This is a genomic window from Rhodoferax antarcticus ANT.BR, assembly GCF_001938565.1.
Classification (GTDB): domain Bacteria; phylum Pseudomonadota; class Gammaproteobacteria; order Burkholderiales; family Burkholderiaceae_C; genus Rhodoferax; species Rhodoferax antarcticus.
The window spans coordinates 171,905-229,575 of the sequence record NZ_MSYM01000017.1 but is presented as its reverse complement, the minus strand read 5'-3'; the positions used below and the strand labels follow the sequence as shown (position 1 = coordinate 229,575).

Sequence of the window (57,671 nt, the reverse complement as noted above, 5' to 3'; positions counted from 1 at the left end):
CTTGTTCATGACTAAGCTTAAGCTGGGTAGCTGAGGCTAGCCGAGCGTCAAAACTCGTAGCTTTCGCCTTCGCGAGCCAGCCGATATTGCGGGTCACCAGGCTGGCGTGGGTGCTCATGTAGCACTTGCTCGAACACTTTTTCCAGCGCATCGTCGCTGCGGGTGGGCTCATGGTGGGTGCAAAACAGCATCTTGGCACCGGCCTCTTTGGCGTATTGAATACTGGTGTCGAATGTGCCGTGGCCCCAGCCTTTCTTGGCGGGGTATTCGGCGCTGGTGTACGAGCTGTCGGCAATCAACACGTCTACGTTAGCCATGGCCCGCAAGATGTCAGCGGTTTTCGCATCGACAAACGACTGGTATTCGGCGTATTCATCGTCGTGCGGTTCGTAGATGTTGGGCGGTGGCTCATGGTCACCAGTGAAAAAGACCGACTTGCCGTTGGCTTCGATGCGGTAGCCAAAATCAATCACCGGATGGTTCATCATGTATGGCGTGATAGTGGCTGAGCCGATCTGGAAGCTCTCGTTGGGCGTCAAGGTGATGTATTCAATGCGTGCCTTCATCTCGGCCTCTCGCACCGGAAAGTAGCTGTATTGCAGTTGCACCGACATCACTTGCTCCACACCTTTGCCCGATACCGGGTCAAACGCACCATGCAAACGCAGGGTGTTGCCGGGAATGAAATTGGGGATGAAAAACGGCAGCCCTTGAATGTGATCCCAGTGCGAATGGGAGATCAGTACGTTAGCGGTCAACGGTAACTCGCATAGCAAGGATTGCGACAAGGGGAATATGCCTGTGCCAGCATCAATGATGATGAGCTCGTTATTGTCGGTGCGCACCTCAATGCAGGTGGTGTTGCCACCGTAGCGCACGGTGGACGGGCCTGGCGAAGCAATCGACCCCCTAACGCCCCAAAATTTCACTTTCATGGTGTGTGTGTCATATCTTGGCAAATGATTTTGCGTCCTCAAACGCGGCATTCCACGTGTCTGACGCGGCGATGATGTCCTCAAGCGTACCACCCATGCGTTGCATCACCTTGTCAGGCAACGGGTGAATGTATGGGTTGCCGCCGAAACCAAAACCGAGTTGCTTACTGATCTGGTTAGCGGTGAAAACGCAGGCAAACAGGCCGGTGTCGAGCTGGTCAGTGTTGTACTGATGCGAAATCGTACTGATCAAATCAGGGGCAAAACGCCACTTTTCTACCAGCATGCCACCCACCACAGCATGGTCCACGCCTGCAATTTTTCGCAGTGCCTCATGCAGAGATGAGCCATCGGACTGGCACAGGACCAAGGCCTGACGAAACTCCTGAGGCAAAAACTGGGCAAAGACGACTTTGCCAAAATCGTGGAGCAAGCCGGCAATGAAGCAGTCCATCGGGTCCGTGTCGCCCAACTGCATCGCCAGCTTTCTGGCGATGCCAGCAGTAGACAGCGAGTGCAGCAGGTACTGATCCACATCGAATCCAGCGGCGTTACGTTTGGGCATGATGCCGATGGCAGCAATACTCAACGCCAAATTTTTGATGGTGTTAAAACCCAGGTAAACCACCGCGTGATTCACAGAGGTGATTTGACGGGGCAGGCTGTAATACGCTGAATTCACCACCTTAAGGATTTTGACGGTCACCACCGGATCTTTGTCGATCACCTGAACAATGTCTTTAGGGGTGCAGTTCACATCTCGGGTGAGTTCCAGAATTTTCTCAACGCTTTTGGGAAACGCGGGCATTTTGTCCACCGCATTGGCGAGTTTTTGGGAAAGATCCGATGGCAGGGTCGGCATGTTGTCGTGCTCGCGCAGGGCGTCGTGTGGCTGCATTCAATCGATACTGCTGTCAAAGCATAAGTCTATGGCATTTGGCAGGCAGTGGGGGCGAGTCAGCTAGGTCGCCAAAACCCGATTCAAACACGGTCGATGCTATACTTGTGCGGCTTTGCAGTACGTACCGCTCGGTGATGTGATGCAAAGCAAATAGCAAACCAGTTTCATCAAGGTGTTGTTTTATTCTGCGCTCAAACGTGCAACGGTAGACAAAACGAGCTGGATTTTAGATTTAACCTTTGGAGTTGTACACATGGCAGTAACTATGCGCGAAATGCTGGAAGCCGGCGTCCATTTTGGACACCAAACCCGCTTCTGGAATCCCAAGATGGCCCCCTTCATTTTTGGCCATCGCAACAAAATTCACATCATCAACCTGGAAAAATCCCTCCCGATGCTCCAGGAGGCCGCTAAATTTGTGCGCCAGATTACAGCCAAACGCGGCACCGTTCTGATGGTGGGTACCAAGCGTCAAGCGCGTGAAACCGTGGCTGTCGAAGCGCAACGCGCTGGCGTGCCCTATGTTGATCAGCGTTGGCTGGGCGGCATGTTGACCAACTTCAAGACGGTCAAGACATCGATCAAGCGCCTCAAAGACATGAAGATCCAGCAAGAAGCGGGTCTGGATGCAATGAGCAAAAAGGAGCAGCTGATGTTTTCCCGCGAGTTGGAAAAGCTCGAAAAAGCATCGGTGGCATTCAGGACATGGCAGCATTGCCCGACGCCATTTTTGTGATTGACGTGGGTTACCACAAGATTGCCATCGCTGAGGCGAAAAAACTTGGTATTCCGTTGGTAGCAGTGGTTGACACGAATCACTCGCCCGAAGGTATCGACTATGTGATTCCGGGCAATGATGACTCTTCAAAAGCAGTCGTGTTGTACGCTCGTGCTATTGCTGATGCCATCATTGAAGGCCGCTCCAACGCGATGGATGACGTGGTTAAAGCAGTGTCTGCCGAGAGCGCTGACGAATTTGTGGAAGTGGACGAGGCGGCTGCCTGAGATTCCCACGACCCTGAAAAAGGGGGCTTTGGTGCCCCTTTTTTTTAATTTTTTTTCATTAACTGAACTGATTTTCGGAGACTAAAAATGGCTGCAATTACCGCAAGCATGGTGGCTGAACTGCGTGGCAAAACTGATGCGCCCATGATGGAGTGCAAACGCGCGCTGACCGAAGCCGAAGGCGATATGGCCAACGCCGAAGAGATTTTGCGCGTTCGTCTCGGCAGCAAGGCTGGCAAGGCCTCCAGCCGAGTGACCGCTGAGGGTGTGGTGACTTACGCCGTCGAAGAGGGTGTGGGTGCCCTGCTTGAAGTCAACTGCGAAACTGACTTTGTGACCAAGAATGACAGCTTTCTCGCGCTGGCTAACGCCGCCGCGTCGCTGATTGCCAAAAATAACCCGGCTGACATGGCTGCCCTGGGTGCTTGTGCTTACGCTCAAGAAGGTTTTGGCCCGACTCTGGAAGATGTGCGCAAGGGTCTGATTGGCAAGATCGGTGAGAACATGAGTTTCCGGCGCTTCAAGCGTTTTGCCAATGGCAGCAAGCTCGCCTCTTATCTGCACGGCACCCGCATTGGTGTGGTCATTGAGTTCGATGGCGATGAAGTTGCTGCCAAGGACGTGGCGATGCATGTAGCTGCCATGAAGCCAGTGGCCCTGTCCAGCGACGATGTGCCCGCTGACTTGGTGGCGCGTGAGCGTTCGGTGGCAGCTGCCAAGGCGGCTGAAGATGCCGCGGTGGCAACAGCAGCGGGTAAACCCGTGCAGTCGGCTGAAATTGTCGCTAAGCGCATCGAGGGTGGTGTGCAGAAGTACTTGAAGGAAGTGTCTTTATTCAACCAGCCGTTTGTCAAAAATGACAAGCAAACGGTTGAGCAGATGCTCAAGGCATCGGGCACCATGGTGAAAGCATTCACCTTGTATGTGGTGGGTGAAGGCATTGAAAAGAAGGTCGATGACTTCGCTGCCGAAGTAGCTGCCCAGGTAGCAGCTTCGCAGCGAGCGGCTTGAGTTGACGCGTTTCAGTACTATCGGGGCTTATTGCTCCGATTTCATCATTTCCCGGAGACCTTTATGACCACCGCCAAGCCCGCCTATAAGCGAATCCTGCTCAAGCTGTCAGGCGAAGCGCTCATGGGCGACGATCAATTCGGCATCAACCGTGACACCATTGTGCGCATGGTCAACGAAATTGTTGAAGTGACCCGCTTAGGTGTTGAGGTGGCAGTGGTGATTGGTGGTGGCAATATTTTCCGGGGCGTTGCGGGTGGATCGGTGGGTATGGACCGGGCGACTGCCGACTACATGGGCATGCTGGCCACGGTCATGAACTCTCTGGCTTTGGGTGACACCATGAACAAGGCGGGATTGACGGCCCGCGTGATGTCAGCCATTGGGATCGAGCAGGTTGTAGAGCCCTATGTGCGCCCAAAAGCCTTGCAGTATCTGGAAGAGGGCAAAGTGGTGATTTTTGCTGCGGGTACCGGCAACCCGTTTTTCACGACGGACACCGCTGCCGCTTTGCGTGGTGCAGAAATTGGCGCAGAAATCGTGCTCAAGGCCACCAAGGTGGATGGCGTCTACACAGCCGACCCCAAAAAAGACCCCACCGCAACACGTTACAGCACGATTTCTTTTGACAATGCGATTTCGCAAAACCTGGGCATCATGGATGCGACAGCCTTTGCGTTGTGCCGCGATCAAAAGTTGCCCATCAAGGTTTTCTCCATTTTCAAACATGGTGCGCTCAAGCGGGTGGTTATGGGTGAAGATGAAGGTACGCTGGTGTTTGCGTGAGCGAGCAACAGTTTTTTCGCTGAATTCATGACTGTGGAGTGAGGAGTAGAAGATGCCAATTGCAGATGTCAAGCAGACCGCTGAGGCGAAGATGGACCAGTCTATCGCCGCGTTCCAACATAACCTGACCAAAATCCGTACTGGCCGTGCTAATCCGGCGATTCTCGACACGGTGCATGTCGATTATTACGGCGCTTTGGTGCCTATCAGCCAAGTGGCCAATGTGTCTTTGATCGATTCCCGCACGGTGAGCGTGCAGCCTTGGGAAAAAGGCCTGGGTGCCAAAATTGAAAAGGCCATTCGCGACAGTGACTTGGGCCTGAATCCTTCCTCTATGGGTGATTTAATTCGCGTCCCCATGCCGGCCATGTCGGAAGAGCGTCGCAAGGAACTCACCAAACTCGTGCGCGTGGAAGGTGAATCAGCCAAGATCGCTGTACGCAACCTGCGTCGCGATGCGAATGAGGCGGTCAAAAAACTGGTCAAAGACAAACTGGCTTCTGAAGACGAGCAAAAACGTTGTGAGACCGATATTCAAAAAGTCACCGACAAACACATTGTGGTCATCGATCAGATGGTGGCTGGTAAAGAGCAAGACATCATGGCGGTTTGATCGACCATGGCCTACGATCATGTTCCCCACCACATTGCTATCGTGATGGACGGCAATGGGCGCTGGGCGAACAAGCGTTTTCTGCCTCGGATCGCTGGCCATCGCCAGGGCGTCGAGTCTCTCAAGCGCTGTGCCAAGGCTTGCGATGCCCGGGGCATCCGGGTGCTGACCGTGTTTGCCTTCTCTTCTGAAAACTGGAAGCGTCCTACCGAGGAAGTCTCTGGTTTGATGGATTTGTTTGCCATGGCCCTGACCCGTGAGGTGAAACAGCTTCAAGCGGATGGTGTTCAACTGCGTTTTGTGGGTGATCGTCGCAGTTTGTCGCCGCGTGTTCTGCGCAGTATGGAGGAGGGGGAATCGGCCACCGCACACAACACTCGACTCACGCTCAACGCCTGTTTCAATTACGGCGGGCGCTGGGACATTGCTCAGGCAGCCCAAAAGGTGCTCGATCAGGGCTTGCCCATCATCGAGACTCACCTGAACCGCGCCATGTCTTTGGCCCACGTACCTGACCCCGACCTGGTTATTCGTACCGGTGGGGAACACCGGCTGAGCAACTTTTTGCTGTGGCAAGCTGCCTACTCCGAGTTTTTTTTCACCGACGTACTTTGGCCAGATTTTGATGAGGCGGCGCTTGATCTGGCGATCGACTCTTTTGCTCAGCGGGAGCGACGCTTTGGCATGACCTCTGATCAGCTTGACGGTGAGCCAAACTTGGCCGACGGCACCTAGCGCAGCCATGCTCAAACAACGTGTGTTGACCGCGCTGGCGTTGTTGCTGGTGCTGCTACCAGCGCTTTTTTACACGCGACCTGGCCCTTTTTTCTTTGTCGCCGGCGTGTTTATTACTGCGGCTGGCTGGGAGTGGGCGCGTGTGAACGGCGTGAACTCCAAGCTAGCTTTAGCCTCAGGTGCGGTGTGCGCCGTATTTTGCGCTTGGGCCTGGTGGGCTGGCGTTCTGGAGATGGCCTTGCCACGGGTCTGGTGGGTGGCGGGCTCGGTTTGGGTGTTGGCGGGTATTTGGATTCTCAGAGCAGGTGTTCCCGCCTGGGCCAAAGTTCCGCGGCCACTGAGACTGGGGTTGGGCCTGGTTGCGCTGTGTCTGACTTGGCTGGCGGTGGCGCAGGCGCGCTTGCTGGGGGTGAATTTTTTGCTGTCGGTGCTGGCGTTGGTTTGGATGGCCGACATTGGAGCCTACTTTTCTGGTCGGGCATTCGGCGGGCGTTTTACCCGCAGCAAACTTGCTGCCTCCATCAGCCCCGGCAAAAGCTGGGAGGGCGTCTGGGGTGGCATGCTGGGCGTTGTCCTGATGGCCATGGTTTGGCGCTTTGCAGACGGGGCCAGCGGTGCTGGGGTCCCCAGTTTTTACACACTTCTGGCGAGCAAAGGCTTGAGTTTCATGCTGATCGGGGTGGTTTTTATGGCCGCGATGAGCGTGGTGGGTGATCTGGTGGAATCCCTGGTGAAACGCAGCGCCGGAGTCAAAGACAGCAGCGCCTTATTGCCCGGCCACGGTGGTGTGCTGGACCGGGTCGACGCGTTGCTGCCCACTTTGCCACTGGCGATGATGTTGATATCTTTTTGAGAACCCTCATGACGGAACACACTGGACTGAAAAAGCAACGGGTAGCGGTTTTGGGCTCTACCGGATCCATCGGCGTGAGCACACTGGAAGTGATCGCCTTGCACCCGGATCGTTATGAAGTCTTTGCACTCAGCGCAGCCACCCAGGTTGACAAGATGCTGGCTCAGTGCCTGCAGTTCAAGCCCACTTTTGCGGTGATGGCGAGCCCTGAGCATGGCTGGGAGCTTGAAGAAAAATGTAAGCAAAATGGCCTTCTAACCCGCGTTCTGTATGCGCCGAAAGCTATTGAAGAAATAGCAGAGCATCCGCAAGTCGATACCGTCATGGCGGCCATTGTGGGCGCGGCTGGGCTGGCTTCCTGCTTGGCAGCGGCGCGCGCTGGCAAGCGTTTGCTGCTGGCCAACAAAGAGGCGCTGGTGGTGGGTGGCGATTATTTTCTGCAAGCGGTAAAGCAAGGTGGGGCCAAGCTGTTGCCGATCGACAGTGAGCACTCGGCGGTGTTTCAGTCCCTGCCCGATGACGCGTCGACCTGGGCCGCGCAGATCGACAAAATCATCCTGACCGCCTCAGGTGGACCGTTTCGCCGCCATGACCCTGCTGAATTTGCCTCGATCACCCCGGCTCAGGCCTGTGCCCACCCGAACTGGGTGATGGGCCGCAAGATCTCGGTGGACTCCGCCACCATGATGAACAAGGCGCTGGAAGTCATTGAGGCGCGTTATCTGTTTGGTGTGCAATCGGCACAGATTGATGTGGTGATCCACCCACAAAGTGTCATCCACTCCATGGTGCAGTACCGTGATAACTCCGTTATTGCTCAATTGGGTACACCTGACATGAAGGTTCCAATCGCGTACGGTTTGGCCTGGCCCGATCGTGTGGTCTCAGGTGCCACCGCGCTGGATTTCAGCTGCATGGCAGATATGACCTTTGAATCCATCCATTCCAACGGTCATGGGGAACGCTTTCCAGGCTTGAAACTGGCCTGGTCGGTGTTGGCTGGCGCGCCCGGCAGCACCGCCGTGTTGAATGCGGCCAACGAAGTCGCAGTGGCAGCGTTTCTGGACGGCCGCATCCGCTTTGACCAGATTCACACGGTCAACATGGAGACCTTGAACGCCGTGACGCCCGAGCCACCTGGCTCTCTGGAAGACTTGTTGGCACTCGATGCGCTGTCGCGCCGCGCTGCTGAGAGCGTGGCGCAGCGCCTGGGCCGCTGAGTGTTGCAGACCTACTTGCCATGCTGACCCTGCCTGCCTTTTTGGTGGCCATTGCGCTGCTGATCGCCATTCATGAGTACGGGCATTACCGGATGGCGGTGGCGTGTGGGGTCAAGGTTTTGCGCTTTTCCATCGGGTTTGGCAAGCCACTGTTGCGCTGGCAGGCCAACCCTACTTCAACAGAATTTGTTCTGGCACTGTTTCCCCTTGGCGGCTTTGTCAAGATGCTCGATGAGCGTGAAGCCCCGGTTGCGCCAGAGCAGCGACACATGGCCTTTAACACCCAGCCCTTAAGTCGGCGTGCTGCGATTGTGGTGGCCGGGCCGGCGGCAAATCTGCTGCTTGCAGTTGTGCTGTACGCCTGTGTGAACTGGATTGGTGTCGAGCAACCTGAGGCTATTCTGAGTCCACCCGCAGCAACCTCTCTGGCGGGCACGGCGGGTATCCTGGGTGGCGAGCGTGTGCTGCAAGTGGGTGCTGTCGAAGGTGATTTGTCAGAGGTTGCCTCTTTTGAAGAACTGCGCTGGGCCTTAACACAGGGGGCTATCAACGGCGAGGATGTTCGTTTGGTGCTGGTAGCCAAAGCTGGTGAGGCGCAACGCGAGGTGGTGTTGGCTTTGTCGACGCTGGAGACCAGCCAGGTCGATGTTGATATGTTCAACCGCATTGGCATCACTGGCCCTCTGACCCAACCCATCATCGGCGGACTTCAGGCTGACGGTGCCGCAGCGCAGGCCGGATTGCAGGAGGGTGACGAGGTGCAGTCGATAGACGGCTTGCCCATGCTCGATGGGCAGGAACTGCGCCGCTTTATCCGTGCCTCTGGTGCCAGCGGACAAGTCCAGCCCCAGCGCTGGCAGGTGCTGCGTGCCGGTCAATCGCTTGAGGTTGCGCTGACGCCCAAGGTGGTGACTGATGGCAGTAACAGCGTGGGCCGAATTGGGGCTTATGTCGGCTCCAGACCCGCCATGGTGACCGTGCGCTACGGCCCGCTGGATGGCCTGCAGCGTGGCGTGACACAAACCTGGGATATTTCCGCCCTGACCCTAACCATGATGGGCAAGATGCTGGTGGGCGAGGCGTCGTTGAAAAACATCAGCGGCCCGCTCACCATTGCCGACTATGCGGGCAAGTCTGCTGGCCTGGGCGTGGTGCAATACATGGTTTTTTTAGTCGCTGATCAGCGTGAGTCTGGGTGTACTCAACCTGTTGCCGCTGCCGGTTCTGGACGGAGGACACCTGATGTATTATCTTTGGGAGGGTGTGACCGGAAAACCGGTATCTGACCGCTGGATGGCACGTCTGCAACAAGGCGGCATTGCGTTTTTGGTCGCCTTAATGTCCATTGCTTTTTTTAACGATATCGCACGCTTGCTCGGCTAACTCTTATTGTGCCAACTCGCACAAGCTTAAATTCTTCATTTTCACCATGCAATTCAATCGATTTCGCCTGAACGCCGCATCAGCGGTTGCCACTCTGGTTTTAGCTGCGCCCGTTGCCTGGGCTGTGGATCCTTTCACGGTGCGTGACATCCGCATTGAGGGGCTGCAGCGTGTGGAGCCGGGCACCGTGTTTGTCTCCATGCCAGTGCAGGTTGGCGACACCTACAACGACGACAAAGGCTCGGCGGCGATCCGCTCGTTGTTTGCATTAGGCTTGTTCAAGGACGTGCGCATTGAGGTCAATGGCGATGTGCTGGTAGTGGTGGTCGAAGAACGGCCCACCGTTGGCAGCGTTGAATTTGTAGGCACCAAGGAATTTGACAAGGACGTGTTGGTGAAGTCCCTGCGCGATGTCGGGCTGGCAGATGGTCGGCCGTTTGATAAGGCGCAGTTGGACCGTGCCGAGCAGGAGCTCAAGCGCCAGTACATCAACCGCAGCCTGTACGCGGCCCAAGTTGTCACCACCGTCACGCCGATCGAGCGCAACCGTGTCAACCTGACCTTCACCGTCACCGAAGGCGCTCCCGCCAAGATCAGCGAGATTCGTCTGGTGGGCAACAAAGTGTTCAGTGAGTCGACCCTGCGCGGCCTGTTTGATCTGGACACCGGTGGCTGGATGAGCTGGTACACCAAGTCCAACCGTTACTCGCGCGCTAAGCTCAATGCCGACATTGAAACGCTGCGCTCCTATTACCTGACCCGCGGTTATTTGGAGTTCAAGGTGGACTCCACCCAGGTGGCCATCGACCCCAACAAGACCGACATCGGTATCACCATCAACATCACTGAGGGCGAGCGATTCGTCGTCAGCGGCGTGAAACTGGCTGGCAATTATTTGGGTAAGGACGACGAATTCAAGTCCCTCGTGTCGATTCGGCCAGGTCAGGCTTACAACGCCGACGAAGTCGCCAAGACCAGCAAAGCATTCACCGACTATTTTGGTAACTTTGGCTACGCTTTTGCCCGCGTCGAAGCGGTGCCGGAGATTGATCGCGTGAACAATTTGGTGGCGCTTACCCTGCAGGCCAACCCTTCGCGCCGGGCGTATGTACGCAAGATCAATGTGGCGGGCAACACCCGCACCCGCGACGTGGTGGTGCGCCGGGAGTTCCGCCAACTGGAGTCGTCATGGTATGACGGCGACAAGATCCGCCGATCGCGCGACCGTGTTGACCGGCTGGGTTACTTTGGCGATGTAGCCGTGGAAACACAGGAAGTTGCTGGCGCTCCCGATCAGGTTGACTTGACGCTGAATGTCACGGAAAAGCCCACGGGTAGCCTAAGTCTGGGTGCCGGTTTCTCCAGCGGCGACGGTCTGGGCCTGTCGTTTGGGTTGAGGCAGGAAAATGCCTTCGGCTCCGGTAACTCTCTGGGCATCCAGATCAATACCAGCAAGATCAATCGCGTGGTGGTGCTCAGTACCACCGACCCGTATTTCACGGAAGATGGCGTCTCCAGAACGATTGACGTCTACCACAAGACCAGCAGCCCGTATCAGGATCAGGACTACTACAAGCTGATCACATCTGGTGGCTCCTTACGCTTTGGCGTGCCATTTACTGAGATTGACACCGTGTTTTTTGGTGCTGGTGTTGAGCAAACGACCATTGAAGAAGGTACTTTGTTGCCGCAATCGTACAAAGACTACGTGAAAGAATACGGCAAGACCAGTATCGCGTTTCCATTGACCGCAGGCTGGGCACGTGACAACCGCGACAGTGCATTGGCGCCCACCAGCGGCCGCTACCAGCGTGCCAACGCCGAATGGTCGTTTGCTGGCGATGCGCGCTATCTGCGGGCCACGTACCAGTTCCAACAATACATTCCTTTGACCAAGCAATACACCGCCGCTTTCAATGCTGAAGCCGGCTGGGGCAAGTCCGTGGGTAGCCGGTCCTACCCCGTGTTTAAAAACTTTTACGGCGGTGGTCTGGGTTCAGTTCGCGGCTTTGAGCAGGGCAGCCTGGGTCCGAAGGACGTGAGTGGCACAGTGGTTGGTGGCGACCGCAAGCTCAACGTCAACATGGAGGTCTTGGCCCCGTTCCCTGGCGCCGGTAACGACCGTTCTCTGCGCATGTACGGCTTTGTCGACCTGGGCATGGTGGGCGGTAGCGATGCCGGGCTGGCCATCAACACCAACGCCTCGGCGCTGAGAGTGTCGACGGGTGTGGGCATCAGCTGGATCTCCCCAGTGGGGCCGCTGCGCCTGGCGATTGCCAAGCCGATCAAGAAGTATGACGGCGATAAAATTCAAACCATGCAATTTCAAATCGGAACGAGTTTCTAATGAATCACTATCTACGTCGTTTGGCTATCGTGTTGGTAGCCGGTTTCTGCTGGATGTCGGTCCAGGCCCAGGAAGTCAAGATCGGTTTTGTTAGCACCGACCGTGTGCTCAAGGAAGCCGCCGCTGCCAAGGCGGCCCAGACCAAACTGGAGCAGGAATTTTCCAAGCGTGAAAAAGACCTGACCGACATGGGTGCGGGCATCAAGTCTGCGGCCGACAAGTTTGAGCGTGAGGCGCCGACCTTGCCCGAGGCCCAACGCGTCACCCGCCAGAAGCAGTTGCTGGACCAAGACCGCGAGTTTCAGCGCAAGCGCCGCGAGTTTCAGGAAGACCTGAACGCCCGCAAGAACGAAGAACTGCAGCAAGTCATCCTACGCGCCAACAAGGCCATCAAGGACATTGCCGTGGCAGAAAACTACGACATCATTTTTCAGGATGCCGTGTATGTGAACCCCAAGCACGACATGACCGACAAGGTCATCAAGGCACTGAACGTGCCTGCTGGTAAATAATTCACCGAGAGCTTGGTAGCGGGTGGTGTTGCGCGTCGGCTCCTTCGTTGCAGCGCTGGGAGGTGAGCTTTTTGGTGATCCTGAGCGGCTGATTGAAGGCCTGGCTTCTCTGGAAAGCGCACAGCCACACAACTTAAGCTTTCTTAGCCACCCGAAATACCAGCAACAGCTGGCCAGCTCGCAGGCGGGCTGTGTCATCGTTAGCCCGCAAATGCAGGCGGCGGCAAATGCGCGTGGTGACTGCATTGTTGCTGACAACCCGTATCTTTACTTTGCCCGGGCAACCCAGCTCTGGAAGCAGCATCTTGGCGATAGTGACACCACGCTGATCCACCCGTCTGCGGTGATTGACCCTCTGGCCAGCGTGCATCCCAGCGCCCGGATTGGTGCGCTGTGCGTGGTGGAGGCGGGGTCCAGCATTGGCGCCGATACGGTCCTTAAATCCCGCGTCACGGTCAGTGAAAACTGCAGCGTAGGCGAACGCTGCCTGCTACACCCCGGCGTGGTGATTGGCGCCGATGGCTTCGGCTTTGCGCCTGACAACGGCACCTGGGTGAAGATTGAGCAGCTAGGCAGCGTGCGCATCGGCAATGATGTCGAAATTGGTGCCAATACCTGCATTGACCGGGGAGCACTTGCTGACACGGTCATTGAAGATGGCGTCAAGCTCGACAACCTGATCCAGATTGGACACAACGTGTTTGTCGGCGCCCACACCGCGATGGCGGGCTGCGCTGGTGTGGCAGGCAGTGCCCACATTGGCGCGCATTGCACGGTGGGCGGTGGCGCGGTGGTGCTTGGGCATTTGACGCTGGCCGACGGTGTCAATATCTCGGCCGCATCGGTCGCCACACGCTCCATCCTCAAGCCCGGGCATTACACCGGTCTGTTCCCGATTGATGAAAACGCGGCATGGGAAAAAAATGCTGCCTCCGTCAAGCGGCTGGCCAGCCTGCGCGAGCGTATCCGCGCGCTTGAGGCTCAGGTCAAGCTGCTTACCGTCAACCCTTCTTCAAATTAAAAAAAAGGTCAGATCCATGGACATCCACCAAATTCTCAAGCAGCTGCCACACCGTTACCCGTTTTTGCTGGTGGACCGGGTGCTGGAAATTGACAAGGGCAAATCCATCCGCGCGCTGAAAAATGTCACCATCAACGAGCCGTTTTTTGGCGGCCACTTCCCGAACCGCCCGGTCATGCCCGGCGTATTGATGTTGGAGGCACTGGCGCAAGCGGCGGCGTTGCTGGCGTTTGATGCGCTGGATACCTCGCCCACCGATGACATGGTGTATTACTTTGCTGGTATCGACAACGCGCGCTTCAAGCAGCCGGTGGAGCCGGGCGACCAGCTCATCTTGCATGTGGAGCTGCTGCGTATGAAAGCAGGCATTTTCAAATTCAAGGCGCGTGCGGATGTCGATGGCAACATTGCCGTCGAGGCCGAACTGACCTGCGCCATGCGCAAAATCACCTGAGGGCAGCACCGTGACTGCCATCCACGCCACCGCCATCGTTGACCCGCAGGCCGAGTTAGACAGCTCAGTCAGTGTCGGGCCCTATAGCGTTATTGGGCCAAACGTCAAGGTTGGTGCCGCAACCACCGTGGGCCCGCATGTGGTCATTGAAGGCCACACCACCATCGGCTGCGACAACCGCATCTTCCAGTTCGCCTCACTCGGGGCGATTCCGCAAGATAAAAAATACGCCGGCGAGCCGTGTGAGCTGGTCATTGGCAACCGCAACACCATCCGCGAGTTTTGTACCTTCAACATCGGCTCGCCCGGTGATGTGGGCGTGACCCGTGTCGGTGACGACAACTGGTTGATGGCTTATGTGCATCTGGCGCATGACTGCCAGGTCGGCAACAACACGATTTTTGCCAACAACACCCAGCTTGCAGGCCACGTGCATGTGGGCGATTGGGCCATTTTTGGCGGCTTTACCGTGGTGCACCAGTTTGTGCGCATTGGTGCGCACAGCATGACCGCCATGTGTACGCTGCTTTTTGCCGACTTGCCACCGTTTGTCATGTGCCAAGGGCAGCCCGCTGCGGCACGCTCGATGAATTTTGAGGGTCTGCGCCGCCGGGGGTTTTCGCCGGAGCGAATCGCGGCCGTGAAGGCCATGCACAAGGCGCTGTACCGGGATGACCTGACGTTACAGGTGGCTATGGAGCGCATTGCCGGTTTAAGCGAAAACCACCCTGAGTCCATACCAGACGTGCAGATGATGCTCTCATTCCTGCAGCAGACATCGCCGCAGCGTGGCATTGTTCGGTGAGGTTGTTGGCGTGTTTTGCCGATCCAGGCGTTTGCGCTCTGAACCTGCAAGGCAGGGACTCTGGGCGGCTTGCTCATACTGGGGTACCAGAAATCGTCAGCCGCCCAGAGTCCCTACCTCGCTAGACGCATGTTGAAAGCTGAGAAAGTGCTCAACGCGGCACTGGTCGCAGGTGAAACCTCTGGCGATCTGCTGGCGGGTTTGCTGCTTGACGGCATGCGTACCCGTTGGCCCGAGCTGCACAGTGTGGGCATTGGCGGCCCGCAAATGGCCAAGCGCGGCTTTCAGGCCTGGTGGCCGCACGACAAGTTGTCGGTGCACGGTTTTGGCTGGGAGGTGCTGCGCCGTTACCGTGAGATCGTTGGCATACGCACCCAGCTGAAAAACCGCTTGCTGGCGTACAAGCCCGACGTGTTCATTGGCGTGGATGCACCGGATTTCAATCTTGATCTGGAAGCGGCTCTCAAAGCGCAGGGCATCAAGACTGTTCATTTTGTTTGCCCATCCGTCTGGGCTTGGCGGCCCGAGCGGCTGGAGAAAATCAAGCGCAGCGTTGACCATGTGTTGTGCATCTTTCCGTTTGAGCCTGAGCTGCTCGCGCAGCATGGCATTGCCGCCACCTATGTGGGGCATCCGCTGGCCAATGTGATTCCGATGCAGCCAGACCGGGCGCAGGCGCGTGCCAAGCTGGGATTGCGGCCAGATGACCCGGTGGTGGCGATCCTGCCCGGCAGTCGTGAGTCTGAAGTGAGGCATCTGGTTGATGTGTTATTTCAGGCCGCAGCCCTTATAGGACAAGCGCGACCAGCTATTCAATTCATAGTTCCTGCCATACCGGCGCTACGCCCGCGCATTGAGGCGGCAGCCGCTGCCAGTGGCGTGGGCGCTGCCTTGCGCGTGGTGCAAGGGCAGTCGCACACCGTGCTGGGCGCGTGCGATGTCACGCTCATCGCCAGCGGCACCGCCACGTTGGAGGCGGCGCTGTTCAAGCGGCCGATGGTGATTGCCTACCGCATGAGCGCCATGTCGTGGCAAATCATGCGGCGCAAGAAGCTGCAGCCCTGGGTGGGCCTGCCCAACATCTTGTGCCGCGACTTTGTGGTACCCGAACTGTTGCAGGATGCCGCCACACCGCAGGCGCTGGCTAAAGAAGTGTTGGCCTGGCTGGATGCATCTGCCCAAGACCCTGCGAAAATACAGCGGCTTGAACAACGTTTTACCGCGCTGCACGCCGAGTTGCAGCGCGACACCCCGACCCTTGCCGCCCATGCCATCGCTACCGTCCTCCAAGCTTAAGCCGCGTGCGCTGGGCAAATCCGTGAAAGCGCGGCGCGCCAGGCAAGCCAGCATGCAGCAGGTAGCCCTGCAATGGGGTGTCAATGGCTTGGTTGCTGGGGTGGACGAGGCGGGTCGTGGTCCGCTGGCCGGGCCGGTGATGGCCGCAGCGGTGATTCTGGACGACCTGCACCCGATTGCGGGTTTGGCGGATTCCAAACAACTCTCCGCTCTTAAACGTGAGCGCCTGTTTGACGAAATTCGTGCCAAAGCCCTGTGTTTTGCGGTGGCCCAGGCGAGCGTGGAGGAGATTGACCAGCTCAACATTCTGCAAGCCACGCTGCTGGCCATGCGCCGCGCCGTGGAAGGGTTGCGCCTGGCACCCAAGCTGGTGCTGGTCGACGGCAACCGTCTGCCGGTGCTGCCCATGCGCGCGCAGGCCATCGTCAAGGGCGACGCGCTGATTGCGGCAATTTCAGCCGCGTCCATCTTGGCCAAGGTGTCGCGCGACCGCTGGTGTGATGAGGTGGCGACCGCTTACCCGGCCTACGGTTTTGCACAGCACAAGGGCTATGGCACAGCGCAGCATCTGGCGGCTTTGCAGTCTGCAGGGGCTAGCCCCTTGCACCGCAAGACCTTTGCGCCAGTGCGCGCCGCACTGGCATCTGCTCTTGGCGCTGCCGACCTGCAGGTTGTGTCTGGTTCGACGACCGTTGCGTGTGTTAAAAACCCGCCCCCACTTGCCTTGCTGTGAGCGCCGCATGACAACCCCGCTGCTCATTACCTCGCGCGACAACCCCTTGCTCAAGGAGCTCAAACGCCTGGCCCACGGCAGCACTGACTACCGCAAGCAAGGTCGCTTCTGGACCGAGGGCGACCATCTGGTACGCGCTGCGGTGCTGCGTGGTGTGCATCCAGCACTGGGTATTTTTTCAGAGTCTTTTTGGCAGAACCCCAAGTCCAAGCCTCTAGCCCATACAGAATATGCGCAACTAGCTACAAAAAACATAGTACTTTCAGATATGCTGTTTGACACCATCAGTACCCTGGAATCACCCGCACGTATGGGGTTTGTGTTTGATCTGCCGCCCAACACCCCGGTGCAGGCAGACGTTGCCAGCGTGATCCTGGACCGGGTGCAGGACGCTGGCAATGTAGGCGCCATTTTGCGCAGCGCCTCGGCGTTTGGTTTCAAACAGGTGATTGCCCTCAAAGGCACGGCGGCGCTTTGGAGCCCGAAAGTTTTGCGCGCTGGCATGGGCGCGCACTGGGGCCTGCAACTACTGGAGGGCGCAGACCTGGCGGTGCTGGAACCACTCTCTTTGCCGCTGCTTGTAACCAGCTCACACCAAGGCAGTTTTTTGCACCAGATGCTTCAAAAAAGAGAGCTACCCATGCCCTGTGTCTGGGCGCTGGGGCATGAAGGGCAGGGTGTTTGTGCGGCGCTGCAGGCGCGTGCAGCGTACCATGTGCGCATCGCCCAGCCGGGTGGTGAAGAGTCTTTGAATGTGGCCACCGCCGCGGCCATTTGCCTGCACGCCAGCGCCACGATAAACCTCGGGTAAACCCTAAGTGAATGCGGACTAGGCGGTTCAAAAGTCGTCTCAAAACGAGGTGTGTCGGCTATAATTTAGAGCTTTTTTGCATCCGCGTACGCTCTGCGCACAAGCCCCATCCCCACACAAAAAGCAAGCCAGGAGGCCACTCCTGAGTGTGCATGGGCGTACCCGCAACTATTTCGGAGAACCCAGTGCTTTTGTCTCTCAAGGGAAACACCCCACCCGCCATTTTGGCGCTCGCAGACGGCACGGTCTACATCGGTCATTCCATTGGTGCTGTTGGCGCCACGGTGGGAGAGGTGGTCTTCAACACCGCCATGACCGGCTACCAGGAAATCCTGACCGACCCCAGCTACTGCCAGCAAATTGTCACCCTCACGTACCCGCACATCGGTAACTACGGTGTCAACCCGCAAGACGTTGAATCTGTCAAGATTCAGGCGGCGGGGCTGGTCATCAAAGATTTGCCGTTGCTGGCCTCCAACTTTCGCGCCACCCAGACGCTCAGCGAGTACCTGGTGGCCGAAGGCACGGTGGCCATTGCCAACATCGACACCCGCCAGTTGACCCGCCAGCTGCGCACCCAAGGCAACCAGAACGGCTGCATTTTGGCTCTGGCAGATGGCGAGAAGGTCACACCTTCCGTGATTGAGAAGGCGGTGGCATTGGCCAAAGCATCGCCCAGCATGGCGGGCACTGATCTGGCCAAAGTGGTGTCCTGCACCACGCCTTACGTCTGGACAGAGACCGAATGGGAACTGTTCAATCCGGCACTTGACGGTGGCCCCGGTTATGGCGACTTGGTCCAGCCGCGTTTCTCGGTGGTGGCCTATGACTTTGGCATCAAGAAAAACATCTTGCGTATGCTGGCCCAGCGCGGCTGCCGGGTGACGGTGGTGCCGGCACAAACCTCTGCCGCTGAGGTTCTCAAATACCAGCCTGACGGCATTTTCCTTAGCAACGGCCCCGGCGATCCGCAGCCTTGTGACTACGCGATTTCGGCTGTGGCAGAACTCCTGGAGTCTGGTATCCCCACCTTTGGCATCTGCTTGGGTCACCAGATCATGGCGTTGGCGTCCGGTGCCAAAACCTTCAAGATGAAGTTTGGCCACCACGGTGCCAACCATCCGGTCAAAGACCTTGATACGGGTCGCGTCAGCATCACCAGCCAGAACCATGGTTTTGCAGTGGATGAAACCACGCTGCCCGCCAATCTGCGTGCCACCCATGTGAGCCTGTTTGACGGCACCCTGCAAGGCCTGGCGCGCACCGACAAGCCCGCATTTTGCTTCCAGGGCCACCCGGAAGCTTCGCCTGGTCCGCATGACATTGGTTATCTGTTTGACCGGTTTATCACCTCGATGGAAGCGCGCGCGTGAGTTTTTACGGTGTTACCGACATCTGGACCTACGTGATTGGCGCGTTCGGCATCATTTTGCTGCCCGGGCCAAATTCCATGTATGTGCTGTCGGTGGCCACCGCGCGCGGCGTCAAGGCTGGTTTTCAGGGGGCGTTTGGTGTGTTTGTGGGTGACTGCGTGCTGCTGATGCTCACGGCATTGGGGGCGGCGGGCATGTTGCGCACCTACCCGGCGATGTTTATGTTGGTCAAGGTGGTAGGCGCTGCTTACCTGGGCTGGATTGGTCTGCAACTGCTGCGCGCCGCCTGGAAGGCATGGCGCACATCAGCCTCTGCCGAGGTGCAAGTGGCACCGCGTTCGTCGGAGGAAGCCAGCCAGGACCGCGCCTCGATGCGGCGCCCCTTCCAGCGTGCGCTGGTGATCAGTCTGCTCAACCCGAAAGCGATTTTGTTTTTGCTGTCGTTCTTTGTGCAGTTCATTGAGCCCGGCTACGCGCACCCTGAACTGCCGTTTTTGATCCTCAGCGTGATTTTGATGTTTTTCAGCGCGCTGTATCTGTCGGCGCTGATTCTGGCGGGTGCCCGTCTGGCGCAGGGTTTTGCGCGGCGCAAACGTCTCTCGGCCGGTTTATCCGGCGGGGTAGGGGCTTTGTTCCTGTGGTTTGGTGGCAAATTGGCTACCGCGAATTTGAATTGATTTTGATAGCGCCTGACGCCCTATTTATAAGGGATACAGGCCAATTTGGTACTGAAAATGGCAAAAAGAAACGATCTCAAGAGCATCCTGATCATTGGCGCGGGCCCCATCATCATCGGCCAGGCCTGCGAGTTTGACTACTCTGGCGTGCAGGCCTGCAAGGCGCTGCGCGAAGAGGGTTACAAGGTCATTCTGATCAACAGCAACCCGGCCACCATCATGACCGACCCGGCGACCGCCGATGTGACCTACATCGAGCCGATCACCTGGAAGACGGTGGAAAAAATCATCGCCAAGGAGCGCCCCGACGCGATTCTGCCCACCATGGGCGGCCAAACCGCGCTGAACTGCGCGTTGGACCTGTGGCACAACGGCGTGCTGGACAAATACACCGGTGCCGCCACCGGCAAGCCGATCGAGCTGATTGGCGCCACCCCCGAGGCGATCGACAAGGCCGAAGACCGCCTGAAGTTCAAGGACGCCATGACCAAAATTGGTCTGGGTTCGGCCAAGTCTGGCATTGCCCACAGCATGAGCGAGGCCTGGGACGTGCAGCGCACGTTGGGTTTTCCCACCGTGATCCGCCCCAGCTTCACGCTCGGTGGCACCGGCGGCGGCATTGCCTACAACCCCGAAGAGTTTGAGACCATCTGCAAGCGCGGCCTGGAAGCCTCACCCACCAACGAGTTGCTCATTGAAGAATCGCTGCTCGGCTGGAAAGAGTACGAGATGGAAGTGGTGCGCGACAAGGCGGACAACTGCATCATCGTCTGCTCGATTGAAAACCTCGACCCGATGGGCGTGCACACCGGCGACTCGATCACCGTGGCCCCGGCGCAAACGCTGACTGACAAGGAATACCAGATCCTGCGTAACGCCTCTTTGGCGGTGCTGCGTGAGATTGGCGTGGACACCGGCGGCTCCAACGTGCAATTCGCCATCAACCCTGAAGATGGCCGCATGGTCGTCATTGAGATGAACCCGCGTGTGAGCCGTTCCTCCGCACTGGCCTCCAAAGCCACTGGTTTCCCGATTGCCAAGGTGGCTGCCAAACTGGCCGTGGGTTACACGCTGGATGAGTTGCGCAACGAGATCACCGGCGGTGCGACCCCGGCGTCGTTTGAGCCGTCCATCGACTACGTGGTCACCAAGATTCCGCGTTTTGCTTTTGAGAAATTTCCCTTGGCCGACAGTCGGCTGACGACGCAAATGAAGTCGGTGGGCGAGGTCATGGCCATGGGTCGCACCTTCCAGGAGTCGTTCCAGAAAGCCCTGCGCGGGCTGGAAGTTGGCGTGGACGGCATGAACGAAAAAACGCAAGACCGCGAACTGCTGGAAAAAGAGCTGGGTGAGCCCGGCCCGGAGCGCATCTGGTACGTCGGTGACGCTTTTGCCGCTGGCTGGAGCGTGGACGAGGTGTTTGACATCACCAAGATCGACAAGTGGTTCCTGGTACAGATTGAGCAGATCGTCCAACTGGAATTGGAGATCGAGCGCCTGCCGCAGCCCGCCATCGGCACCGCACTGGACAGCATCGATGCCGCGACGCTGCGCGCCCTGAAACAAAAGGGTTTTTCAGACCGCCGCCTGGCCAAACAGTTCAAGACCACCGACACCGCCGTGCGCGCTCGCCGCCACGCCCTGGGCGTGCGCCCGGTGTACAAGCGGGTGGACACCTGTGCTGGCGAATTTGCCACCGACACCGCCTACCTGTACTCGACCTATGAGGCCGAAGGCAGCGAATGCGAGGCCGCGCCCACCAACCGCAAAAAGATCATGGTGCTGGGTGGTGGCCCGAACCGCATCGGCCAAGGCATTGAGTTCGATTACTGCTGCGTGCACGCGGCGCTGGCCATGCGTGAAGACGGTTTTGAAACCATCATGGTCAACTGCAACCCCGAAACGGTTTCCACCGACTACGACACCTCAGACCGCCTCTACTTTGAGCCACTCACGCTCGAAGACGTGCTGGAGATTGTCGACAAGGAAAAACCCACCGGGGTGATCGTGCAATACGGCGGCCAAACACCGCTCAAATTGGCGCTGGACCTGGAAGCCAATGGCGTGCCGATCATCGGCACCAGCCCCGACATGATCGATGCTGCCGAAGACCGTGAGCGTTTTCAGAAACTGCTCAATGAACTCAAGCTGCGCCAACCACCCAACGCGACCGCCCGCACTGAGCCAGAAGCGCTGGATAAGGCTGCCGCCTTGGGTTACCCACTGGTGGTGCGCCCGAGCTACGTGCTGGGTGGCCGGGCGATGGAAATCGTTCACGAGCAGCGCGACTTGGAGCGCTACATGCGTGAAGCCGTCAAGGTTTCCCATGATTCACCGGTGTTGCTGGACCGCTTTTTAAGCGATGCCATCGAATGCGATGTGGACGCGGTGCGCGACTCGGTCGGCCGAGTGTTTATTGGCGGGGTGATGGAGCACATTGAACAAGCCGGTGTGCACAGTGGTGACTCGGCCTGTTCGCTGCCGCCGTATTACCTGAAACAGGCCACCGTCGATGAGATGAAGCGCCAGACCGCCGCCATGGCCGAAGGTTTGAACGTGGTCGGCCTGATGAATGTGCAGTTCGCTATCCAGCAAAAGGACGGCCAGGACATCATCTTTGTGCTCGAAGTCAATCCACGTGCCTCGCGCACCGTGCCGTTTGTCTCCAAAGCCACCGGCATTCAGCTGGCCAAAGTGGCGGCGCGCTGTATGGTTGGCCAGACGCTGGACGCGCAAGGCGTTGGCGCCGAGGTGCATCCACCGTATTTCTGCGTCAAGGAAGCGGTGTTCCCGTTTGTCAAGTTCCCCGGTGTCGACACCATCCTTGGCCCCGAGATGAAGTCCACCGGTGAAGTCATGGGCGTGGGCAAGACCTTTGGCGAGGCCTTTGTCAAGTCGCAGATCGGCGCGGGTTCCAAGCTGCCACTGCCCCGCAAACCGGATGGCACACCCAGCGGCAAGGTGTTTATCTCGGTTAAAGGCAGTGACAAACCACAGGCGATCGAGATAGCACGGGCGTTGGTTGCTATGGATTTTGTGATTGTGGCCACCAAGGGAACAGCTGCCGCGATCAACGCCGCTGGCGTGCCCTGCGGCGTGGTCAACAAGGTGACCGAGGGCCGCCCCCACATTGTGGACATGCTGAAAAACGACGAGATCGTGCTAGTCATCAACACCGTGGAAGAGCGCCGCAATGCCATTGCCGACTCGCGCCAGATCCGCACTTCAGCGCTGCTCAGCCGCGTGACGACTTTCACCACCATTTTCGGCGCCGAGGCTGCCGTGGAGGGCATGCGTTGCATGGATTCTCTGGACGTTATTTCGGTGCAGGAGATGCATGCGCAATTGAAGGGCTGATAGCGGTTTTGACCGTCGGGCGCGAACGTGCGCTTTAAAGCGGCAAGCACCGAGTTTCGCGGCATAATCCCACAACACCGCCGAACGGCAACGTTCGGCGGTTTCATTTTGGATCATCTTTATTTGACGGAGCTTCTCGTGCCGACTCTTCCCATTACCAAACGTGGCGCAGACAAACTCAAAGCAGAGTTGCATCAGCTCAAAGCGTTTGAGCGCCCTGCAGTCATCATGGCCATTGCCGAGGCGCGTGCGCAGGGCGACCTGAGCGAAAACGCCGAATACGACGCGGCCAAGGACAAGCAGGGGTTTGTGGAAGGGCGCATTCAGGAAATTGAAGGCAAGCTGTCCGCCGCACAAATCATCGACCCGACCGAACTTCATGCCGAAGGACGGGTGGTGTTTGGTGCCACCGTGGCACTGCAAGACGAAGACACCGGCGACAAGGTGACCTACCAGATCGTCGGCGAGGATGAAGCCGACATCAAGCTCAGCCTGGTCAACATCAATAGCCCGATTGCCCGCGCCCTGATTGGCAAGGAACAAGGCGATGTGGCCGAGGTGCAGGCCCCTGGCGGTTTGCGCCGCTGGGAAGTGATCAGCGTCCATTACCTCTAAAGTGGGTTCGCTGCTGCCCAAGTTGTCGGTCTGGGTCGCGGCCCTGTGGTGGGGCAGCTTGACCACAGTGGGTTTTTATGTGGTGCCAATGCTGTTTGCCAACCTGCCAAGCCCGGCCATCGCTGGCAACATGGCGGCGAAATTGTTTGCTGTGCAGACCTGGATCGCGGTGGCGTGCGGACTGTTGCTGCTGCTGGTTTCAAGGTCAAATCAGCCTCTAGCCCAGGTAGAGCTTGCGCAGGCAGCTACAGTTTTTATCATTTTGGGGATGTTGTTGGCGCTGCTGGGCGAGTTTGCGGTGGCACCGCGCATCGTTGCCCGGCAAAATTTACCGCTGTGGCACAGCGTTGGCATGGCGCTCTACATTGCGCAATGGGTGTGCGCTGGACTAACGTTCAGGAAGCTGCAGCCAAAAGTGGCCTAGAGGCGGTCAGCGCCGCTAGATGAACATCTGACAATCAGTTGGGGACAGAGCAAACTTCACTTCGTGTAAATCTTGGTCTGTCTCGCAAAGTTATTAGTTTTGATTGCGTTTTTTGATGCTGATGGGTTTCTTTTTGGCGCGTTTGATCTGGCCCCCCGACGTCAAGCGCTGGTTGCCCAGCACGCGCAGGGTTTTTACTTCGGGACGCTGCCCGCCGCGCTTGCTGAACTTGAGTACTTTCACGTCCTTGGGGCCGGGCATGCGGTCCTCGTCCACGGTTTTTTCGCGCTCGGGCATGGGCCGCCAGAGCACCAGCAGTTTGCCAATGTGCTGGATGGGTGCGGCGTTTAGCTCGTCGGATAGCGTGGCAAACATGGCTTCACGGGCTGTTCGGTCGTCGGAAAACACCCGTACCTTGATCAGGCCATGGGCGTTCAGGGCGGCGTCGGCTTCTTTTTTGACGGCGGCAGTCATGCCGTCGCCACCGATCATGACCACAGGGTCAAGATGGTGTGCTTCAGCGCGGTGAACTTTGCGCTGTGCAGGGGTCAGTAGTATTTGAGGCATCACCGTATTATCGGGCACACACACTTTAATTATGAAATCAGCAGTTAAAAGCAGCAAAGTCAATCGCGCGTGGCTCAACGACCATGTGAACGATACCTACGTCAAATTGGCTAAAAAAGACGGCTACCGGGCGCGTGCTGCCTACAAGCTCAAGGAAATTGACGAAACCCTGCATCTGATCAAACCAGGGCAATTGGTGGTGGACCTGGGTTGCACTCCCGGTGCGTGGAGCCAGTATGTGCGCCGCAAGATGTCGCCCAAAACCGCGCAGGGTGGCGGGGCTGCTGCGGGCGCACTGAACGGCCGCATCATCGCGCTGGATATCTTGCCCATGTTGCCCGTGGAGGATGTGATCTTCATTCAGGGCGATATCCGCGAAGATGCCGTTTTGGCCGAACTGGCGGCCTGCATGCAGGGGCAGCTCGCGGATATTGTTGTCTCCGACATGGCGCCCAATCTGTCGGGTATCGAGTCGGTTGACGCGGCCCGGATTGAGCATTTGGTCGAACTCGCCCTAGAGTTTTCCCAATTGCATATGAAGCCGCAAGGCGCCTTGGTGGCCAAAGTGTTCCACGGCGGCAGTTATGACCTGTTGATCAAACGCTTTCGGCAGCAGTTTGTCACCGTGAAATGTGTCAAACCCAAAGCGTCCCGTGACCGGTCATCGGAAACGTTTCTGGTGGGTCTGGTCCAGAAGGCGTCCATATTTCCATGTTAATGCTGAGGATGATCAAATCGCCGGGGTAGTTGCACTGGGTTGAAAAGCCTAGAATCACTGCTGTTGAGTTATTCACTCATTTCTTGCGTTTTTTTGGAGCTTCGTTTGAACAATCCATGGTTTTCAAAAATTGCGGTCTGGCTGGTTATCGCGATGGTGTTGTTTACTGTTTTCAAACAGTTTGACACCCGTCCGGCCGCAGGCGCGGGTTATGTCGGCTACTCAGAGTTTCTCGACGAAGTCCGCAACAGCCGGATCAAGAGCGCTGTCATTCTTGAAGGACAAAGCGGCACCGAAATCGTGGCGGTCACCAACGACGACCGCCGCGTGCGCACCACAGCCACCTATCTTGACCGTGGGCTGATCGGCGACTTGATTGCCAACGACGTCAAGTTTGACGTGCGCCCCAAGGAAGAAGGTTCGCTGTTGATGACCCTGCTGGTCAGCTGGGGCCCGATGTTGCTGTTGATTGGTGTCTGGGTGTATTTCATGCGCCAGATGCAAGGTGGCGGCAAGGGTGGGGCGTTCAGCTTTGGCAAGAGCAAGGCTCGTCTATTGGATGAAAACACCAACACTGTGACCTTCGCCGACGTGGCTGGCTGCGATGAGGCTAAAGAAGAGGTTAAGGAAGTGGTTGACTTCCTGAAAGATCCATCCAAGTTTCAAAAACTCGGCGGCCGTATTCCACGCGGTTTGTTGTTGGTCGGGCCACCCGGAACCGGTAAAACCTTGTTAGCCAAGAGCATTGCGGGTGAAGCCAAGGTGCCGTTTTTCAGCATCTCCGGCTCGGACTTTGTGGAAATGTTTGTCGGCGTCGGCGCCAGCCGCGTGCGCGACATGTTCGACAACGCCAAGAAAAATGCCCCCTGCATCATCTTTATTGATGAAATCGACGCGGTCGGTCGGCAGCGTGGTGCTGGTTTGGGCGGCGGCAATGACGAACGCGAGCAAACCTTGAACCAGATGCTTGTCGAGATGGACGGTTTTGAGACCAACGTGGGCGTGATCGTGGTGGCTGCCACCAACCGCCCCGACATCTTGGACGCGGCTTTGCTGCGCCCGGGTCGGTTCGATCGCCAGGTGTATGTCACCTTGCCTGACATTCGTGGTCGCGAACAGATCCTTCACGTGCACATGCGCAAGATCCCGGTGAGCCCAGACGTGAACCCCAGTGTGATCGCACGTGGCACACCCGGCATGAGCGGCGCTGACCTGGCCAACCTGTGTAACGAAGCGGCTCTGATGGCGGCGCGTCGCAATGGGCGGGTCGTCGAAATGCAAGATTTTGAGAAAGCCAAAGATAAGATCCTGATGGGCCCTGAGCGCAAGAGCATGGTCATGCCCGAGGAAGAACGCCGCAACACGGCCTACCACGAGTCTGGCCACGCGCTGATTGGCAAACTACTGCCTAAGTGCGATCCTGTGCACAAGGTCACCATCATCCCGCGCGGCCGCGCTTTGGGCGTGACGATGAGCTTGCCAGCACAAGACCGCTACAGCTACGACAAGGACTTCATGCTGAATCAGATCAGCATGTTATTCGGTGGGCGGATCGCCGAAGAAGTGTTCATGAACCAGATGACCACGGGTGCCAGCAACGACTTTGAGCGTGCCACACAGATCGCCCGCGACATGGTCATGCGTTACGGCATGACGGCGGCGCTGGGCCCAATGGTGTATGCCGAAAACGAAGGCGAAGTGTTTCTGGGCCGCTCGGTGACCAAAACCACCAACATGAGTGAAGAAACCATGCAAAAGGTGGACGCTGAAGTGCGCCGCATCATCGACGAGCAGTACGCCCTGGCGCGCCGCCTCATCGAAGAAAACAGCAGCAAAATGCACGTGATGGCCAAGGCTTTGCTGGAGTGGGAAACCATCGACAGCGAACAACTCGACGACATCATGGCCGGCAAAGAGCCGCGTCCACCCAAAGACTGGACACCGCGCGTGCCCGTGGCTGGCTCTGACAGTGGTAGCGGTGGCACACCTCCGGTGAAAACCGACGCAGCGCCTCACGCCGCATAACCGGCAATCAACTGAAGCAAAACGGGGCGCGAGCCCCGTTTTTTATGGCCCATGATCTGGCAAACCACCCGCTTTGAGATTGACCTGAGCCGCACTCGGGTGATGGGCATTGTGAACATCACGCCCGACTCGTTTGCAGACGGCGGCTCGCACACCACCATCGCCACGGCGCTGCGCCATTGTGAACAGTTGTTACGCGACGGCGCCGACATTCTGGATATTGGCGGTGAGTCCACCCGGCCAGGTGCCATGCCGCTGAATGTGGCGGACGAACTGGACCGTGTCATCCCCTTGGTCAAGGAAGCCGTCACGCTGGGTGTACCGGTGTCAGTTGACACCTACAAGCCGCAGGTCATGCAAGCGGTGCTCGACTTGGGAGCTGACATCATCAACGACGTGTGGGCCTTGCGTTGGCGTGATGCGGATGGTCTGGCAGACGCTGCGCGTGTGGTGGCGAGGCATCCAAGCTGCGGCGTGTGTCTGATGCACATGCATCTGGAGCCACAAACCATGCAGGTGCAGCCTATGCAAGGCGACGTGCTCCCGCAGGTGCTCTCATTTTTAGAGCATTCTGCTCAGACATTACAAGGGCTAGGTGTCGAAAAGTCTCGCATCATGCTGGACCCTGGCATTGGTTTTGGCAAGACCGTTGCGCAGAATTTTTCGCTGCTGGCCAGACAATCTGAGTTGCTGGCAGCCGGCTACCCGCTGCTGGTGGGGTGGTCGCGCAAATCTTCGCTAGCGGGCATGACGCCGCATGCGGATCAAGGTGAAAAACTTGCTCCACAAGAGCGTCTGGCACCCAGTTTGGCGGCTGCCCTGTATTCGGTTCAGCAGGGCGCTGCGGTGCTGCGCGTGCATGACGTCAAGGAAACGGTGCAAGTGTTGAAGGTGCTTGACACGATAAGATCCGTGCCACTTGCACAGCCCTATTCATAAGGACACATTGGTCATGACGCGTCAGTATTTTGGAACAGATGGTATACGCGGCACCGTTGGGCAGGCGCCCATCACGCCGGATTTTGTGTTGCACCTGGCGCACGCCGTGGGGCGTGTGCTCAAGCGCACCGAGAAGCGGCCCACCGTGCTGATCGGCAAGGACACGCGCATCTCTGGCTACATGCTGGAAAGTGCGTTAGAGAGCGGTTTCAATTCTGCTGGCGTGGATGTGGTGCTGCTGGGCCCGTTGCCCACGCCAGGCGTGGCGTACCTTACGCGGGCCCAGCGCGCCTCGCTGGGTGTGGTGATCAGCGCCAGCCACAACGCGTTTGAAGACAACGGCATCAAGTTTTTCAGCGCTCAAGGCACCAAATTGTCTGACGTCTGGGAACGCGATGTCGAGGCCGTGGTGGCGACCAAGCCGGTCTGGGTGGATTCGGCCAACCTCGGCAGATCCCGGCGGCTGGCTGATGCCGATGGCCGTTACATTGAATTTTGCAAGAGCACATTTGCCAACAACCTCACGCTCAAAGGCTTGCGTATCGTGGTGGATGCCGCGCACGGTGCGGCTTACCAGATTGCACCCATGGTGTTCCATGAACTCGGCGCCGAGGTGATCTCGATTGGTTGTTCGCCTGACGGGCTGAACATCAATCGTGGCTTTGGTGCCACCCACCCGCAAGCTCTGGTAGATGCGGTCAAGGCGCATCGGGCAGACATGGGCATTGCGCTCGATGGCGACGCGGACCGTCTTCAGGTGGTGGATGCCCAAGGCCGATTGTTCAACGGTGATGAGGTGCTGTACCTGATGGTGGACGACCGTCTGCGCCGCGGTGAGCCAGTGCCCGGCGTGGTGGGCACCCTGATGACCAATATGGCGGTGGAACTAGTCCTGAAGGCACGTGGCATCGAGTTTATTCGGGCCAAAGTAGGTGACCGTTATGTCTTGGAAGAACTGGAGAAACGCCAGTGGTTGCTGGGCGGTGAGGGCTCGGGGCATCTGTTGGCGCTGGACAAACATTCTACCGGCGACGGTCTCATATCGGCCCTGCAGGTGCTGCAGACGGTGGTGCGCAGTGGCCAGAGTCTCAGCACCCTGCTCAAGGATGTGGTGCTTTTCCCTCAGACCATGATCAATGTTCGCCTGCAACCCGGTCAAGACTGGAAAGCCAGCCCGCAATTGGAGCCCGAAACCCGCGCGGTAGAAGCTGAGCTGGGTGAACGCGGGCGGGTGCTGATCCGCGCCAGTGGCACCGAGCCACTGGTTCGGGTGATGGTTGAGGCGCAAGACGCCGCACAAGCCAAAGCCTGTGCCCAACGCATTGCCAAAACGCTCACCCTCTAGGACGCCCGATGACAGACACCCTGCGCCTGCGCCGCGCCGATTACAGCAACCCGGCGCACGCCCAGGCCTTGGTGGACTTGCTCGATAGCTACGCGCGTGACCCTTCGGGTGGCGCAGAGCCTTTGTCTGACTTTACCAAGGCTAACTTGCCGGCGGCACTGCAGGCGCGGCCGAACGTGTTCAGCGTGCTGGCGTTTGACGACGCTCAAGGCGGACAGCCGGTGGGCTTGATCAACTGCGTGGAGGGTTTTTCAACCTTCGCCTGCCGCCCTTTGGTGAATATTCACGATGTGGTGGTGGCCGCATCACACCGCGGGCAGGGCATTGGCGAGCAGATGCTGGGACTGGTGGAGCAAATCGCGCGTGAGCGGGGTGCCTGCAAACTCACTCTGGAGGTGCTGTCTGGCAACGCACCAGCGTCGCGCCTTTATCACCGTATCGGCTTTGACAATTATCAGTTGGAGCCTAGCATGGGTAACGCCTTGTTTATGCAGAAGTGGCTTTAAGGTCGTGTGTAGAATGTTCTGATGAACTGGCTCACCAAACTCCCCGGTTTTCAGCAAACGCCTTACGGCTTTGAATGGCGTTTGCTGCGCATCTTGCCGCACATCACACTGGCGGGCACGGTGTTGTCCGCAATGGCTGCATGGTTGGCGCGCTACGTGTTTGCCCATGACAGCCTGATTGACCTCGACCGCCGCATCCAAACCTTTGATTTTTTGATGATTGGCGTCGTGGTGTTCATCTGGGTCGCTACGCTCACCGTGGGCATCGGTTGCGTCATCGTCTGGTTGATGAAAGGGCCGGCCTATGTGGCAGACGGCTACGACGTCTCACACAGCGACCATCCCAAGGTGTGAAATGCATCCAAAACGGTCTGGTTAAGTAACTCTTCTGATAGGTAGCGTTTGCTTTATACGGATTTTTGGCATTAAAGTGGCATCAAGATGCTGATCCGAAAACTTTTCAAACGACCTGAACCCGTGCCAACCCCAGCGGCCAAGGCAGTGGTCGCACAGTCCAAACCAGCCAACACCCATGAGCAGGGCTACAAAGAGCGGCGCAGCTTCCCGCGGCCCTTGCCCGTTCCCGAGGTTCTGGAGCAAGACTGGAAAACCTGGGTGGATGTAACCCGAGACCAAAAATCCGCATAAACTGAATCAAGTATTCAGTCTAACGATTTGATTTTGGCGGGTTTTTCGTCGGAAGAACACAAAACGCATCGACTGGAGCGGGTGACGGATATCAAACCCAGTTGCCAATTCGGCGGAAAAGCCACAACCGACCTCATAGCCGATTCGCCCCGTAGCTACTTGCGCATTGACATCCATCGGCCCAATCGAACCCACCGGGCGTTCTTATTTGCTAAATGCCTTTTCTAACTACGCCAGGAATCGAATCGCCCAAAAACTTCCTTCCCCGCATCGCAAATGACCGCCCCAAGCGACCTGCATCGACCCCGCACTCAAACCCAAAGCTACAAATCCCGACGTTGCAGCCCCATCCCGTAGTAGCTTAACGTGGTCCTTGTGCGCGCAGCATTGCCTTGAGTTCCGCCAGTTCGGCGCGCAACCCGCGCATCTCAGAGTGCAGGTCGGCCTCGATGTGCTCGCGCGCGTTGTCCACAGCACTGACGGTAGCTTCGGTTTCGGCTGTCGTGAAACTCTGCATCGCGCTCACGATGACGCCGATGAACAGGTTCAGCATCGTGAACGTCGCGACGAGAATAAACGGTATAAAGAACGTCCAAGCGTACGGAAAAACCTCCATCAGCGGTCGCACGATGCCCATCGACCAGCTTTCGAGCGTCATCACTTGGAACAGCGTGTACAACGAGCGGCCCAGCGTGCCGAACCAGTCCGGAAAACTGTCGCCGAAGATCTGGGTTGCGATCACGCCAAACACGTAGAACACGAGCAGTAGCACCAGCGCTATCGACGACAGGCCGGGCAGGGCCGCGAGCAGTCCGCCGACGACCCGGCGCATCGACGGCACGATGGTCAGCACGCGTAATACGCGCAGCACGCGCAAAGCACGCAACACCGCAAATGGACCACTGGCGGGAATCAGCGCGATCGCGACGACAACGAAGTCGAACACGCTCCAAGGGTCGCGAAAAAACGCGCCGCGCCAAGCGACGATCCGCAGACCGATCTCCAGCACGAACACCGAAAGCAACGCCTGGTCGAGGAGCCACAGCCAGTCGCCGTGGCGCGCCATTAGCGCGTCCGAGGTCTCCAGCCCGAGAACCACCGCGTTGAGAATGATCAGGGCGAGCACCGTGTGCCGGACGGCTGCCCGGTCAAGGAACCGCTGCAACGTGCTGCGCTCGGTCTTTGTCGGGTTAGGGGTATCGAAAACCGTCATCGTTAGCCCGATCCGCTAAAGGACTGATCCGAATCCGGCTTGATGAGGGCCGTGGATCTGAATGTTTTCGTTTCTGAGTTTGTTCATTTGAAAATGGGTTGAATAGACCGCGAGTGCATGGACGACTTCAATATAGTCTTTTTTCGGGTCATGAAAAAGATAAGTAAAACGCAAGGTTTGTTCAGTTTTTCCTTCACGTTTGCTGGCTGTTACGCGACTGGCACCAACGCCTGCACATTACCAGATGCCGCCTCAGCACATGAAGTTGACTTGTGGCCCGAACTCAGAAAGACAGGGCGCTCTTGCCCGATATTCAGAAGCTCTTGTGATGCATTCTCTTTTGGTTTGCGCCGAATAACAGTCGTATCGCTTCAAAGATTTTTTGCCGCCATTGTGCAGCCTAGCTGCCGGCAACGATCTTTCCCAAAGCCAACTCACGAATTCCAGTTAATGCGATGACCGCCCATTGTTGATAGACGCGGGAAGTAGGGCAGGGACGGAAATGCGAAGAACGTAGATGTCTGAAGGGCGGCGAAAAAGATTTTGCACGGCACACCTTTGAACGCGTGTGCTGTGTCAGGCCAAGCGATTTTCGATTTATGTATTTAAATTAATAGCTTGGTGAGATGTGGAGCGGGTGATGGGAATCGAACCCACGCTATTTGCTTGGGAAGCAAAAGTTCTGCCATTGAACTACACCCGCGTGAAGTGATTATAGAGGCCCAGATCAACGGGCCCAACCTGCGCAAAGTTATACACGATTTAGGCCTCAAGCCCTTATACAGAAAGCGCTGGTAGCTATGAAAAAAAGACTATTCAGGGCCTATTTCAGAATGTCGCCCATACACACATATTTGATCTCCACATAGTCGTCCATGCCGTGGTGCGAGCCTTCACGGCCCAGGCCGGATTGCTTAACACCGCCAAACGGCACGTGTTCAGTGGCCAGAATACCGACGTTGACGCCGACCATGCCGTATTCCAGCGCCTCGCTCACGCGCCAGATGCGGCCGATATCGCGGCTGTAGAAGTAGCTGGCCAAGCCAAATTCGGTGGCGTTGGCGGCGTCAATGGCTTCCTGCTCGGTGGTGAATTTGAAAACTGGGGCAAACGGGCCAAAGGTTTCTTCACGCGCGCAAAGCATGTCGGCGGTGGCATCGGCCACCACAGTGGGCGCGTAAAACTGGCCGCTGCCGGTGCCCGTCAGGCGCTGGCCGCCGCATAACAAACGAGCCCCGAGCCCAAGTGCGTCCTGCACATGGCGCTCTACTTTTTGCAGTGCTGCTTCTTCGATCAGCGGGCCCTGATTGACATCCGCATCGAAGCCGTTACCCACTTTGGCGGTGCTGACCTTGGCCGCGAATTTCGTCACAAACTCGTCGTACACCCCGGCTTGCACATAAAAGCGGTTGGTACAGACGCAAGTTTGCCCGGCGTTGCGGTATTTGCTGGCAAACGCACCTTCGACCGCGCTGTCGATGTCGGCGTCGTCAAACACGAGGAAGGGGGCGTTGCCGCCGAGTTCGAGTGACATTTTTTTGACGGTGGGTGCCGACTGTGCCATCAGAATGCGGCCCACCTCGGTGCTGCCGGTAAAGCTGATGTGGCGGACGATGTCGCTGGCGCAGATGCGCTTGCCCACGGCAATAGAGTTGTTGGCATCTGCGGTGATCATGTTCAACACGCCTGCCGGAATGCCGGCACGAATCGCCAACTCCGCCGCAGCCAGCGCAGTGAGCGGCGTGAGTTCTGCGGGTTTGATGACCACGGTGCAGCCTGCAGCCAGCGCTGGTGCCACCTTGCGGGTGATCATGGCAATCGGAAAGTTCCACGGCGTGATCGCCGCGCACACGCCAATCGGCTGGCGCAGCACCAGCAGGCGGCGGTTGTTGTCAAACTGCGGCAGGGTCTCACCGTTGACACGCTTGGCTTGCTCGGCAAACCACTCGACAAAACTGGCACCGTAAGCGACTTCGCCCTTGGCCTCGGCCAGCGGTTTGCCTTGCTCAGCCGTCATGATGCGGCCCAGATCGTCCTGATTCGCCATGATCAGGTCAAACCATTTGCGCAGAATGATGCTGCGCTCTTTTGCAGTTTTGGCGCGCCAGGCTGGCCAGGCGGCGTTGGCCGCAGCGATTGCCACTTCAGCATCGGCTGCGCCCAGGTTGGCCACATCAGCCAGATGCTCACCCGTGGCCGGGTCAGTCACGGCGAAGCGGCTGCTGCCTGATAGCCACTCGCCGTTGATCAACGCATCAGTTTTAAGCAGGGTAGGGTCTTTGAGCAGGGAGAGGGGGGAAGCGGCCATGTTGTCTCCAAAATATATAAGAAATGTGACTCTAGCCCTTATAGATAAAGCGCGAGTAGCTATTAAGTTGATACTGATTAAGAGCAATTCAGGTCAGGTCAGTTCAGCACAAGGCAGTCAGGCTGGCTTGGATGATGTCCAGGCCTTCGTTGACGATGGCATCGCTGGCGGTGAGCGGCACCAGGATACGCACCACGTTGCCATAGGTGCCGCAAGTCAGCAGGATCAGACCCCGCTTGGTGGCCTCGGCAGCCAGCGCTTTGGCCAAATCTGCATCGGGCTGGTGGGCGTCACCCGCTTTGCAGAGCTCAATGGCGACCATCGCCCCCAGACCGCGTACCTCGCAAATGCGCGCGTCTTTGGCCGCCATGGCTTGCAAACTGCGCATCAGATGGTTACCCAGATTGCGGCTGCGCGCCAGTAGTTGGTCTTTTTCAAACACCTCCAGCACCGCCAGCGCCGCAGCACAAGCAACGGGGCTGCCAGCGTAGGTGCCGCCCAGGCCACCGGCAGCGGGGGCGTCCATCACCTCGGCACGGCCCACCACGCCAGAAATCGGGTAACCCCCGCCCATGGATTTGGCCATGGTGATCATGTCGGGCGCGACACCGCTTTGTTCGATGGCAAACCAGGTGCCGGTGCGGCCTGCGCCGGTCTGGATTTCGTCAGCAATCAGCAAAATACCGTGCTGGTCGCACAAGGCGCGCAGCCGCTGCAAAAAGTCAAACGGGGCTACGTTGAAGCCGCCTTCACCCTGCACCGGCTCGACGATGATGGCCGCCACACGGCTGGCTTCCACGTCGTTTTTGAAGATCAGCTCGATGGAGGCGATGGCGTCGTCCACGCTCACGCCGTGCAGGGCGTTCGGGAATTGGGCGTGGAAGATTTCGTTGGGAAAAGGCCCAAAACCCAGCTTGTAGGGCGCCACCTTGCCGGTGAGCCCCAAGGTGAGCAGGGTGCGGCCGTGGTAACCGCTGGTGAACGCAATCACCGCGCTACGTTTGGTGTGAGCGCGGGCGATCTTGATGGCGTTTTCCACGGCTTCCGCCCCGGTTGACAAAAACAGCGTTTTTTTGTCAAAGCTGCCCGGTGCCAGCGCGTTGATGCGCTCGGCCAGTTCCACATAAGGCTCGTAGGCCAGTACTTGAAAGCAAGTGTGGGTGAAGAGGTCAAGCTGCTTTTTGACCGCCTCGACGATCTCGGGGCGGCAGTGGCCGGTGTTGAGCACCGCAATGCCCCCGGCAAAGTCGATGTAGCGGCGGCCTTCCACGTCCCACACCTCGGCGTTCTCGCCACGGGCGATGAAGATTTCATGGCTTTGGCCGACGCCTCGGGGAATGGCGGCGCGGCGGCGGGCCATCAGGGCGGCGTTGGTGCTTGGGTGGGTAGTCAATTTGCTTCTCCTGTGACGGTGGTGTCTATTGCAGGCTGAACTATAGAGCGCTTGGCCGCTGCCGCATGATCGCGTTGTCGTTGTCGTTGTCGTTACCACCTTGGGGCCACTGGCAAGCGGGTGCGGCTGTTGCCGGGTGCCTGTGCGCCTAAAATAGCCCGTTGCCCAGCGCTGCAACGCCCTCAAAGCCATGCTGTTTATGGCGCTATTTCATCTTTAGATTAAATCCATGCATTCCACTGCCGCCCCGATCAGCGTTGCTGATATCCGCAAGACCTTCCTCGACTTCTTTGCCTCCAAAAGTCACACCGTGGTGGCGTCGAGCCCGCTGGTGCCCGGCAACGACCCGACGCTGATGTTCACCAACTCGGGCATGGTGCAGTTCAAGGACGTGTTTTTGGGCACCGACAAACGCAGCTACGTTCGCGCGGCGTCTGTGCAGGCCTGCCTGCGCGCCGGTGGCAAGCACAACGATCTGGAAAACGTCGGCTACACCGCCCGCCACCACACGTTTTTTGAGATGCTGGGTAACTGGAGCTTTGGTGACTATTTCAAGCGTGAGTCGCTCAAGTGGGCCTGGGAACTGCTGACCGAGGTCTACAAACTCCCCAAAGAGCGCCTGCTGGCCACGGTGTATGCCGAAGATGATGAAGCCTATGACATCTGGACCAAGGAAATTGGCTTGCCTGCTGACCGCGTGATCCGCATCGGCGACAACAAGGGCGCACGCTACAAGTCGGACAACTTCTGGATGATGGCTGACACCGGCCCGTGTGGCCCATGCTCCGAAATCTTTTACGACCATGGCGACCACATTCCTGGCGGCCCGCCCGGCAGCCCGGACGAAGACGGCGACCGGTTTATCGAGATCTGGAACAACGTGTTCATGCAGTTCGACATGGCCGAAGACGGCACAGTCACGCCGCTGCCCGCACCCTGTGTGGATACCGGCATGGGCCTGGAGCGCCTGGCGGCTATTCTGCAGCATGTGCACAGCAACTACGACATCGACATTTTTGACGCGTTGATCAAGGCTGCTGCGCATGAAACCCACACTGCAGATCTGAAGAATCCATCGCTCAAAGTCATTGCCGACCACATCCGTGCCACCGCATTTTTGGTGAGCGACGGCGTATTGCCCAGCAACGAGGGCAGGGGCTATGTGCAGCGCCGCATCATCCGCCGCGCCATTCGCCACGGCTACAAGTTGGGCCAAAAGACGCCGTTTTTCCACAAGCTGGTGCCAGACCTGGTGACGCAGATGGGCGATGCCTACCCGAGCCTGGCCGCGCAAGCGGTGCGCATCATGGATGTGCTGCGGGTGGAAGAAGAGCGGTTCTATGAAACGCTGGAAATCGGCATGCAGATTCTGGACGAAGCCCTGGCGGGGGATGTCAAGGTGCTGCCGGGCGATGTGGCTTTCAAGCTGCACGACACGTTTGGCTTCCCGCTGGACCTGTCTGCCGACGTGTGCCGCGAGCGCGGGTTGACGGTGAACGAAGCCGGTTTCCACGCCGCCATGCAAGCGCAAAAAGCCAAGGGCCGCGCGGCAGGCAAGTTCAAGCAAGACAAGGCGCTGGAATACACCGGTGCGGGCAATGAATTTGTCGGCTACGAGCACCTCACTACCACTACAGAAGTTGTAGCTATCTACGCAGACGGTATAAGGGCTGAGGCCCTAAAAGAAGGTCAATCTGGCGTGGTCGTCTTGGCCACCACGCCGTTTTATGGCGAGAGTGGCGGGCAGGTGGGCGATACCGGTGCGATCTTTTCCGACCACGCCTTGTTTGATGTGCAGGACACCCAAAAAATCAAGTCGGATGTATTTGCGCACCACGGCACCCTGAAGTCCGGTAGCCTGAAAGTGGGCGATGGTGTCACCGCCCACGTCAACGCCAGTCTGCGCGCGGCCACTGTGCGCAACCATTCGGTCACGCACCTGATGCACAAAGCGCTGCGCGAGGTGCTGGGCGGCCACGTTCAGCAAAAGGGCAGTTTGGTGAACCCGGAGCGCACGCGTTTTGACTTTGCCCACAACGCCCCAGTGACGGATGCCGAAATCCGCGAGATTGAAGCCCGCGTTAACGCTGAAATTTGGAGCAACGCGGCGACGCAAGCCCGCGTGATGGACATTGAGTCTGCCCAGCAGACTGGCGCGATGATGCTGTTTGGCGAAAAGTACGGCGAAACCGTGCGTGTGCTCGACATCGGCAGCAGCCGCGAGCTGTGCGGCGGCACCCATGTGCAGCGCACCGGCGACATCGGCTTGTTTAAAGTGATAGCAGAGAGTGGCGTTGCCTCTGGGGTGCGCCGCATTGAGGCCGTCACCGGTGAAAACGCGCTGCATTACCTGCAGCATCTGGAAGACACGGTGGGCCAGGCCGCTGGTATGCTGAAAGCCCCGGTGGCTGAGGTGAATGAGCGCATCACCTCGGTGCTGGAGCACATCAAATCCCTGGACAAGGAGCTGGCCGCCCTCAAAGGCCGGCTGGCCAGCGCCCAGGGCGACGAGCTGGTGAACCAAGCGCAGGACATCAAGGGCGTGAAGCTGCTGGTGGCTAAGCTTGACGGTGCTGACGTGAAAACCCTGCGCGACACCATGGACAAGCTCAAAGACAAGCTGAAAACCGCAGTCATCGTGCTCGGCGTTGTCGACGGTGCCAAGGTGCAGATCGCCGTGGGCGTGACCGCTGATACCACTGCGCGCGTCAAGGCGGGTGAGTTGGTGAACTTTGTTGCGGCACAAGTTGGCGGCAAGGGCGGCGGCAAGCCAGACATGGCCATGGCTGGCGGCACCGAGCCTGCCAAACTGAATGAGGCACTGGCCAGCGTCACCGCTTGGGTCGAGTCAAAGCTTTAAATGCTACTAACCTAATAGCTAATAGCCCTTATGATGTAAGGGCTATAGGTCAATTTATCAACTAATTTTCGTGCTGAGTTGATTTGTGTCAGGCCCCACATGGCCTGGCCTTATAAACTCGCAAACTTTTGTTTACCCACACTTGAAGGCGATCCATGAGTGCATTTTTGAATGAAACCGTTTTAAGCGTTCACCATTGGACCGACCGGCTGTTCAGCTTTACCACCACGCGAGACCAGGCGTTGCGTTTCTCAAACGGCCACTTCACCATGATCGGCCTGCGAGTGGACGGCAAACCTCTGCTGCGCGCCTACAGCATCGTCAGCGCCAATTACGAAGATCATCTGGAGTTTTTGAGCATCAAGGTGCAAGACGGGCCACTCACCTCCCGGCTGCAGCACATTCAGGTGGGTGACAAAATTGTCGTCGGCAAAAAACCCACAGGCACGTTGCTGATTGACTACCTGCTCCCTGGCAAAAACCTGTACTTGTTTGGAACTGGCACTGGCTTGGCACCATTTCTGAGCATCATTCGCGACCCGGAAACTTACGAAAAGTTTGAAAAAGTCATTTTGGTTCATGGTGTGCGTGAGATCGCCGAGCTGGCCTATCACGATTACTTGACCCAAGAATTGCCTGATCATGAGTTCCTAGGTGAGATGGTCACCGCGCAAATGCTGTATTACCCCACAGTGACCCGCCAACTGTTCAAAAACCAAGGTCGTATCACCGCACTGCTCGAGTCAGGCAAGCTGCAAACAGATTTGGGCATGCCCCAGTTTGACCCCGAACATGACCGCGCCATGCTTTGCGGCAGCCCGGCGCTGCTGAAAGACATGAAACATCTGCTGGAAAGCCGTGGCTTTCTGGAAGGCAATACCACCAAGCCGGGCGACTTTGTGGTGGAACGCGCTTTTGTGGAGCAATAAGCATGAGCCACTACGACATTTATGCCATTGGCAATGCGCTGGTGGACTCGCAGTACGACGTGTCTGAGGCGCAGTTGCTGACCGCCGGCGTCGAAAAACGCCACATGACGCTGATTGACTCTGCCCGTCGTGCCGAACTGCTCAGCCACGTTTCCGGTTTGCCGGTACACCGCACAGGCGGCGGCTCAGCAGGTAACACCGTGGTGGCATTGGCCCAACTTGGCGGTAAGGCTTTTTACTCTTGCCGCGTGGCCGACGACGAATTGGGCGCTTTTTATGCCCAGGATTTGCTCTGCCATGGCGTAGCCACCAACTTGACCCATACCCGCGCACCAGAAGGGCAGACAGGCAGTTGCATTGTGATGGTGACCCCTGATGCCGAACGCAGCATGAGCACTTTTCTGGGGGCCACAGCCGACATTGACGTCACTGCGCTGCACCCGCATGACATCGCCAAGTCCAAGGTCTATTACATGGAAGGCTACCTGGCCGCATCAAAGACGGGTCTGGCCGCAGCCCTCAAAGGCCGTCAAATCGCCCGCGAAGCCGGCGCGGCATTGGCCACCACGCTGAGCGACATGACCATGATCAACTTCTGCCGGGCCGGGCTGGACGCGATGGTGGGCACCGCAGAGACCGGCATGGTTGACTATCTGTTCTGCAACGAAGAGGAAGCCCAAGTGTGGTGCGGTTTTCAGGATCTGACACAAATCTGCCAGCAGCTCAGCCGCCAAGCGCGGGTGGCGTGCCTTACACGCAGTGCCAAAGGCTGCATCGTGATCGAAGGCGACCAGCGCACCGAAGTTCCCGCAGCCCAGGTCAAAGCCATTGACACCAATGGCGCAGGCGACATGTTCGCGGGTGCCTTTTTGTATGCTGTGACGCATGGTCACAGTCATTTGCAGGCGGCTTGGCTTGCCAACCAGTGCTCAGGCCGCGTGGTATCGCAAGTGGGTAACCGGCTGGCTCAGCCTGCTGTCAACGAGTTGAAGGCGGCTTTTGAGCAGCAACTGCTGGCCTGACCTTTGTCGGATTTTTGTGTGTATGTCACCAAGCGATTGAACTTGTTTCGCTTCAACGCATCAAAAAACAGGCGTCTCGCAGACAGCCCAATAGTGTGCGGATCAGTTAACAATCGACTTAATTAATTGGTTATTTGACAAATTGCAATGACAGCCAGCCCAACAAGACTGACAATGCTCCCCGCAGCTGAAAATTAGGTGTCACAGCCGCAGTCTTTTCAACAACAAAGGAAATATCTCCATGACAAATCGTCGCGTATTCATTTTGCAATCAGTTATCGGTACCAGCGCACTGGCATCTGGTGTGGCCATGGCTGCTCCTATGGTTGCTGAAACAGACGCCACCGCCAAGAGCTTGGGCTATGTTGCCGATACCACGCAGGCAGATTCAAAAAAATATCCCAAGCACACCAAGGACCAAATGTGCAGCAACTGCGCTTTGTACCAAGGTAAAACCGCTCCTCAAGGCGGCTGCCCGCTGTTTCCCGGCAAAGACGTAACAGCTAAAGGCTGGTGTAGCGCTTACGCCAAGAAAGCTGCGTAAGTCAGTTCTCCTGACGCCAAAACCCACCCTTGCGGTGGGTTTTGTTTTTTAAGGGTTCAAAGACCCCCTTAAGAGTTTTTCAGCGTAAATTTCCGATAATTCGTCTATGAATACGACACTCAATGCTGACGCGGCTGAACTGGCCCGATTTTCCGAACTAGCGCTCCACTGGTGGGACCCTGAAGGTGAAATGCACGCCCTGCACAAGATCAACCCGCTGCGGCTCGGCTGGATCAACAGCCTGTGCCCCCTGAAGGGTATGACTGTGCTGGATGTGGGTTGTGGCGGCGGCATTCTGACTGACGCCATTGCCCGGTCTGGGGCTACTGCCACGGGTATTGATTTGTCCACCAAGGTGTTGCGTATGGCGCAATTGCACGCCCTTGACGCGCAAACCCAAAACGTCCAGTACCGCGAAATCAGCGCCGAGGCCTTGGCAGCGGAAAGCCCCGAGAGTTTTGATGCGGTCACCTGCATGGAAATGCTGGAACACGTGCCCGACCCCGCATCGGTGGTGAGCGCGTGCGCGGCACTGGTCAAACCGGGCGGCTGGGTATTTTTCTCCACCATCAACCGCAGTCCAAAGTCTTTTGTGATGGCTATTTTTGGCGCCGAGTATGTGCTCAACATGGTGCCGCGCGGTACCCATGAATACGCCAAGTTGATCCGCCCCAGCGAACTGGCTGGCTTTTGCCGCACTGCCGGGCTAACGGTGTCGCACAGCAAGGGCTTGTCTTACAACCCGTTTACCAAGCGGTTCTGGCTCAACGCAGACACCAGCGTCAATTACATGCTGGCGGTCCAGAAACCAACCTGATTGCTGGAACGTGTTGAGCTGTAACGCGTGCTTTACCGATGTTCAGGCGGTGCTGTTCGATCTGGACGGCACGCTGATCGACAGCGCTCCTGACCTGGGTGCTGCGGCTGACGCCATGCGCACCATCCGCGGGCTGCCTTCCATTGAAATGTCAACTTATCGCCCCATGGCGGGTGCTGGCGCGCGCGGCATGTTGGGTATTGCCTTTGGTATAAAGCCAGACCATATGGACTATGAGGTGCTGCGCGAAGAATTTTTTGCCAACTACGAGCAGCGCCTGACGCAGAACACCCTGATCTTTCCGGGTGTAGCTGAATTGCTGAGTGATCTGGTACAGCGCGGAACGCCATGGGGCGTGGTCACTAACAAGGCATCGCGTTTCACAATACCTCTTACTGGCGCCATGCCTTTGTTTGCAACGGCTGGTACCATCATCAGCGGCGACACCACTTCGCACGCCAAGCCGCACCCGCTGCCTTTGCTTGAGGCAGCGCGGCGTTTGAATGTTGAGCCCGGGCGCTGTGTCTACGTTGGCGACGACGAGCGCGACATCGTGGCCGGCCTGGCGGCAGGTATGGCAACGGTGGCTGTCACCTACGGTTATCTGGGGCAGAAGTCAGATACTAGCCAGTGGGGCGCCCACGCCACGATTAATTCTGCAAGAGAGCTCTTGCAATTGATCGCTTAGCCCTAAAATCAACGGCTTGGGGCTGCACTGGTTTCGACGTGGATTCGGACGCGTAGCAGGGCATGTCGAGCTGAATGTGCTCGTAAAACTGATTCAAAAAAACTAACTGCAAACGACGAACGTTTCGCACTCGCTGCTTAATTGCTAGTGAGCCTCACAACAGCAAGCCGATAGGCTGGGCAAGGGTGGTCAGATCGAAAGATCGGGCTATCCAGGCTGTGGGGTAATTTCATTCGGCTGGGCCTGCCTTGGGTAACTTAGGGCAGGTCAAGAAAATAGGTTGCTGGCGATTTGCATAGCGTGCCACTGCGCGATGTGAAAAGCGAGATCCAAATCAGACGGCTACACATGTAGAACTGTTCGAAGAAGGTTTGCGGACGGGGGTTCAAATCCCCCCAGCTCCACCATACCGCACGACAAAGGCCGCTAAGAACATACACTTAGCGGCCTTTTTCATTGGTAAAACAAGCACATACATTTCAACAAAGGATAAGGGCCGCTATTGACTGCCATGCTTTGTAGGGGGTACAAACGGGGGGAGAAATGACGATTTGGAGGAGAATTTAACCTTGTACCCCCAAAAACATCCCCCCACACTGGAGCCGTACCCACATGCTTACCGATGCTGAATGCCGAAATGCCACATGCCCACCAGACAAGAAGCACGCTCGCTTTTCTGATTCAGGGGGGATGTACCTGCAAGTCAGCCCGGCAGGCTCAAAGCGTTGGTTTCTGAAATTCCGCATCTCCGGTCTTGAAAAGCAAATGGCACTGGGCAGCTATCCAGTCGTCTCCCTCACGGCGGCGAGAAAAGCCCGCGATGCAGCAAAGCTGCAAAAGTCGGCAGGCACCGATCCAGTCCAAGCGCGCAAGGTGGATAAGCTCAAGGCCACCTTGCCGGACGGGGTGACATTCAAGGCCGTAGCGACCGAGTGGTACGCAAAGCAGGCCCCGCAATGGAGCCAAAGCCATGCAGCCAGATCACTGCGCCAGTTGGAACGCGACCTATATCCATGGATCGGAGAGCGATCTATCTCGGAGATTCACCCCATGGAGTTGTTGGCAGTGTTACAAAAAGTCGAGGCCCGTGGAGCCCTGGAGACGGCCGACAGGGTGTTAATGTTGGCGCGACAGGTTTGGGACTACTGGCTACCTACTGCAAAAGTTTCACAACGCAATATTACTGAGGGCTTGCAAAAGCGACTCACCCCCTACCGGGGTAAGAAATTTGCGGCCATCGTTGAACCGCAGCGCTTTGGTGAATTGCTGAGGGCAATGAGAGGTTACAAGGGCGGGCCTATCGTTCGGGCTGCTTTGCAGCTTGCACCTTTGCTGTATCAACGCCCCGGCAACCTGGCTGCTATGGAGTGGGCAGAGCTGGATATGGATGCGGCGCTGTGGACTATTCCCAGCATGAAGATGAAGCGCATCAAGGTAGAAAAGGAGCAGGGCGAAGATCACGTGGTGCCATTGCCCAAACAGGCTGTGGAAATATTGAGTAGCCTGCAGCCACTGACCGGCCGTGGGCGCTACGTTTTTCCTGGTGAGCGCAGCCACGACAGGCCTATATCTGACAACACTTTGCGCAGTGCCTTGTATGCCCTGGGGCTTGGAAAGGAGCAGACGATACACGGCTTTCGGGCATCTGCACGCACGATGTTAGTAGATCAATTAAATCTTGATCCCCTTGCCATAGAGGCGAACCTAGCTCACGCTGTAAAGGATTCCAATGGACGTAGTTACAACCGCACGCAATACCTGAAACAGCGGTTTCGGCAGATTCAGCAATGGGCGGATTTTCTCGACCAATTAGCGGTTGGCGAAGTTTCGAAACTTAATTTCGTATAAAGCCACATTTCAATAAAAATATTATGAGTATCAAATTTCCTCCGATGGAATATTTAACTTTTCCAGAGCTTATTCAAAGATGGCAATGTCGAGATATTGACATTTGTCATCTTATTATTCAAGAAAAATTAATTCCAAGTTTTTGGGTGAGAGGGTTATGTGGAAAAACTGTTAATTTTGAAAATGATGAAATTTTAGGTCTTCAACCAATTGAAGAATACAATTTTGGTCCAGACTATGGGCCTAATATTGGACCATTTCTATTTTTGCGATACCCCTATCAAAATTCATTGTCTGATTGCAGTTTTAGTTTAGGTTGTGACAGCCCTCTTATTGAAAAGAACGTCACGATAAACACAGAAAATTGTTGGTGTACCTTCAACGAGCCAATCTCATTACAAGAGGTTCTTAACAATGGAACCATTACATTAATGCAAATTATTAACTATGAAGCTTGCAGTCTTAACGCGACAAGTAGTGAACTAAGCAAAAAAGAGCGAGCCGGTCTTTTGAATATTATTGGGTGTATGATTGAGTTATTTATTGAAAAACCAAATAGTATACGCAGAAGCGCATTTACCAGCGATGCTCAGGTCATAGCCACCATTGAAGATTTATACAAAGGTCTTCCAGGCACTGGTAAATCAAATGTGCAAACGAAATTTGCGGAAGCGAAAAGAAATATGGCTGAATATTTGTTGACTAAATAAGGGAACGTGCAGAACTCCGAGTTATAAAAAAACTGACTAGGACTTCGGATTGGGTTGCATGCTTTTGATTCGTACCCCAACTAGGGTCGCGTCGCCCTATCTAGGGTGACAAATAAAAGCCAAAAAATCATCATTCACCTCAATCGCTATCAACCGATAGCGAGGATTATTGAGGAATAAAGATGTATATTTTGCGGCTACCAGAAGTCAAGCGGGCAACAGGGCACAGGGCCGATGCCAGTATCTACAATGCCATTCGTGCAGGACTTTTTACAAGTGGCGTTTCAATTGGGCAACGAGCCAAAGGTTGGCCTGATACTGAAGTCCATGCAATCAACGCAGCGCGTGTAGCTGGTAAATCTGACAATGAAATTCGGGAACTAGTTATTGGATTGCATGCGAGAAGAACTAAAATTTGTGTGAATGATACTAAAGATATATTCAATGCCCAATTGAATATAAAATAAAAGAGCTCACTACATAATGGGCCTTAATCAGATTGCACAACAGTTGCATTTATTGCAACAAAAGCCGCATAATGGTAAATATGATATCCAAATAGCGAAGAGTCAAAGAAATATGTATTTGAGTGGAAAAGGGATCAAGCGGGACACCATTCGTCAGCTTGACTTACTTTTCCCTGAGACCATAGGAGACCGAAATGATTTGCGGCATCTTGTAAATGACCTCGCCCGCTGTTCGATTTTTACGGCCCGAAACAAACGTCACCCACGTCGGACGTTTGTGCATGAGAAATTGTATCATTTCAACGATCATATTTCAATTCTCTATACGGGGATCGAGCTACGGGCTGAGGATGACGAGTTGGTGTGGCTGCAAATTATTAACTACGGCAAAGGCGTCCCCTTTGGCACACCTTTTGAATTCAGCATAAAAGATTTGGTGCGCGGTGTGAATTGGTCAAAAAGCGGGAGAAACTACGACCGCGCCCGTGAGTGCATTTCAAGACTTAAGGCCAGCGAAGTGCTGGCCCTCAACGCCAAGTCGTATGGCACAACTGGGGCTATTTCACTCATCCAAAACTACACCGCTCTCAATGATTCGATGGGCAAGCCTACGCAATACCGCGTTTGGATTGACCCGAATATGATTGTCTTGTTTGCTGGCAACACCTTTACAAGCCACTGCTGGGAGATTTACCGCGACCTGTCGCCAGTTGCTCGCCGCCTGGCTGACCATATTGAAAGCCATAGTTACCCTTACCCGCTGGCCTTGGTCAAATTTTGGCAAATTTGCGGTTCGTCCGATGCAAACATGACGAGTTGGCGGCAGACGGTAAAGCGTGCTTGCGCTGAAGTGGTGGGGGCCAAGATTGTTGACGTGGCTTGGTTAAACAAGGACAACCAAATTTGTTGCACCCGAAATTGACGGTCAAGCGGAAAGCGTGTCGTGTGACCTACAGTGCGTGTCGTCTGACCTACGCACATATGCAAGAACATAGGTCAAACGACACTAAATCATGCAGATAACAGATCTAATTGTGGATAACTTGGTAAGTCAAACTGAAGAAACCCGGACATTGTGTCGTTTGGCCTACGCGATGTGTCGTTTGACCTACGTTTTCGGACCGCGCCAAGGTCAAAGCGTGTCGTATGACCTACGTTACGTGTCGTTTGACCTATGTTTTTGTGTCGTTTGACCTGCGTTTTCGTGTAATTTGACCTATGTTTTCGTGTCGTTTGACCTATCCACAGGTTTTGTAAGTAATTGATTTGTTAAAGAAAATTACGATTTTTATGTGCCTCTAACCGTTTTTTAACTTCTTTCTAACCAATACCTTGCCAATCCGAACAATTGTTTCCTGCTTGCCTTTACCGCGACGCGTCCGGTCTCAGGAACTTTGTCCATCAAACAGTCCCCCACGGGGGAGATGCCAGACCCCCTGATCGAGTTGGCACTACGTGTCCAACTCTCAGGCGTGCCGCCCGCCCTACGGGCTCCTGGCTGCTAACCCCCCGACCCCCTCTACACGAGGGGGAGAAACAACCAGCTGGGCATGAAGGCAAGAAAAATTGCCACTTCATCCAACAAACCAGCACAAACTGCAAAAGCAGCCGCTCGACCTGTTCGATTGAACGCAGACACAGCAGGATGCAGGCGCAATGCCCAAAGCGGCGATTTCTTTGAGGTGGTCAAGGGGATTGGCAGGACAAGGCGGATTTTTGCGCTGTAGGCCGTTTAAACGCGTCTTTCACTTCTCTTTACTGCCCGGTGGGTGATGTACGGTGAATCGGCCTGCTTTGGGCTGGGCCTGGCTGGCGAAGCTGCTGCCCAGGCTTTGGTTTGTGGTGGGGTGTTGCGGGTATGCTAAATTGATTACTTTGTTTGTTTATTTATTAGTTCGTTTCTTTGTTTGTTTTTATGCCAGAATGAGGCATCACCCACCCATCACCACCGCCCAGGAGGTTTGTCATGCGCCCAGTTGAGTTCAGTCCCGAGTCGATCATCACTGCCGGTCAGGATCTGCAGGCCACAGGCCGCAACATCACCGGGTTTGCCTTGCGTCAGAAGGTCGGCGGTGGCAATCCTTCCAGGTTGAAACAGGTTTGGGATGAGCATCTGGCCAGCCAGTCGGTGACCAAGGCCGAGCCGGTGGCTGAATTGCCGGTGGAGGTGGCCGAAGAAGTGGCCCTGGTCACCAAGGAGCTGACGCAGCGCCTGGCGGCGCTGGCCATCGAGTTGAATGACAAAGCGGTGAAGGCTGCAGAGAGGCGGGTGCATGAGGTGGTGCGTTCTGCCGGTGAGCAGCGCACCCAGGCTGAACGTGAGCTGGCCGATGCCTCGCAAACTGTGGAAGACCTGGAGTCGATGGTCGATGAAGCAGCAAGTCAGGTGACAGGGTTGGAGGCCAAGCTGGCGGAACTGCAAGCTGTTTACCAAGCGCAGGCGGTGGAGTTGGCCCAGGTACGGGAGCGGTTGGCGGTGACGGAACAAACGGCCAAAGTTGCGGGGGAGCAGCATGCGGCTGAATTGGCGCGCATGGCGGGCACCATCGAGGCCGAGCGCGCCCGTCACCTGAAGGAAGCTGAGCAGCTTCGGGCGGAGTTGCTTGAACAGAAGAAAGTCAGTTTGGGCGTGTCATCCGAGCGTGACCAGGTGCGCGGCGATCTGGCGGCGCTCACCGCCAAGGCAGAGGCCATCGAGCAGTCGCGCCAGGAACAGCGCAAAGCGGCTGAGCTGGAAGCCCGGCGCGCCGGTGAGCGTTTGGCTAAGGCCGAAGCTAGCCAGGAGAAATCGCAACAGGAGGCCAGCGCGGCACGCGAGGATGCCGCCAACCTGCGCGGCCAGGTCGATGCCATGAAAAATCAGGTCGCTGAGCAGATGCAGGTGCTGGCGGCGGGAAAACCTTGATTCCTGCCAGGTGCTTTTATGACGCTAGGTGCCAGCCAGATGTAGTTTGAGAAAAGGAGGGACGCGGCACGGCCAATAAAAGTGACACAATTTTTCGGCTAAGTAGTACGTTAAACATGTCCAGGTTCACACGGCCTCCACGGGTACTTGTCCCTGTCAATTTATTATCCATGCGCGCATGGGGCTAACGATATCGTCACCGCGCTTGAATGCGGTTCCATATTTTTTACCCATGCGTGCATGGGGCTAACAAGGGCGGATCTAAGCTATTAATATTAAGTTAGATACGTCAAAAGTTAAATTTATATTTGGATCCAAAGTTGTCAAGTATGTCACCAACATCAGCCTCCAAGGTTTCGCTGTCGCGACACTTGGCGGACATCCAGGTGTATTTCATCAGGTGCCAAAGCTTTTCAATGCGATTAAGCTCCGGACTATACGGAGGGAGAAAATAAAGTGTCACACCTTGTTTTTCCAGCAAAGCCATGATTGGCTTGGTCGCCTTCGCTTTGTGTACTGATGCATTGTCAATGATGATGGTTATTTTCTTCCCAACGTGTTCCTTGAGCAAGCCAATGAATCCAGCAAATATTTCTGCCGTTGTAGATTGCCAAATTTTGGCGCTGAATAGTTCCCCGGTGGACAGCATGGCAGCCAGCACGTTGAGCCGTTTTCCGCGTTTGGCCTCAATCAAATGACGACTTCCTTTGGGTGTCCAAGCGCTGCGATTGGGGTGTACTTGCGAGAATCCTGCCTCGTCACAGTAGGCCAACACCATCTCACCCGCAGCGGCTTGCGAACGCAGTCCAGCGATCTCTACTTGGGCAGATCTGAAAGCGGCTTCGTCTCTTTTTTTTTGAGTGATGAACGTGTGCGTTTCCAAACAAATTGGGCCTTCTTCAATGCCTGGGTCAGTGTGTTCAGATGCACCAAAGTGCCGCCGGCGTCGACGTGCTTGGCCAACAGCGCCTTGGCTGTCAATGGCTCCTTCTCAGCCGCGTCCAAGAGCCTTTCAAGTTGCTCTGGGGTGATCTTCCTTGGCGCGCCACTGCGAGGTGCATCAACCAGCGACTCAAAACCACGCTTGAGCCAATCCATACGCGTCAAGCCGACTGTGCGAATATCTATGCCAACAGTTTCAGCAATCACTTTCATGGATAGTCCATCATCAAAGAGAATCAATGTTTTGGCGCGTTCACGCTCACGCCAGTTTGAACCACGATCAATAATATGTTGCAGCTGGAATCGCTCTTGTGGGAGTAAAGTTAACGTCACCTTCTTTGCCAATTGAAACTCCAGTTATATTGGAGAATGGATTATAAATGAAATTAGTGTAATCCAATTTTATATACGTATTTAATTTAACATTTTTAGCTTACCAAAACAACCACTGCGATTTTTTTACCTATGCGTGCATGGGGCTAACGTAGTTTCAAAAAACTAAATGCCTATAGCGTATTTCGAACTTTTCAAAATACTAAATAACGATCAACTTTCCGGTAAAGGCAATTGTCAAGATTGCCGAAGTTGATATCACGTACGAGGCGGCTGAAGATGCGGCCAGAGCCGACAAGCGGTCTATGGCGAGATGCTGATCCAATGCCACCCTGGTATTTCAGGCATTCAAGACGATCTCAATTAAACGTGAAAAACCCCCTCAATGAGGGGGTTTAGGGGTTTGCATAATAGACGAAATCCATTACTGGTTGCGTTCATATTAATATCGAACCGAAGCTCGACACTGCTTTTATCTGCTTTTATCTGCTTTTATCTGCCTTTAGCAGACTAAATTTCCTTTCTGCCCGGTGAGGGTTTGTTAGTTTTTTTTCCGAGTTTTTGACATGTAAATGTCTAGGCCCAGGCTTTTGAGAACTTGACTTATTAGCCAAATTTTTGATGGGAATAATCCCTTGTGGTGCACTTTTTAAATGTTTTTAAAGACGGTTTTCAATGCAAATCGACGCAGTTTTTCCTCCACCTGTCGGTGGATTTTTCATAAATAGTAAAGATTTTTTGATCATCCAGTCGCCAAACCGGATCGATGAATAGCTGGGGCCGCCAAGCCCCAACCGTCCCTTTACACCACCCCAAGCCAATGGGGTTAGTCACTCTTACTCTTCGTCCTCGATCTTTCGAACTGCTGATGCCAATCAGCGCAAACGTCTTTTACGTTTTCCCAGTTGCTTTCGGCGCCTGGTTTTTTCTACTCGAATCACGCTCTCACCCCTATGCCCTTAATGCCGCTCGTTACGCGGCTTGCGATGGTTTCCAACCCACCGCAGACATCGAGATTTCCTCAGTTATCACAAACTACCAATTACATAGACTTCCATACAGTTTGCATATCTCAATGGCTGGGCACGTCCCCCAGTTTTCAGCCCCCCGAAGGTGGTAAAGCGGTGAGCTTACGGATATGTTCTGTTATTCATGGATTCGCAGACTTCGCAGTCCTAGAGCCAGGCCAATCTTTCGACAGGCTTTTTTGTAATCATCGACCAATAGCACCATTCATTTTCATGAGTCAGGTGCATTACAGGGTTAAGCTATCAGCAGAGGCTGGTGGACTTCGCGGCGTGACCCGCGTTATCTCCCGCTCCCCCGACCACTCTGGGCACTTTGCCCATGTGACCGAAGCGCATTTTTCTTGCGCATTTGCTGCCATCCCAGGTCGCACCGGTTGTGAGGTTTCCACTCACCCCCGGGTCAGTTCTAACGTCTTTTGACAGACTCCTGATTTCATTTGTGCAGGCTTCCAAGCATTTCCGCTTGGTCGCCGTGTCCTGATCGCACACCCACAGCCGCTCGCGCGGCAGTGCCTCCAAGGACTGAAGGCAAAGGTTTAGTCTGGTCTTGCGACCAGGGGTTACCCCTTGCCCTCGTCCTCGCACCCGACGTGCAAATTTCTCTGCATCGGGCGCCAAGACGAAGATTCACGCGAGCTGGCGAGCTCGCGTGCGTGGGGCTTGGCAGCCCCTGGTGCATTACGCACCGAGAGTGAAATGGTGGCTTTGGAGTTGGCGCTCCCCGATGTGTTCGTGGTTTTCACAAACACATGGGGGAGCGCCAACAGCAGGGAGCGATGCCTCACCAGATCAATCGTTACAAAACTGATCTGGATATGTGGCGCTTGCAAAAAGGGAAGCTCGCGCTTCCCACCTTCATTTAGCGTTGTAGCTTTACTAGCTATCACGTTGTAGGTATCATGTTTTCATGAAAATTCATGATGACCTGACTCCTGCCCTTCAATCGATCCTGTTGCATTTCACCCGTGGTTACACCAGATGGATTTCAATCAAAACCGAACCAGAAAAACTGAAGGCGCTTGATGAGAAATGGGCCGAGGTGTACGGCACGCGCCTGGCCGCCTACCAGCGCCAAGACAAAAAGCAGAAGGGCTTGCCGACCGCTGTGGCGGTTGCCGCCCCCGTGATTGGTGCGCCCGGCGAAGTCGAGGTGATTTTGATGGCTACGGAGTTCGCCAGTTCCATCGAGGTGGGGCCGTTCAGCCGGGAAAAGTGGAACACCAAGTTGCCGGAGTTTTCAAAGTTCGTGATCGTGCACGAACCGCGCGAGCGTGGCGACTATGCCTGGACGTGGCGTATTCAATCCAGAGACATGGGACTGCTGGAGCAGCACCTGACGGCGCTGGTGAAGACAGGTGATCCTAGTAAGGTTGCCCTGGAATCACATCACTGGACGCGCTTCTATCCAATGTTTGGCGGGGTTCGGCGGCAGCTACGCAAAGCGCTCAAGTCTGGACAGAAACTTTGGGGCGCTCTATTTAAAGAGCGTGCATGGCCGGGGCCTGATCCCGACACCTTGCCAATGATGGTTGGCTTCAGGAAGGCAGGAATCAACAAAAAATGACAAAAGGCGCAGTTTTCCACTTTGCGCACTGATAAAAAATCGACTTTATTTTTTGATGACATATCCAATGCAGTTCATGCGATTTTGCAGAGCTTTTTAAAGGTGATGTGTCATGCTAAAAATAGGTACGGCCAATTTAACTAATGCTTTTTTTGAGTTTAGAAATAACTTTTGCTTTGGAAGTTATATTGAAAGTCATAGCAAATCCGAGCTGAATAGTGAGCTTGAGTTACTTAAATTTATTCACGCTGAAATAGCATATGGTGACGATTTAGAGGACGCATTTTATGAAATGATGACTGCATTGAAGGATGCTGGTATTTCTGTAAAAGACAAGTCCTTAAATTTATCTAAAAACAAAATTTTTGTTCATATTGAATTTATTCATGATAAAACAATAGAATCTTTTGAAATCAATAAGCTGTATGATCTTGAGGAGTTTGGCTTTAAAGGATTTATTTATGATACCGAATTCCTAAGAAGATTCACATATACATATTACATGTGTTTATATTGCAATCATTGACATTAGAGCAATGATTATTTGATAGAGTAAACCTAAAACCCGATTTCGATCGGGTTTTTTTATTTCATATTAAATTATTATCTAGTCAAGAACTGAAGTCGCACGATTTGTAAATTTTAAAAACCTCTTACATCATCGGAACATCTAGAAATTTGAGAATTTTTAATTATTCTCTGTTGCCGCAAAAACAGAATAAAAAAAATTCTGTGGCGAGCAGATGGCAATGGCGGAAGATCCTTGCTAATCAGGGATCAAGATATTTAAAATATGCAAAAAACAAACATAAGATATTTGCACATCTTATGCAATAAAATTTTGAAGTCTTTTGTATAAAATATAACTTCTGAAGGGTCAGAAAGCAATATTAACTTGAAAGGAGATTACGATGGACGTTGCAGTAGCTAAAATTTTAGAAGACGCTTTAACTTTTAATAATTGTGATCACCCTGACTGGAGGGGGGACGTTGGGAAATGCTGGGTTGATTGCGAAAATGAAATTGTTACTATTGTTGGTTGGCTGAGCGACCAAGGTTCTGATGTAAACAATTATCGACTCGTACTTCAATATAAGCAGCGTCAAGTAAAAAATGAATTGATAGTTTGGCTTGATCTGAGTGGATTCGATGACTCTGGTAATCCAATCGAAAAGAAGGTCTTGGGGGTGAGTATTGATGACGCAATTGATGTGATGATTCAATTAACTGAAAAGGGGACGGATGCAGTGCGCACTTTAGCCGCCGCAGTTGAAAGTTTGAGTTCGCTTGGGCGGTCGAGGGATCCGTATTCTGGAGTTAATGACGATTTCCCGACCCCTCGCAAGCGCACACCGTTGGTAAGCCAGCAGGCGACTGCTTGATGAAAGCGGTCGGGTCTATGACGTCGACTTTTGAACCTTGCAGGGACTCAGTCAGTATTTCTGCAGCCTGCTAATCACAACCGCAAGCCAGATTGGAAATAGAAACGTCAGTGAAATGTGCCGACTGGAAAGTAGGTCATCCAGTCGTTTGCATTGCTGACGCCGAATTGATCGGCGGATTACAGCGGCGATCATTGAGCAAGTGCAGCGGGTCCCAACGACAGCTGCTGCAGCCGAAGACCGCGCAATGGGCAACGATGAGGATTTGCAAGCACTGGAAGAGGCTCAAGCGAAACTGTCGTAAGGCATGGGGAGTGACTCCGCGAGATTGATACACCAGCCAAGTTTATATACACTATTGAACGTAAACGCTTATGAGTAAAAGAGTATATGAAAATCATCGCGGTTATCAATGAAAAGGGTGGCAGCGGTAAAAGCACCGTTGCCACCAATCTTGCCACCGCGCTTCATCGCCGTGGCAAGCGGGTTGTCCTGGTTGACTCTGACCCACAGGGTACGGCCAGGGACTGGCGGGCTGCAAGTCCAGAAGGGGCCAACCTGCCGGTAGTCGTTGCACTGGATCGACCTCAAATGCTGAGTGCCATTCCCACGCTAGCGGCAGATTTTGTAATCATTGACGGTCCGGCCAAAGCCGAGGCGATGGCCGCTGCCATCGTGCGAATTGCCAACGTGGCGCTGTTAGTCATTCAACCGTCTGGCGCTGACTTGTGGGCCAGCGCAGCGACGGTCAAGCTCGTGCGTTCAAAGATTGATGTGGGCGGCAGCATTGATGCGGCGTTCCTGGTCAACCGGACCAGCGGGGTCTCAAAGCTCTCAAAACTGGTCAAGACCGGTGAATGGAATGAATACGAGATTGACCAGATGGATTCAACCATTGGCAACCGGGTGGTGTTTGCCCAGGCCTTGACGGACGGACTGAGTGTGTACGACCTGGACGATGCCAAAGCCAAGGACGAGATGGATGCTGTGTTGAATGAAATGGAGACTGCAAAATGGGTTTGAAATCTAAACCGTTGGACAAGGTTCGCGTTGACGTGCCAGTGCAAGACGTGGTGCGTGAAGACATTGGGCGGGTGAACATCAACGTGCCTCTGTCAGTCAGGCGGCAGTGGAAGACAGCCGCAGCGCAAGCGGATCGCTCTATGAGCGAGATGATCATTGAGGCTATGAGTATTTACCTAGACACGCAATTGAGTAAATAAAGATAAGTGTAAAAGTGTAATTTTTGAAGAATTGGATTCGACCGGCTGGTGCAGATCAGTCTCTATGACATTGGGCGCAAATATGGTTTTCTGCACAAATTGCTGGAGCCGTGAATCTGTTTCGCAAAAACGGCCTTACGATGTAACCATAACAAATAATCAGGGGGAAGAAGTGGAAGATTCGGCCAAGGTCAATCCAATCGAAACCGATGCGGCGCGGTCCATGTTGGACCAATTGCTGGAGGATTCACGCCTATACAGCAAGGGCGCGGACTATAAAAATCTGCTGGACTTCGTGGTGCGGCTGAGCAACTTTGCCCCGTTCAACGCGCTGTTGTTGCAAATTCAAAAGCCGGGTTTGAACCATGCGGCGTCAGCACGGGACTGGCGAGAAACCTTTAAGCGCACCATCAAAGCAGACGCGCGACCACTGCTTATCTTGTGGCCCTTTGGCCCTTTGGCCCTGTTGCGCTTGTGTATGACGTGATGGACACGGAAGGTGATCCGCTGCCAACGGGCGTATCGGCGTTCGAGGCGGCGGGCGTTATTGACCAAACGGCCTTGGATCGGTTCGCCGCGTTAATTGAGAAAAAAGACATTTTTTGGAAGTATGTCGATATGGGCGACCTTAAGGCAGGTTCGATTGCCCGTCTGACTCGTACCGCACTGCCCGGCGAAAAATCGGCCTACAAAATGAGGATGAACCAGAACCACAACCCCAACGTGCAATTCGCCACCTTGGCACATGAACTTGCACACCTGTTCCTGGGGCATCTTGGGCAAGACAAATACTTGAGTATTCCCATACGCCCGACCCAAACACACACGCAGCAAGAACTTGAAGCGGAATCTACTGCCTACATTGTGTGTACCCGCAACGGGGTGGAGAACCAATCTGCGAGCTACCTGAAAAATTACGTTGAGAAGGACACTACGACCGAGAGGCTCGACATGTACCAAATCATGCGCGCCGCCGGTCAAGTTGAAACCCTGCTGGGGCTGGCAGCGCATACCAAGGTCGATAAGCCGCAAAAGAAGCGCAATGAAACCCTGCCGCTCTTCCCGAGCAATAGCCCAGACAATAGCCCCGACCTTTTCGAAACCGACTCTTAATGACCAAACTTGCCGACCTGATCTGGAAAAACGCCGAACTTCTGCGCGGTGCCTTCAAAGAAAACGAATACCGCAAGGTCATTCTCCCGTTTACCATCCTGCGCCGCCTGGATTGCGTGCTTGAGCCAACCTCCAAGGCGGTGTTTGCCAAGTACGCTGCCAACAAGGAAAAGGGAAACGACTACCTCAACAGGATATTGCCGTCGGCCAGCGGCTATGCGTTCTACAACACCTCGGGCTTCACCCTGCCAGGGGTGGCGGAAACCCCAGACAGCCATGACGTGCGCGACAACTTGCAAGCCATGGTGAATGGCTATTCGCAAAACGTGCGCGACATTTTTGAGAAATTTGGCTTTCTGGCCACGGTGGACAAGCTGGCCGAAAAGAACCGCCTTTATGGCGTGATCAAGAACTTTGCGGAAACAGACTTGCGTGACAAGGACGAAAAAGGCAAGTCGGTGGTGACCAACCACGACATGGGCCAGGCATTTGAAGAGCTGCTGCGCAAGTTCAACGACGTGTCCCCCGCTGGTGAGCAGTACACCCCGCGCGACGTGATCGAGTTGATGGTCACCGTGCTGTTTGGTGGCGATGAAGAGGCATTGTCCCGGCCCGGCATCGTGCGCACCATGTACGACCCCACGGCAGGCACCGGCGGCATTTTGAGCGTGGCGGAAGAGCACCTGCGCCAGTTCAACGACCGCGTGACCTTGAAGCTTTACGGCCAGGAGCTAGAGGACGAAACCTACGCCATCTGCAAGGCCGACATGCTGATACGCGGTCAGGACCCGGCCAACATTGCCAACGGCGACACGCTGGAGGTGGACAAACACGCAGGCGAGACCTTTGAATACCAAGCCGCCAATCCGCCCTATGGCGTGGAGTGGAAGCCTGCCGAGAGCGCGGTGCGTAAAGAGCACTCCAAAGGTGCAGCGGGCCGTTTTGCGCCGGGCCTGCCCGCTATACGCGACGGACAAATGCTGTTCAGTTTGCATCTGCTGTCCAAAATGCAACCGCTCGTGGCGGGCAAGGGTGGTGGCCGTATTGGCGTGGTGCACAACGGTTCGCCCCTGTTTACCGGCGACGCAGGCAGTGGCGAGAGCGAAATTCGCCGCCACATTTTGACCAACGACTACCTTGATTGCATCGTGGCCATGCCCACGGACCTGTTTTACAACACCAATATCACCACCTACCTGTGGTTCATGAGCAACCGCAAGCCATCCGAGCGCAAAGGCAAGGTACTGCTGATCGACGCCAGCGGCATGAGCCAGCTGATGAAGAAGAACCTGGGCAAGAAACGCCGCGAGGTCACTGCCGACTGTGTAGCGCGTATTGCCCGCGCCTATGCGGACTTCAAAACCATGGAATGGAGCGATGACACCACCAATCGCACCCTTAAAGCCAAGTTGCTGGATCGCGACCATTTCTTCTACCGCAGGCTCACCATTGAGCGGCCTTTACGTATGCGGTTTCAAGCCGATCCCGAGCGCATCGTAACACTGGTTCGGGTCGTCAACGCCACCAAAATGCCAGTGGATCAGAGTTTGCTGTTGGTAGCTACGCTGCGCGAGTTGGACCCGACTGCCATCTACACCAATGCTGAGAGCTTTCGCGCCGCATTGCAGACGCAGGCCACTCGTTTGGTCGCGCTGTTGCCTGCGTTGAAAGGCATCAAACCCAAGCTCAGTACCAAAGCGTTTGAGCTGGCACGCAAGGGCCTGGGGACCAAAGACAAGACAGCCGAACCCTGCACCAACGAAAAAG

General features: G+C 55.7%; 54 protein-coding genes, 1 tRNA gene, 1 other RNA gene and 2 pseudogenes (2 of these 58 running past the window's edge). 48 read left to right on the top strand and 10 right to left on the bottom strand.

Annotated features, from left to right (window positions below; all coding sequences use genetic code 11):
• The 3 genes in view from BLL52_RS16005 to BLL52_RS15995 are tightly spaced (at most 38 nt apart) and all read right to left on the bottom strand, a layout consistent with a single transcriptional unit that may run on beyond the window.
• Positions 1-9 carry the 5' portion of a bifunctional ADP-dependent NAD(P)H-hydrate dehydratase/NAD(P)H-hydrate epimerase gene (locus BLL52_RS16005; protein WP_075587645.1) on the bottom strand. It extends 1,458 nt beyond the left edge of the window, so the window shows 9 of its 1,467 coding nt (coding positions 1-9); the start codon lies at positions 7-9; the stop codon falls past the left edge of the window.
• 38 nt (positions 10-47) lie between these two features.
• On the bottom strand, positions 48-935 hold the full coding sequence (locus BLL52_RS16000; protein ID WP_075587644.1) for an MBL fold metallo-hydrolase: 888 nt from the start codon (positions 933-935) through the stop codon (positions 48-50).
• 10 nt (positions 936-945) lie between these two features.
• On the bottom strand, positions 946-1,833 hold the full coding sequence (locus tag BLL52_RS15995) for an HDOD domain-containing protein (RefSeq protein WP_241839216.1): 888 nt from the start codon (positions 1,831-1,833) through the stop codon (positions 946-948).
• A 256-nt stretch (positions 1,834-2,089) separates the two neighbouring features.
• On the opposite strand from BLL52_RS15995, the pseudogene rpsB reads away from it, so the two are divergent.
• From rpsB to BLL52_RS15890, 21 genes and pseudogenes are all read left to right on the top strand, one after another.
• Positions 2,090-2,700: pseudogene (gene rpsB, locus BLL52_RS15990) on the top strand (30S ribosomal protein S2); the annotation flags it as partial.
• Between the two features lie 228 nt (positions 2,701-2,928).
• Positions 2,929-3,852 (top strand): translation elongation factor Ts, encoded by a 924-nt coding sequence (gene tsf, locus BLL52_RS15985; protein WP_075587643.1) that lies wholly within the window; start codon positions 2,929-2,931, stop codon positions 3,850-3,852.
• A gap of 63 nt (positions 3,853-3,915) precedes the next feature.
• A complete protein-coding gene (gene pyrH, locus BLL52_RS15980; RefSeq protein WP_075587642.1) occupies positions 3,916-4,638 on the top strand; it encodes a UMP kinase in 723 nt (240 codons plus the stop codon).
• A 52-nt stretch (positions 4,639-4,690) separates the two neighbouring features.
• Complete coding sequence (frr, locus tag BLL52_RS15975) at positions 4,691-5,251, top strand: ribosome recycling factor (protein WP_075587641.1); 561 nt, start codon at positions 4,691-4,693, stop codon at positions 5,249-5,251.
• A 6-nt stretch (positions 5,252-5,257) separates the two neighbouring features.
• Positions 5,258-5,986, top strand: coding sequence for a polyprenyl diphosphate synthase (gene uppS, locus BLL52_RS15970; RefSeq protein WP_075587640.1), 729 nt, complete (start codon positions 5,258-5,260; stop codon positions 5,984-5,986).
• A gap of 7 nt (positions 5,987-5,993) precedes the next feature.
• A complete protein-coding gene (locus tag BLL52_RS15965; protein ID WP_075587639.1) occupies positions 5,994-6,839 on the top strand; it encodes a phosphatidate cytidylyltransferase in 846 nt (281 codons plus the stop codon).
• An 8-nt stretch (positions 6,840-6,847) separates the two neighbouring features.
• Positions 6,848-8,059 (top strand): 1-deoxy-D-xylulose-5-phosphate reductoisomerase, encoded by a 1,212-nt coding sequence (dxr, locus tag BLL52_RS15960; protein ID WP_075587638.1) that lies wholly within the window; start codon positions 6,848-6,850, stop codon positions 8,057-8,059.
• A gap of 20 nt (positions 8,060-8,079) precedes the next feature.
• Positions 8,080-9,442: pseudogene (gene rseP, locus BLL52_RS15955) on the top strand (RIP metalloprotease RseP).
• Positions 9,443-9,488: 46 nt separating this feature from the next.
• Positions 9,489-11,789: an outer membrane protein assembly factor BamA gene (gene bamA, locus BLL52_RS15950; protein ID WP_075587637.1), complete on the top strand. Its 2,301-nt coding sequence runs from the start codon at positions 9,489-9,491 to the stop codon at positions 11,787-11,789.
• Positions 11,789-12,301 (top strand): OmpH/Skp family outer membrane protein, encoded by a 513-nt coding sequence (locus BLL52_RS15945; protein WP_075587636.1) that lies wholly within the window; start codon positions 11,789-11,791, stop codon positions 12,299-12,301. Before bamA ends, BLL52_RS15945 begins: the two co-directional genes overlap by 1 nt.
• Positions 12,302-12,323: 22 nt before the next feature.
• A complete protein-coding gene (lpxD, locus tag BLL52_RS15940) occupies positions 12,324-13,322 on the top strand; it encodes a UDP-3-O-(3-hydroxymyristoyl)glucosamine N-acyltransferase (RefSeq protein WP_075587635.1) in 999 nt (332 codons plus the stop codon).
• A gap of 16 nt (positions 13,323-13,338) precedes the next feature.
• Entirely contained in the window at positions 13,339-13,776 is a 438-nt protein-coding gene (gene fabZ, locus BLL52_RS15935; protein ID WP_075587634.1) for a 3-hydroxyacyl-ACP dehydratase FabZ, read from the top strand.
• Between the two features lie 10 nt (positions 13,777-13,786).
• On the top strand, positions 13,787-14,581 hold the full coding sequence (lpxA, locus tag BLL52_RS15930; protein WP_075587633.1) for an acyl-ACP--UDP-N-acetylglucosamine O-acyltransferase: 795 nt from the start codon (positions 13,787-13,789) through the stop codon (positions 14,579-14,581).
• Between the two features lie 129 nt (positions 14,582-14,710).
• Complete coding sequence (gene lpxB / locus BLL52_RS15925; RefSeq protein ID WP_173861782.1) at positions 14,711-15,877, top strand: lipid-A-disaccharide synthase; 1,167 nt, start codon at positions 14,711-14,713, stop codon at positions 15,875-15,877.
• Between the two features lie 52 nt (positions 15,878-15,929).
• Entirely contained in the window at positions 15,930-16,610 is a 681-nt protein-coding gene (gene rnhB, locus BLL52_RS15920) for a ribonuclease HII (RefSeq protein ID WP_139313435.1), read from the top strand.
• Positions 16,611-16,617: 7 nt separating this feature from the next.
• Complete coding sequence (locus tag BLL52_RS15915; protein WP_075587632.1) at positions 16,618-17,421, top strand: TrmH family RNA methyltransferase; 804 nt, start codon at positions 16,618-16,620, stop codon at positions 17,419-17,421.
• Positions 17,422-17,606: 185 nt separating this feature from the next.
• Positions 17,607-18,794: a glutamine-hydrolyzing carbamoyl-phosphate synthase small subunit gene (carA, locus tag BLL52_RS15910; RefSeq protein WP_075587631.1), complete on the top strand. Its 1,188-nt coding sequence runs from the start codon at positions 17,607-17,609 to the stop codon at positions 18,792-18,794.
• Positions 18,791-19,471 (top strand): leucine efflux protein LeuE, encoded by a 681-nt coding sequence (gene leuE, locus BLL52_RS15905; protein ID WP_075587630.1) that lies wholly within the window; start codon positions 18,791-18,793, stop codon positions 19,469-19,471. Before carA ends, leuE begins: the two co-directional genes overlap by 4 nt.
• 57 nt (positions 19,472-19,528) lie before the next feature.
• Positions 19,529-22,828 (top strand): carbamoyl-phosphate synthase large subunit, encoded by a 3,300-nt coding sequence (gene carB / locus BLL52_RS15900; RefSeq protein ID WP_075587629.1) that lies wholly within the window; start codon positions 19,529-19,531, stop codon positions 22,826-22,828.
• Between the two features lie 138 nt (positions 22,829-22,966).
• Positions 22,967-23,443, top strand: a complete 477-nt coding sequence (gene greA, locus BLL52_RS15895; protein WP_075587708.1) for a transcription elongation factor GreA — start codon at positions 22,967-22,969, stop codon at positions 23,441-23,443.
• A gap of 10 nt (positions 23,444-23,453) precedes the next feature.
• The gene (locus tag BLL52_RS15890; protein ID WP_075587707.1) at positions 23,454-23,867 is read left to right on the top strand and encodes a DUF4149 domain-containing protein; all 414 of its coding nucleotides are present in this window, start codon (positions 23,454-23,456) and stop codon (positions 23,865-23,867) included.
• 93 nt (positions 23,868-23,960) lie between these two features.
• Here BLL52_RS15890 and BLL52_RS15885 read toward each other — a convergent pair whose 3' ends face one another.
• Entirely contained in the window at positions 23,961-24,434 is a 474-nt protein-coding gene (locus tag BLL52_RS15885) for a YhbY family RNA-binding protein (RefSeq protein WP_075587628.1), read from the bottom strand.
• Between the two features lie 31 nt (positions 24,435-24,465).
• Here BLL52_RS15885 and BLL52_RS15880 point away from each other — a divergent pair, with 31 nt between their 5' ends.
• The 7 genes from BLL52_RS15880 (at position 24,466) to BLL52_RS15850 (ending at position 30,615) form a co-directional block, all read left to right on the top strand.
• Positions 24,466-25,152 carry an RlmE family RNA methyltransferase gene (locus BLL52_RS15880; RefSeq protein WP_075587627.1) on the top strand — a complete coding sequence of 229 codons (687 nt, stop codon included), beginning with the start codon at positions 24,466-24,468 and terminating at the stop codon, positions 25,150-25,152.
• Between the two features lie 105 nt (positions 25,153-25,257).
• Positions 25,258-27,177 carry an ATP-dependent zinc metalloprotease FtsH gene (gene ftsH / locus BLL52_RS15875; protein ID WP_075587706.1) on the top strand — a complete coding sequence of 640 codons (1,920 nt, stop codon included), beginning with the start codon at positions 25,258-25,260 and terminating at the stop codon, positions 27,175-27,177.
• 51 nt (positions 27,178-27,228) lie between these two features.
• A complete protein-coding gene (gene folP, locus BLL52_RS15870) occupies positions 27,229-28,116 on the top strand; it encodes a dihydropteroate synthase (protein WP_075587626.1) in 888 nt (295 codons plus the stop codon).
• 13 nt (positions 28,117-28,129) lie between these two features.
• The gene (glmM, locus tag BLL52_RS15865; RefSeq protein WP_075587625.1) at positions 28,130-29,461 is read left to right on the top strand and encodes a phosphoglucosamine mutase; all 1,332 of its coding nucleotides are present in this window, start codon (positions 28,130-28,132) and stop codon (positions 29,459-29,461) included.
• Positions 29,462-29,469: 8 nt separating this feature from the next.
• Complete coding sequence (locus BLL52_RS15860) at positions 29,470-29,967, top strand: GNAT family N-acetyltransferase (RefSeq protein ID WP_075587624.1); 498 nt, start codon at positions 29,470-29,472, stop codon at positions 29,965-29,967.
• Positions 29,968-29,988: 21 nt separating this feature from the next.
• Positions 29,989-30,321 carry a hypothetical protein gene (locus tag BLL52_RS15855; protein ID WP_075587623.1) on the top strand — a complete coding sequence of 111 codons (333 nt, stop codon included), beginning with the start codon at positions 29,989-29,991 and terminating at the stop codon, positions 30,319-30,321.
• 87 nt (positions 30,322-30,408) lie between these two features.
• The gene (locus tag BLL52_RS15850) at positions 30,409-30,615 is read left to right on the top strand and encodes a hypothetical protein (RefSeq protein ID WP_075587622.1); all 207 of its coding nucleotides are present in this window, start codon (positions 30,409-30,411) and stop codon (positions 30,613-30,615) included.
• A gap of 361 nt (positions 30,616-30,976) precedes the next feature.
• Here the strand turns inward: BLL52_RS15850 and BLL52_RS15845 are convergent, their stop codons facing one another.
• From BLL52_RS15845 to gabT, 4 genes are all read right to left on the bottom strand, one after another.
• Positions 30,977-31,828 carry an ion transporter gene (locus BLL52_RS15845; RefSeq protein WP_075587621.1) on the bottom strand — a complete coding sequence of 284 codons (852 nt, stop codon included), beginning with the start codon at positions 31,826-31,828 and terminating at the stop codon, positions 30,977-30,979.
• 629 nt (positions 31,829-32,457) lie between these two features.
• Positions 32,458-32,531, bottom strand: a tRNA-Gly gene (locus BLL52_RS15840).
• Between the two features lie 120 nt (positions 32,532-32,651).
• On the bottom strand, positions 32,652-34,136 hold the full coding sequence (locus tag BLL52_RS15835; protein WP_075587620.1) for an NAD-dependent succinate-semialdehyde dehydrogenase: 1,485 nt from the start codon (positions 34,134-34,136) through the stop codon (positions 32,652-32,654).
• A gap of 103 nt (positions 34,137-34,239) precedes the next feature.
• Complete coding sequence (gene gabT, locus BLL52_RS15830) at positions 34,240-35,496, bottom strand: 4-aminobutyrate--2-oxoglutarate transaminase (RefSeq protein ID WP_075587619.1); 1,257 nt, start codon at positions 35,494-35,496, stop codon at positions 34,240-34,242.
• 262 nt (positions 35,497-35,758) lie between these two features.
• Here gabT and alaS point away from each other — a divergent pair, with 262 nt between their 5' ends.
• From alaS to BLL52_RS15775, 12 genes are all read left to right on the top strand, one after another.
• Positions 35,759-38,389, top strand: coding sequence for an alanine--tRNA ligase (gene alaS / locus BLL52_RS15825; protein ID WP_075587618.1), 2,631 nt, complete (start codon positions 35,759-35,761; stop codon positions 38,387-38,389).
• 155 nt (positions 38,390-38,544) lie between these two features.
• Positions 38,545-39,318, top strand: a complete 774-nt coding sequence (locus BLL52_RS15820) for a ferredoxin--NADP reductase (RefSeq protein WP_075587617.1) — start codon at positions 38,545-38,547, stop codon at positions 39,316-39,318.
• Positions 39,319-39,320: 2 nt separating this feature from the next.
• Complete coding sequence (locus BLL52_RS15815) at positions 39,321-40,340, top strand: adenosine kinase (protein ID WP_075587616.1); 1,020 nt, start codon at positions 39,321-39,323, stop codon at positions 40,338-40,340.
• Between the two features lie 241 nt (positions 40,341-40,581).
• Positions 40,582-40,884 (top strand): high-potential iron-sulfur protein, encoded by a 303-nt coding sequence (locus tag BLL52_RS15810; protein WP_075587615.1) that lies wholly within the window; start codon positions 40,582-40,584, stop codon positions 40,882-40,884.
• Positions 40,885-40,990: 106 nt separating this feature from the next.
• On the top strand, positions 40,991-41,701 hold the full coding sequence (gene ubiG, locus BLL52_RS15805) for a bifunctional 2-polyprenyl-6-hydroxyphenol methylase/3-demethylubiquinol 3-O-methyltransferase UbiG (protein WP_075587614.1): 711 nt from the start codon (positions 40,991-40,993) through the stop codon (positions 41,699-41,701).
• Between the two features lie 10 nt (positions 41,702-41,711).
• Entirely contained in the window at positions 41,712-42,389 is a 678-nt protein-coding gene (locus BLL52_RS15800) for an HAD family hydrolase (protein WP_241839214.1), read from the top strand.
• An 18-nt stretch (positions 42,390-42,407) separates the two neighbouring features.
• Positions 42,408-42,796, top strand: a transfer-messenger RNA (tmRNA) gene (gene ssrA / locus BLL52_RS15795).
• A 205-nt stretch (positions 42,797-43,001) separates the two neighbouring features.
• The gene (locus BLL52_RS15790; RefSeq protein WP_075587613.1) at positions 43,002-44,237 is read left to right on the top strand and encodes a tyrosine-type recombinase/integrase; all 1,236 of its coding nucleotides are present in this window, start codon (positions 43,002-43,004) and stop codon (positions 44,235-44,237) included.
• Between the two features lie 23 nt (positions 44,238-44,260).
• On the top strand, positions 44,261-44,947 hold the full coding sequence (locus BLL52_RS20455; protein ID WP_139313425.1) for a hypothetical protein: 687 nt from the start codon (positions 44,261-44,263) through the stop codon (positions 44,945-44,947).
• Between the two features lie 182 nt (positions 44,948-45,129).
• Positions 45,130-45,414, top strand: a complete 285-nt coding sequence (locus BLL52_RS15785) for a helix-turn-helix transcriptional regulator (protein ID WP_075587612.1) — start codon at positions 45,130-45,132, stop codon at positions 45,412-45,414.
• Positions 45,415-45,430: 16 nt separating this feature from the next.
• Positions 45,431-46,336 carry a plasmid replication initiator TrfA gene (gene trfA / locus BLL52_RS15780; RefSeq protein ID WP_083634005.1) on the top strand — a complete coding sequence of 302 codons (906 nt, stop codon included), beginning with the start codon at positions 45,431-45,433 and terminating at the stop codon, positions 46,334-46,336.
• 1,044 nt (positions 46,337-47,380) lie between these two features.
• Complete coding sequence (locus BLL52_RS15775) at positions 47,381-48,319, top strand: DNA-binding protein (protein WP_075587611.1); 939 nt, start codon at positions 47,381-47,383, stop codon at positions 48,317-48,319.
• 289 nt (positions 48,320-48,608) lie between these two features.
• Here BLL52_RS15775 and BLL52_RS15770 read toward each other — a convergent pair whose 3' ends face one another.
• Both BLL52_RS15770 and BLL52_RS15765 read right to left on the bottom strand, forming a co-directional pair.
• Positions 48,609-49,202: an IS630 family transposase gene (locus BLL52_RS15770; RefSeq protein WP_158025699.1), complete on the bottom strand. Its 594-nt coding sequence runs from the start codon at positions 49,200-49,202 to the stop codon at positions 48,609-48,611.
• Complete coding sequence (locus BLL52_RS15765) at positions 49,136-49,606, bottom strand: helix-turn-helix domain-containing protein (RefSeq protein ID WP_158025661.1); 471 nt, start codon at positions 49,604-49,606, stop codon at positions 49,136-49,138. Before BLL52_RS15765 ends, BLL52_RS15770 begins: the two co-directional genes overlap by 67 nt.
• Positions 49,607-51,529: 1,923 nt before the next feature.
• Here BLL52_RS15765 and BLL52_RS15760 point away from each other — a divergent pair.
• From BLL52_RS15760 to BLL52_RS15725, 8 genes are all read left to right on the top strand, one after another.
• Positions 51,530-52,186 (top strand): hypothetical protein, encoded by a 657-nt coding sequence (locus BLL52_RS15760; RefSeq protein ID WP_075587609.1) that lies wholly within the window; start codon positions 51,530-51,532, stop codon positions 52,184-52,186.
• Between the two features lie 112 nt (positions 52,187-52,298).
• Positions 52,299-52,712, top strand: coding sequence for a hypothetical protein (locus tag BLL52_RS15755; protein ID WP_075587608.1), 414 nt, complete (start codon positions 52,299-52,301; stop codon positions 52,710-52,712).
• 385 nt (positions 52,713-53,097) lie between these two features.
• Complete coding sequence (locus tag BLL52_RS20450; RefSeq protein WP_139313422.1) at positions 53,098-53,568, top strand: hypothetical protein; 471 nt, start codon at positions 53,098-53,100, stop codon at positions 53,566-53,568.
• Between the two features lie 390 nt (positions 53,569-53,958).
• Positions 53,959-54,591, top strand: coding sequence for a ParA family partition ATPase (parA, locus tag BLL52_RS15745; RefSeq protein WP_075587606.1), 633 nt, complete (start codon positions 53,959-53,961; stop codon positions 54,589-54,591).
• Complete coding sequence (locus tag BLL52_RS15740) at positions 54,582-54,791, top strand: hypothetical protein (RefSeq protein ID WP_075587605.1); 210 nt, start codon at positions 54,582-54,584, stop codon at positions 54,789-54,791. Before parA ends, BLL52_RS15740 begins: the two co-directional genes overlap by 10 nt.
• A gap of 64 nt (positions 54,792-54,855) precedes the next feature.
• The gene (locus tag BLL52_RS15735) at positions 54,856-55,278 is read left to right on the top strand and encodes a hypothetical protein (protein ID WP_139313421.1); all 423 of its coding nucleotides are present in this window, start codon (positions 54,856-54,858) and stop codon (positions 55,276-55,278) included.
• A complete protein-coding gene (locus BLL52_RS15730) occupies positions 55,266-55,904 on the top strand; it encodes an ImmA/IrrE family metallo-endopeptidase (protein ID WP_139313420.1) in 639 nt (212 codons plus the stop codon). Before BLL52_RS15735 ends, BLL52_RS15730 begins: the two co-directional genes overlap by 13 nt.
• Positions 55,904-57,671, top strand: partial view of a type I restriction-modification system subunit M gene (locus tag BLL52_RS15725; RefSeq protein WP_075587602.1) — the 5' portion only. Its footprint extends 287 nt past the window's final position; the window shows 1,768 of its 2,055 coding nt (coding positions 1-1,768); it begins with the start codon at positions 55,904-55,906; the stop codon falls past the right edge of the window. Before BLL52_RS15730 ends, BLL52_RS15725 begins: the two co-directional genes overlap by 1 nt.

What these genes read in the sequence shown, in the direction of transcription:
- BLL52_RS16000 (WP_075587644.1), bottom strand. Translation starts at nt 935, where the DNA reads ATGAAAGTGAAATTTTGGGGCGTTAGGGGGTCGATTGCTTCGCCAGGC.
- BLL52_RS15995 (WP_241839216.1), bottom strand. Translation starts at nt 1,833, where the DNA reads ATGCAGCCACACGACGCCCTGCGCGAGCACGACAACATGCCGACCCTG.
- tsf (WP_075587643.1), top strand. Translation starts at nt 2,929, where the DNA reads ATGGCTGCAATTACCGCAAGCATGGTGGCTGAACTGCGTGGCAAAACT.
- pyrH (WP_075587642.1), top strand. Translation starts at nt 3,916, where the DNA reads ATGACCACCGCCAAGCCCGCCTATAAGCGAATCCTGCTCAAGCTGTCA.
- frr (WP_075587641.1), top strand. Translation starts at nt 4,691, where the DNA reads ATGCCAATTGCAGATGTCAAGCAGACCGCTGAGGCGAAGATGGACCAG.
- uppS (WP_075587640.1), top strand. Translation starts at nt 5,258, where the DNA reads ATGGCCTACGATCATGTTCCCCACCACATTGCTATCGTGATGGACGGC.
- BLL52_RS15965 (WP_075587639.1), top strand. Translation starts at nt 5,994, where the DNA reads ATGCTCAAACAACGTGTGTTGACCGCGCTGGCGTTGTTGCTGGTGCTG.
- dxr (WP_075587638.1), top strand. Translation starts at nt 6,848, where the DNA reads ATGACGGAACACACTGGACTGAAAAAGCAACGGGTAGCGGTTTTGGGC.
- bamA (WP_075587637.1), top strand. Translation starts at nt 9,489, where the DNA reads ATGCAATTCAATCGATTTCGCCTGAACGCCGCATCAGCGGTTGCCACT.
- BLL52_RS15945 (WP_075587636.1), top strand. Translation starts at nt 11,789, where the DNA reads ATGAATCACTATCTACGTCGTTTGGCTATCGTGTTGGTAGCCGGTTTC.
- fabZ (WP_075587634.1), top strand. Translation starts at nt 13,339, where the DNA reads ATGGACATCCACCAAATTCTCAAGCAGCTGCCACACCGTTACCCGTTT.
- lpxB (WP_173861782.1), top strand. Translation starts at nt 14,711, where the DNA reads ATGTTGAAAGCTGAGAAAGTGCTCAACGCGGCACTGGTCGCAGGTGAA.
- rnhB (WP_139313435.1), top strand. Translation starts at nt 15,930, where the DNA reads ATGCAGCAGGTAGCCCTGCAATGGGGTGTCAATGGCTTGGTTGCTGGG.
- BLL52_RS15915 (WP_075587632.1), top strand. Translation starts at nt 16,618, where the DNA reads ATGACAACCCCGCTGCTCATTACCTCGCGCGACAACCCCTTGCTCAAG.
- carB (WP_075587629.1), top strand. Translation starts at nt 19,529, where the DNA reads ATGGCAAAAAGAAACGATCTCAAGAGCATCCTGATCATTGGCGCGGGC.
- BLL52_RS15885 (WP_075587628.1), bottom strand. Translation starts at nt 24,434, where the DNA reads ATGCCTCAAATACTACTGACCCCTGCACAGCGCAAAGTTCACCGCGCT.
- BLL52_RS15880 (WP_075587627.1), top strand. Translation starts at nt 24,466, where the DNA reads ATGAAATCAGCAGTTAAAAGCAGCAAAGTCAATCGCGCGTGGCTCAAC.
- folP (WP_075587626.1), top strand. Translation starts at nt 27,229, where the DNA reads ATGATCTGGCAAACCACCCGCTTTGAGATTGACCTGAGCCGCACTCGG.
- glmM (WP_075587625.1), top strand. Translation starts at nt 28,130, where the DNA reads ATGACGCGTCAGTATTTTGGAACAGATGGTATACGCGGCACCGTTGGG.
- BLL52_RS15860 (WP_075587624.1), top strand. Translation starts at nt 29,470, where the DNA reads ATGACAGACACCCTGCGCCTGCGCCGCGCCGATTACAGCAACCCGGCG.
- BLL52_RS15855 (WP_075587623.1), top strand. Translation starts at nt 29,989, where the DNA reads ATGAACTGGCTCACCAAACTCCCCGGTTTTCAGCAAACGCCTTACGGC.
- BLL52_RS15850 (WP_075587622.1), top strand. Translation starts at nt 30,409, where the DNA reads ATGCTGATCCGAAAACTTTTCAAACGACCTGAACCCGTGCCAACCCCA.
- BLL52_RS15845 (WP_075587621.1), bottom strand. Translation starts at nt 31,828, where the DNA reads ATGACGGTTTTCGATACCCCTAACCCGACAAAGACCGAGCGCAGCACG.
- BLL52_RS15835 (WP_075587620.1), bottom strand. Translation starts at nt 34,136, where the DNA reads ATGGCCGCTTCCCCCCTCTCCCTGCTCAAAGACCCTACCCTGCTTAAA.
- gabT (WP_075587619.1), bottom strand. Translation starts at nt 35,496, where the DNA reads ATGGCCCGCCGCCGCGCCGCCATTCCCCGAGGCGTCGGCCAAAGCCAT.
- alaS (WP_075587618.1), top strand. Translation starts at nt 35,759, where the DNA reads ATGCATTCCACTGCCGCCCCGATCAGCGTTGCTGATATCCGCAAGACC.
- BLL52_RS15820 (WP_075587617.1), top strand. Translation starts at nt 38,545, where the DNA reads ATGAGTGCATTTTTGAATGAAACCGTTTTAAGCGTTCACCATTGGACC.
- BLL52_RS15815 (WP_075587616.1), top strand. Translation starts at nt 39,321, where the DNA reads ATGAGCCACTACGACATTTATGCCATTGGCAATGCGCTGGTGGACTCG.
- BLL52_RS15810 (WP_075587615.1), top strand. Translation starts at nt 40,582, where the DNA reads ATGACAAATCGTCGCGTATTCATTTTGCAATCAGTTATCGGTACCAGC.
- ubiG (WP_075587614.1), top strand. Translation starts at nt 40,991, where the DNA reads ATGAATACGACACTCAATGCTGACGCGGCTGAACTGGCCCGATTTTCC.
- BLL52_RS15790 (WP_075587613.1), top strand. Translation starts at nt 43,002, where the DNA reads ATGCTTACCGATGCTGAATGCCGAAATGCCACATGCCCACCAGACAAG.
- BLL52_RS20455 (WP_139313425.1), top strand. Translation starts at nt 44,261, where the DNA reads ATGAGTATCAAATTTCCTCCGATGGAATATTTAACTTTTCCAGAGCTT.
- BLL52_RS15785 (WP_075587612.1), top strand. Translation starts at nt 45,130, where the DNA reads ATGTATATTTTGCGGCTACCAGAAGTCAAGCGGGCAACAGGGCACAGG.
- trfA (WP_083634005.1), top strand. Translation starts at nt 45,431, where the DNA reads ATGGGCCTTAATCAGATTGCACAACAGTTGCATTTATTGCAACAAAAG.
- BLL52_RS15775 (WP_075587611.1), top strand. Translation starts at nt 47,381, where the DNA reads ATGCGCCCAGTTGAGTTCAGTCCCGAGTCGATCATCACTGCCGGTCAG.
- BLL52_RS15760 (WP_075587609.1), top strand. Translation starts at nt 51,530, where the DNA reads ATGAAAATTCATGATGACCTGACTCCTGCCCTTCAATCGATCCTGTTG.
- BLL52_RS15755 (WP_075587608.1), top strand. Translation starts at nt 52,299, where the DNA reads ATGCTAAAAATAGGTACGGCCAATTTAACTAATGCTTTTTTTGAGTTT.
- BLL52_RS20450 (WP_139313422.1), top strand. Translation starts at nt 53,098, where the DNA reads ATGGACGTTGCAGTAGCTAAAATTTTAGAAGACGCTTTAACTTTTAAT.
- parA (WP_075587606.1), top strand. Translation starts at nt 53,959, where the DNA reads ATGAAAATCATCGCGGTTATCAATGAAAAGGGTGGCAGCGGTAAAAGC.
- BLL52_RS15740 (WP_075587605.1), top strand. Translation starts at nt 54,582, where the DNA reads ATGGGTTTGAAATCTAAACCGTTGGACAAGGTTCGCGTTGACGTGCCA.
- BLL52_RS15735 (WP_139313421.1), top strand. Translation starts at nt 54,856, where the DNA reads ATGACATTGGGCGCAAATATGGTTTTCTGCACAAATTGCTGGAGCCGT.